At 69.1% G+C, this 55,370-nt stretch carries 56 protein-coding genes and 5 pseudogenes (2 of these 61 cut by a window edge); 29 read left to right on the top strand and 32 right to left on the bottom strand.

Features of this window, described 5'->3' with window-relative positions:
- Both SSP24_RS02140 and SSP24_RS02135 read right to left on the bottom strand, forming a co-directional pair.
- On the bottom strand, positions 1-124 hold the start of the coding sequence (locus SSP24_RS02140; protein WP_174864574.1) for a helix-turn-helix transcriptional regulator. It extends 2,633 nt beyond the left edge of the window; 124 of the gene's 2,757 nt are visible here — the first part of the coding sequence; the start codon lies at positions 122-124; its stop codon lies beyond the left edge, outside the window.
- 324 nt (positions 125-448) lie between these two features.
- A complete protein-coding gene (locus SSP24_RS02135) occupies positions 449-1,030 on the bottom strand; it encodes a TetR/AcrR family transcriptional regulator (protein WP_141306912.1) in 582 nt (193 codons plus the stop codon).
- A gap of 80 nt (positions 1,031-1,110) precedes the next feature.
- On the opposite strand from SSP24_RS02135, the gene SSP24_RS43795 reads away from it, so the two are divergent.
- The 3 genes and pseudogenes from SSP24_RS43795 (at position 1,111) to SSP24_RS02120 (ending at position 3,136) form a co-directional block, all read left to right on the top strand.
- Positions 1,111-2,019: an NAD(P)-dependent oxidoreductase gene (locus SSP24_RS43795; protein ID WP_229864788.1), complete on the top strand. Its 909-nt coding sequence runs from the start codon at positions 1,111-1,113 to the stop codon at positions 2,017-2,019.
- Positions 1,994-2,763: pseudogene (locus SSP24_RS02125) on the top strand (prephenate dehydratase domain-containing protein). The gene SSP24_RS43795 and the pseudogene SSP24_RS02125 overlap by 26 nt, the downstream one beginning before the upstream one ends.
- A 79-nt stretch (positions 2,764-2,842) precedes the next feature.
- Positions 2,843-3,136 (top strand): HAD-IA family hydrolase, encoded by a 294-nt coding sequence (locus SSP24_RS02120; protein WP_373306641.1) that lies wholly within the window; start codon positions 2,843-2,845, stop codon positions 3,134-3,136.
- Between the two features lie 13 nt (positions 3,137-3,149).
- Here SSP24_RS02120 and SSP24_RS02115 read toward each other — a convergent pair whose 3' ends face one another.
- Entirely contained in the window at positions 3,150-3,638 is a 489-nt protein-coding gene (locus tag SSP24_RS02115) for a TetR/AcrR family transcriptional regulator (protein ID WP_141307119.1), read from the bottom strand.
- Between the two features lie 141 nt (positions 3,639-3,779).
- Between SSP24_RS02115 and SSP24_RS44860 the strand changes: the two genes are divergently transcribed.
- Together SSP24_RS44860 and SSP24_RS02105 are read left to right on the top strand one after the other, a co-directional pair.
- A complete protein-coding gene (locus tag SSP24_RS44860) occupies positions 3,780-3,911 on the top strand; it encodes a hypothetical protein (protein WP_268255070.1) in 132 nt (43 codons plus the stop codon).
- A 97-nt stretch (positions 3,912-4,008) separates the two neighbouring features.
- Positions 4,009-4,773 carry a GNAT family N-acetyltransferase gene (locus tag SSP24_RS02105; RefSeq protein WP_229864789.1) on the top strand — a complete coding sequence of 255 codons (765 nt, stop codon included), beginning with the start codon at positions 4,009-4,011 and terminating at the stop codon, positions 4,771-4,773.
- Between the two features lie 516 nt (positions 4,774-5,289).
- Here the strand turns inward: SSP24_RS02105 and SSP24_RS44855 are convergent.
- Both SSP24_RS44855 and SSP24_RS02090 read right to left on the bottom strand, forming a co-directional pair.
- Positions 5,290-6,224: pseudogene (locus tag SSP24_RS44855) on the bottom strand (helix-turn-helix domain-containing protein).
- A 76-nt stretch (positions 6,225-6,300) separates the two neighbouring features.
- Positions 6,301-7,161: an alpha/beta fold hydrolase gene (locus tag SSP24_RS02090; protein WP_141306910.1), complete on the bottom strand. Its 861-nt coding sequence runs from the start codon at positions 7,159-7,161 to the stop codon at positions 6,301-6,303.
- 198 nt (positions 7,162-7,359) lie between these two features.
- Here SSP24_RS02090 and msrA point away from each other — a divergent pair, with 198 nt between their 5' ends.
- Entirely contained in the window at positions 7,360-7,875 is a 516-nt protein-coding gene (msrA, locus tag SSP24_RS02085) for a peptide-methionine (S)-S-oxide reductase MsrA (protein WP_141306908.1), read from the top strand.
- A gap of 51 nt (positions 7,876-7,926) precedes the next feature.
- Here msrA and SSP24_RS02080 read toward each other — a convergent pair whose 3' ends face one another.
- The 3 genes from SSP24_RS02080 to SSP24_RS02070 all read right to left on the bottom strand — a co-directional run bounded on the left by SSP24_RS02080 (position 7,927) and on the right by SSP24_RS02070 (position 10,052).
- Positions 7,927-8,244, bottom strand: coding sequence for a creatininase family protein (locus SSP24_RS02080; RefSeq protein WP_229864790.1), 318 nt, complete (start codon positions 8,242-8,244; stop codon positions 7,927-7,929).
- A 220-nt stretch (positions 8,245-8,464) separates the two neighbouring features.
- Positions 8,465-9,532 carry an alpha/beta fold hydrolase gene (locus SSP24_RS02075; protein WP_141306906.1) on the bottom strand — a complete coding sequence of 356 codons (1,068 nt, stop codon included), beginning with the start codon at positions 9,530-9,532 and terminating at the stop codon, positions 8,465-8,467.
- A gap of 331 nt (positions 9,533-9,863) precedes the next feature.
- Positions 9,864-10,052: a hypothetical protein gene (locus SSP24_RS02070; protein ID WP_141306904.1), complete on the bottom strand. Its 189-nt coding sequence runs from the start codon at positions 10,050-10,052 to the stop codon at positions 9,864-9,866.
- Between the two features lie 226 nt (positions 10,053-10,278).
- Between SSP24_RS02070 and SSP24_RS02065 the strand changes: the two genes are divergently transcribed.
- Entirely contained in the window at positions 10,279-11,721 is a 1,443-nt protein-coding gene (locus tag SSP24_RS02065) for an aldehyde dehydrogenase (protein WP_141306902.1), read from the top strand.
- Positions 11,722-11,893: 172 nt separating this feature from the next.
- Here the strand turns inward: SSP24_RS02065 and SSP24_RS02060 are convergent, their stop codons facing one another.
- Positions 11,894-12,094 (bottom strand): hypothetical protein, encoded by a 201-nt coding sequence (locus SSP24_RS02060; RefSeq protein ID WP_141306901.1) that lies wholly within the window; start codon positions 12,092-12,094, stop codon positions 11,894-11,896.
- Between SSP24_RS02060 and SSP24_RS02055 the strand changes: the two genes are divergently transcribed.
- The 4 genes from SSP24_RS02055 (at position 12,093) to SSP24_RS43775 (ending at position 15,168) form a co-directional block, all read left to right on the top strand.
- Positions 12,093-12,551 carry a nuclear transport factor 2 family protein gene (locus SSP24_RS02055; RefSeq protein ID WP_141306899.1) on the top strand — a complete coding sequence of 153 codons (459 nt, stop codon included), beginning with the start codon at positions 12,093-12,095 and terminating at the stop codon, positions 12,549-12,551. The two genes, SSP24_RS02060 and SSP24_RS02055, sit on opposite strands and share 2 nt — an antisense overlap.
- 122 nt (positions 12,552-12,673) lie before the next feature.
- Complete coding sequence (locus tag SSP24_RS02050) at positions 12,674-13,912, top strand: epoxide hydrolase family protein (protein WP_141306897.1); 1,239 nt, start codon at positions 12,674-12,676, stop codon at positions 13,910-13,912.
- Positions 13,913-14,138: 226 nt separating this feature from the next.
- Positions 14,139-14,744, top strand: coding sequence for an alpha/beta fold hydrolase (locus SSP24_RS43780; protein WP_229864791.1), 606 nt, complete (start codon positions 14,139-14,141; stop codon positions 14,742-14,744).
- 142 nt (positions 14,745-14,886) lie between these two features.
- The gene (locus SSP24_RS43775) at positions 14,887-15,168 is read left to right on the top strand and encodes an alpha/beta fold hydrolase (RefSeq protein ID WP_229864792.1); all 282 of its coding nucleotides are present in this window, start codon (positions 14,887-14,889) and stop codon (positions 15,166-15,168) included.
- 283 nt (positions 15,169-15,451) lie between these two features.
- Here the strand turns inward: SSP24_RS43775 and SSP24_RS02035 are convergent, their stop codons facing one another.
- The 5 genes and pseudogenes from SSP24_RS02035 to SSP24_RS02005 form a co-directional block, all read right to left on the bottom strand.
- The gene (locus SSP24_RS02035; RefSeq protein WP_218037062.1) at positions 15,452-16,132 is read right to left on the bottom strand and encodes a site-specific integrase; all 681 of its coding nucleotides are present in this window, start codon (positions 16,130-16,132) and stop codon (positions 15,452-15,454) included.
- Positions 16,133-16,334: 202 nt separating this feature from the next.
- Positions 16,335-17,560: pseudogene (locus SSP24_RS02025) on the bottom strand (epoxide hydrolase family protein).
- Positions 17,561-17,607: 47 nt separating this feature from the next.
- On the bottom strand, positions 17,608-17,877 hold the full coding sequence (locus SSP24_RS02020; RefSeq protein ID WP_141306895.1) for a nuclear transport factor 2 family protein: 270 nt from the start codon (positions 17,875-17,877) through the stop codon (positions 17,608-17,610).
- 129 nt (positions 17,878-18,006) lie between these two features.
- Positions 18,007-19,352, bottom strand: a pseudogene (locus tag SSP24_RS43770) (MFS transporter).
- Between the two features lie 188 nt (positions 19,353-19,540).
- A complete protein-coding gene (locus SSP24_RS02005) occupies positions 19,541-20,137 on the bottom strand; it encodes a TetR/AcrR family transcriptional regulator (RefSeq protein ID WP_167529481.1) in 597 nt (198 codons plus the stop codon).
- Between the two features lie 452 nt (positions 20,138-20,589).
- Here SSP24_RS02005 and SSP24_RS45070 point away from each other — a divergent pair, with 452 nt between their 5' ends.
- Complete coding sequence (locus tag SSP24_RS45070; RefSeq protein WP_308793811.1) at positions 20,590-21,291, top strand: thiamine pyrophosphate-dependent enzyme; 702 nt, start codon at positions 20,590-20,592, stop codon at positions 21,289-21,291.
- Positions 21,292-21,470: 179 nt separating this feature from the next.
- Here SSP24_RS45070 and SSP24_RS43470 read toward each other — a convergent pair whose 3' ends face one another.
- Together SSP24_RS43470 and SSP24_RS01990 are read right to left on the bottom strand one after the other, a co-directional pair.
- Entirely contained in the window at positions 21,471-22,409 is a 939-nt protein-coding gene (locus SSP24_RS43470) for a 2-dehydropantoate 2-reductase (RefSeq protein ID WP_218037060.1), read from the bottom strand.
- A gap of 262 nt (positions 22,410-22,671) precedes the next feature.
- Positions 22,672-22,926 (bottom strand): hypothetical protein, encoded by a 255-nt coding sequence (locus tag SSP24_RS01990; protein ID WP_229864793.1) that lies wholly within the window; start codon positions 22,924-22,926, stop codon positions 22,672-22,674.
- A gap of 175 nt (positions 22,927-23,101) precedes the next feature.
- On the opposite strand from SSP24_RS01990, the gene SSP24_RS01985 reads away from it, so the two are divergent.
- A complete protein-coding gene (locus SSP24_RS01985; protein ID WP_141306887.1) occupies positions 23,102-23,482 on the top strand; it encodes a nuclear transport factor 2 family protein in 381 nt (126 codons plus the stop codon).
- A 69-nt stretch (positions 23,483-23,551) separates the two neighbouring features.
- Positions 23,552-24,523: a quinone oxidoreductase family protein gene (locus SSP24_RS01980; RefSeq protein ID WP_141306885.1), complete on the top strand. Its 972-nt coding sequence runs from the start codon at positions 23,552-23,554 to the stop codon at positions 24,521-24,523.
- A gap of 161 nt (positions 24,524-24,684) precedes the next feature.
- On the opposite strand, the gene SSP24_RS45065 is transcribed toward SSP24_RS01980, so the two are convergent.
- The 3 genes from SSP24_RS45065 to SSP24_RS01965 form a co-directional block, all read right to left on the bottom strand.
- Entirely contained in the window at positions 24,685-24,831 is a 147-nt protein-coding gene (locus SSP24_RS45065) for a hypothetical protein (RefSeq protein ID WP_174864568.1), read from the bottom strand.
- Positions 24,832-25,124: 293 nt separating this feature from the next.
- Positions 25,125-26,849 carry a dolichyl-phosphate-mannose--protein mannosyltransferase gene (locus SSP24_RS01970; protein WP_174864567.1) on the bottom strand — a complete coding sequence of 575 codons (1,725 nt, stop codon included), beginning with the start codon at positions 26,847-26,849 and terminating at the stop codon, positions 25,125-25,127.
- A gap of 469 nt (positions 26,850-27,318) precedes the next feature.
- Positions 27,319-27,825: a SigE family RNA polymerase sigma factor gene (locus SSP24_RS01965; protein ID WP_141306883.1), complete on the bottom strand. Its 507-nt coding sequence runs from the start codon at positions 27,823-27,825 to the stop codon at positions 27,319-27,321.
- 482 nt (positions 27,826-28,307) lie between these two features.
- Between SSP24_RS01965 and SSP24_RS01960 the strand changes: the two genes are divergently transcribed.
- The 3 genes and pseudogenes from SSP24_RS01960 to SSP24_RS43760 form a co-directional block, all read left to right on the top strand.
- Complete coding sequence (locus tag SSP24_RS01960; protein WP_174864566.1) at positions 28,308-29,672, top strand: epoxide hydrolase family protein; 1,365 nt, start codon at positions 28,308-28,310, stop codon at positions 29,670-29,672.
- A gap of 676 nt (positions 29,673-30,348) precedes the next feature.
- Entirely contained in the window at positions 30,349-30,777 is a 429-nt protein-coding gene (locus tag SSP24_RS01955; protein ID WP_141306882.1) for an organic hydroperoxide resistance protein, read from the top strand.
- A 434-nt stretch (positions 30,778-31,211) separates the two neighbouring features.
- A pseudogene (locus SSP24_RS43760) lies at positions 31,212-31,319 on the top strand (GPP34 family phosphoprotein); the annotation flags it as partial.
- Between the two features lie 222 nt (positions 31,320-31,541).
- On the opposite strand, the gene SSP24_RS01940 reads toward SSP24_RS43760, so the two are convergent.
- The 4 genes from SSP24_RS01940 to SSP24_RS01925 form a co-directional block, all read right to left on the bottom strand.
- Positions 31,542-32,081 (bottom strand): hypothetical protein, encoded by a 540-nt coding sequence (locus SSP24_RS01940; RefSeq protein ID WP_174864573.1) that lies wholly within the window; start codon positions 32,079-32,081, stop codon positions 31,542-31,544.
- 132 nt (positions 32,082-32,213) lie between these two features.
- Positions 32,214-32,696: an MBL fold metallo-hydrolase gene (locus tag SSP24_RS01935; RefSeq protein WP_167529480.1), complete on the bottom strand. Its 483-nt coding sequence runs from the start codon at positions 32,694-32,696 to the stop codon at positions 32,214-32,216.
- A gap of 89 nt (positions 32,697-32,785) precedes the next feature.
- A complete protein-coding gene (locus tag SSP24_RS01930) occupies positions 32,786-33,286 on the bottom strand; it encodes a cupin domain-containing protein (protein ID WP_141306878.1) in 501 nt (166 codons plus the stop codon).
- Between the two features lie 694 nt (positions 33,287-33,980).
- Entirely contained in the window at positions 33,981-38,075 is a 4,095-nt protein-coding gene (locus SSP24_RS01925) for a discoidin domain-containing protein (protein WP_141306876.1), read from the bottom strand.
- Positions 38,076-38,250: 175 nt separating this feature from the next.
- On the opposite strand from SSP24_RS01925, the gene SSP24_RS01920 reads away from it, so the two are divergent.
- On the top strand, positions 38,251-38,754 hold the full coding sequence (locus SSP24_RS01920; RefSeq protein WP_229864841.1) for an MEKHLA domain-containing protein: 504 nt from the start codon (positions 38,251-38,253) through the stop codon (positions 38,752-38,754).
- 87 nt (positions 38,755-38,841) lie between these two features.
- On the opposite strand, the gene SSP24_RS01915 is transcribed toward SSP24_RS01920, so the two are convergent.
- Positions 38,842-39,279 carry a cupin domain-containing protein gene (locus tag SSP24_RS01915; RefSeq protein ID WP_141306874.1) on the bottom strand — a complete coding sequence of 146 codons (438 nt, stop codon included), beginning with the start codon at positions 39,277-39,279 and terminating at the stop codon, positions 38,842-38,844.
- A 223-nt stretch (positions 39,280-39,502) separates the two neighbouring features.
- Here SSP24_RS01915 and SSP24_RS01910 point away from each other — a divergent pair, with 223 nt between their 5' ends.
- A complete protein-coding gene (locus SSP24_RS01910) occupies positions 39,503-40,015 on the top strand; it encodes a sigma-70 family RNA polymerase sigma factor (RefSeq protein ID WP_141306872.1) in 513 nt (170 codons plus the stop codon).
- Between the two features lie 356 nt (positions 40,016-40,371).
- Here the strand turns inward: SSP24_RS01910 and SSP24_RS42635 are convergent, their stop codons facing one another.
- The 4 genes from SSP24_RS42635 to abc-f all read right to left on the bottom strand — a co-directional run bounded on the left by SSP24_RS42635 (position 40,372) and on the right by abc-f (position 45,041).
- On the bottom strand, positions 40,372-40,548 hold the full coding sequence (locus SSP24_RS42635; protein ID WP_167529475.1) for a hypothetical protein: 177 nt from the start codon (positions 40,546-40,548) through the stop codon (positions 40,372-40,374).
- Between the two features lie 409 nt (positions 40,549-40,957).
- Positions 40,958-41,521, bottom strand: a complete 564-nt coding sequence (locus tag SSP24_RS01905) for a CGNR zinc finger domain-containing protein (protein ID WP_141306870.1) — start codon at positions 41,519-41,521, stop codon at positions 40,958-40,960.
- Between the two features lie 105 nt (positions 41,522-41,626).
- A complete protein-coding gene (locus tag SSP24_RS01900) occupies positions 41,627-43,327 on the bottom strand; it encodes an ABC-F family ATP-binding cassette domain-containing protein (RefSeq protein WP_141306868.1) in 1,701 nt (566 codons plus the stop codon).
- Positions 43,328-43,406: 79 nt separating this feature from the next.
- Positions 43,407-45,041, bottom strand: a complete 1,635-nt coding sequence (abc-f, locus tag SSP24_RS01895) for a ribosomal protection-like ABC-F family protein (RefSeq protein ID WP_141306866.1) — start codon at positions 45,039-45,041, stop codon at positions 43,407-43,409.
- A 385-nt stretch (positions 45,042-45,426) separates the two neighbouring features.
- On the opposite strand from abc-f, the gene SSP24_RS01890 reads away from it, so the two are divergent.
- From SSP24_RS01890 to SSP24_RS01880, 3 genes are all read left to right on the top strand, one after another.
- A complete protein-coding gene (locus SSP24_RS01890; RefSeq protein ID WP_229864794.1) occupies positions 45,427-46,149 on the top strand; it encodes a molybdopterin-dependent oxidoreductase in 723 nt (240 codons plus the stop codon).
- Positions 46,097-46,789: a cytochrome b/b6 domain-containing protein gene (locus SSP24_RS01885; RefSeq protein ID WP_141306864.1), complete on the top strand. Its 693-nt coding sequence runs from the start codon at positions 46,097-46,099 to the stop codon at positions 46,787-46,789. The genes SSP24_RS01890 and SSP24_RS01885 overlap by 53 nt, the downstream gene beginning before the upstream one ends.
- Before the next feature lie 155 nt (positions 46,790-46,944).
- Positions 46,945-48,531 (top strand): tannase/feruloyl esterase family alpha/beta hydrolase, encoded by a 1,587-nt coding sequence (locus SSP24_RS01880; RefSeq protein WP_141306862.1) that lies wholly within the window; start codon positions 46,945-46,947, stop codon positions 48,529-48,531.
- Positions 48,532-48,937: 406 nt separating this feature from the next.
- Here the strand turns inward: SSP24_RS01880 and SSP24_RS01870 are convergent, their stop codons facing one another.
- The 4 genes from SSP24_RS01870 to SSP24_RS43750 all read right to left on the bottom strand — a co-directional run bounded on the left by SSP24_RS01870 (position 48,938) and on the right by SSP24_RS43750 (position 50,828).
- A complete protein-coding gene (locus SSP24_RS01870) occupies positions 48,938-49,150 on the bottom strand; it encodes a cytochrome P450 (protein ID WP_229864795.1) in 213 nt (70 codons plus the stop codon).
- A gap of 193 nt (positions 49,151-49,343) precedes the next feature.
- Entirely contained in the window at positions 49,344-50,177 is an 834-nt protein-coding gene (locus SSP24_RS01865; RefSeq protein ID WP_229864796.1) for a Bax inhibitor-1/YccA family protein, read from the bottom strand.
- Between the two features lie 183 nt (positions 50,178-50,360).
- The gene (locus SSP24_RS43755; protein ID WP_229864797.1) at positions 50,361-50,513 is read right to left on the bottom strand and encodes a hypothetical protein; all 153 of its coding nucleotides are present in this window, start codon (positions 50,511-50,513) and stop codon (positions 50,361-50,363) included.
- A 36-nt stretch (positions 50,514-50,549) separates the two neighbouring features.
- Positions 50,550-50,828 carry an SsgA family sporulation/cell division regulator gene (locus SSP24_RS43750; RefSeq protein WP_229864798.1) on the bottom strand — a complete coding sequence of 93 codons (279 nt, stop codon included), beginning with the start codon at positions 50,826-50,828 and terminating at the stop codon, positions 50,550-50,552.
- A 345-nt stretch (positions 50,829-51,173) separates the two neighbouring features.
- Between SSP24_RS43750 and SSP24_RS01855 the strand changes: the two genes are divergently transcribed.
- The 7 genes from SSP24_RS01855 to SSP24_RS01830 form a co-directional block, all read left to right on the top strand.
- Positions 51,174-51,551, top strand: coding sequence for a nuclear transport factor 2 family protein (locus SSP24_RS01855; protein WP_141306860.1), 378 nt, complete (start codon positions 51,174-51,176; stop codon positions 51,549-51,551).
- A gap of 24 nt (positions 51,552-51,575) precedes the next feature.
- A complete protein-coding gene (locus SSP24_RS42630; protein ID WP_167529479.1) occupies positions 51,576-52,139 on the top strand; it encodes a carboxymuconolactone decarboxylase family protein in 564 nt (187 codons plus the stop codon).
- A gap of 232 nt (positions 52,140-52,371) precedes the next feature.
- Positions 52,372-52,815, top strand: a complete 444-nt coding sequence (locus SSP24_RS01845) for a tyrosine-type recombinase/integrase (protein WP_167529478.1) — start codon at positions 52,372-52,374, stop codon at positions 52,813-52,815.
- A gap of 1,062 nt (positions 52,816-53,877) precedes the next feature.
- Positions 53,878-54,174, top strand: a complete 297-nt coding sequence (locus SSP24_RS42625) for a hypothetical protein (protein WP_167529477.1) — start codon at positions 53,878-53,880, stop codon at positions 54,172-54,174.
- The gene (locus SSP24_RS01840) at positions 54,098-54,796 is read left to right on the top strand and encodes a site-specific integrase (protein ID WP_141306856.1); all 699 of its coding nucleotides are present in this window, start codon (positions 54,098-54,100) and stop codon (positions 54,794-54,796) included. The genes SSP24_RS42625 and SSP24_RS01840 overlap by 77 nt, the downstream gene beginning before the upstream one ends.
- A gap of 146 nt (positions 54,797-54,942) precedes the next feature.
- Entirely contained in the window at positions 54,943-55,317 is a 375-nt protein-coding gene (locus SSP24_RS01835; protein ID WP_141306854.1) for a transposase, read from the top strand.
- Positions 55,314-55,370 carry the start of a DUF6262 family protein gene (locus SSP24_RS01830; protein ID WP_229864799.1) on the top strand. The gene runs 480 nt beyond the window's last position, so the window shows 57 of its 537 coding nt (coding positions 1-57); it begins with the start codon at positions 55,314-55,316; the stop codon falls past the right edge of the window. The genes SSP24_RS01835 and SSP24_RS01830 overlap by 4 nt, the downstream gene beginning before the upstream one ends.

The raw sequence follows: 55,370 nt of genomic DNA, 5'->3' as shown, positions 1-55,370 counted from the left end.
CGACGAGGTGGTCCAGCAGGGCACTCTTGCCCACGCCCGCGTCGCCACGCAGGACGAGAGCCGCGCCCCCGGGTGCCGCCACGAACGCCGACAGCACCTCCAGTTCGCTTTCGCGACCGACCATGGTGCCGACGATCGACTCCACCGCCCCACTCCCTTCACCGCTGGACCGGCTCGGCCCGAACGCTCTCTGGCGAGGGTACGTCGTCCCGGCGGCCACATGTCGGGCGGCTGCGCGAGTGACAGCACGGCCGGTGGCGGCTCATACGTATCTACCACTGGGCCGATCGAGGGCTGTGCCGGACGCAGCCGGACCGGATGTTCGTCGAGGGCACCGCCCAGAACGAGGCCAGGTCGGGAGGTCTTCCGTGCGGCCCGGCTCGGACGTGCGAGGACGCCGCACAGCGGTTCTCGGCCGTGTGGCTCGACCGCTGAGGCCGTGGTCGGTTCAGGGCCGCAGCGCCTGGAGGGTCAGTTCGCCGTACCGGCGCCACCGTGCCGGGTCCCGCTCCGCGAGGTAGATCAGTTGCAGACACATGCCGCACAGCACCACGCGCAGATCGAGCGGGTTCGCGTCCGAGCGGATACGGCCGGCGGTCCTGGCCGCGTCCATCAGAGCGGCCAGGCGGTCCAGCAGCGGACCGGTGTACGTCGTCGACCTCCCCTCCGCGAGCGCCTCCGACAGCAGACGGTCCCGGGCGAGGTTCTCGAAGAGCAGGATCACGTACGTGTCGAAGGCTCGCGCGGGCTCGGCCTCCGCCAGGGCGGGCGCGGTGACGCGGTCCAACTCCGCCAGCCGGTGCCGCACCACCGCCGCCACCAGGTCATCCTTGGTCGGGTAGCTGCGGTACACCGTGGCCTTTCCGACAGCGGCCCGCTCGGCGACCTGAGGGACGGTGCCCTGGAGCCCGAACTCCTCGAAGACCTCCAGCGCCGCCGCGAAGACCCGCTCATGGTTACGCCGGGCGTCGGCCCGCTTGTGAGGGGATGCCTGTCGGGTCTGCTGCGGAGTCGTCTGTGCCGGATTCACCCGCCCATTCTGCCTGCCGCCGAAACGGCGGGCGGACCGTGTGACGAAAGCCGGAGACGCATGCTTGAAAGTTCGATTACATGTCGGACGCGAAATCGCGTGACGCGGCGGTGCTGTGCGCGCCGCTGACTGACCGGACACGTGGCATGTTCGACGTGGACGCGCCGGCGCTGCTGAGGGACGGGGCCCTGTTGGTGAACGTCGCCCGCGGCGAGCTCGTGGACACCCGCGCGGTGGTCCGCGAGGTGCGGGCGGGACGGCTCCGGGTCGCGCTCGACGTCAGCGATCCGGAACCGCTGCCGCCAGGGCACCCCCTATGGAACCTGCGCGGCGCTCTGATCGCCCCTCACGTGGCGGCGCTCACCGACGCGTTCGCCCCGATGACTGCGGACTTCCTGCGGCGGCAGCTGTACCGCCAACCCAGCCGGGGCCTGGCAGGCCCTGACCGGCACCTGGAACTGGGCCGCGCCGCTCACGACCGCCGTTCCCCACACGGACGTTCCGGGGCCGGTGGCACGGTCGGTCCCCGGCGGCTGCGCGCTGTCCGGACAGTGGCGCCTTCCGTCGTACGACTCGTACGACTCGTACGACGGAACCGGACCGTGGCTGGCCCTGCCGCTCGCCCCCGTGAGGGACGGCGGTCCCGACCTCTTCGTGGTGGCCTCCAAGGTGCTCCCGGGCGATGTCGCCTGGCCGCCACCGTGCACGCCGCCCTCTCCGCCCGGCAGGGCCTGCCCCCGTCCGTCGAGGAGCGGCTCGCCGCGCACGTCGGACAGGCCAGGAGCGCTGTCCACCACGTGGTCGCCGCGGTGTACGAACACGCGCTCGCGCCGGGCGGGAGCGCCGACCTGCACGCCCTGGTGAACCTGATCAAGGCCTGTTCACCGATACTTCAGCAGGTGCGGTACGCGACGGAGCTTCTGCTGCCCCACGACAAGACCTCCCCCAGGAAGGCTGAACACGGTGACAACGGCCGCATATCAGGGTGAACCCGGATCCAACTCGGCGACCGCCGCGCGTGCCCTCTATCCCGAGGGCGGCGAGCTGGCCTGCACGAGCTTCGAGCAGGCCCTGGACGCCGTGACGCTCGGCGCCGCCGACGTCGCCGTCATCCCGGTCGACAACTCCGCGGCCGGACGCGTCGCCGACGTGCACCACCTGCTGCCGGAGTCGGGGCTGTTCATCGTCGCCGAGTACTTCCTCGCCATCCGCTTCGACCTGATGGGGGTGCCCGGCGCGACGCTGGACCAGGTGGAGTGCGTACGCAGTCACGTGCACGCACTGGGACAGTGCCGCAAGGTGCTGCGGGAGGGCGGCTGGCGCACCCTCGTCAGCGATGACACGGCCGGAGCGGCGCGGGAGGTGGCCGAACTGGGCGACCCGCGGCACGCGGCGCTCGCCCCGCCCGCCGCGGCCGAGCTGTACGGCCTCGAGGTGCTGCGTGCCGAGGTCGAGGACGACCCGGAATGACGAGCCTGTTCTTCAGCGTCCGCAACATCCCCAGCGCGCTGTACAAGGCGCTCGGCGGGTTCGCCGGCAGCGGCGTGAACCTCACCAAGATCGAGAGCTACCAGATCGGCGCCGGGCTCAACGCCAGCCGCTTCTACGTGGAGATCGAGGGCCACCCCGACGACGAGCGCGTCGCCCTCGCCCTGCACGAGCTGCGCTTCTTCTCCACCGAGGTGCGCATCCTCGGGGTGTACCCCGCGCATCCGCACCGGCTGAAGAACTGAGCGCACCGTAGGCACCCGCCCCGGGGGGCACACGCGAGAGCCGTCCGCATCGACCACCGCCGTGGTGGACCATCGGCACATGTGCCTGGCCAGCGAGGAACATGTCTCAAGTGGCTACGACGCCGTGGTCCTGTCGGAGGACCACCGGACACGCAAGCCCGAACCGGAGATCTTCCGGTTGGTGCTGACCCAACTCGGCCTGACGGCCGACGAGTGCGTGTTCGTGGACGACACCGAGCAGTACCTGCCCCCCGCGGCGGACCTGGGATTCGCCACCGTCCACGCCGTGGAGCGCCCGCCGCCCAGCCGGAAGGCATCCTGCGCGTCTGGTGTGCCGACGCCGCCGTCGGTTTCTCGGAGCAGTCACCGATGAATGAATTGGCGTGTCAGGACGTTCCGAGGCCGTTCAGCAGGGTGTCGACGACGACGTCCGCCGCCTGTCCGGGGCTCAGTTCGGGCAGCTGCCGGGAGACCAGGTGCATGAGCTGGGGCAGCAGCGCGCTCACCCATCCCTCCGGGAGGTCGGGGCGCAGGAGGCCTTCGTCGGTGGCGCGCCGGAGGAAGGCGTCGACCTCGCGGACGGACGCGTCGCGGCGTGCGTGAATGTTGTCGTCGGCGAGCATGCGGGCGAGGTCGACGGGCCAGGTGCGGTTGACGGCGATGATGTTCTCGACGTAGCGGTGCAGGGCGACTGCGACGGGTGCCTCCCGGAGCCGCGCGTCCTCGATGGCGTGCTCGATGGCCGTAAGGCGAGATTCGTAAATGGCCGCCAGAAGGTCCTCGCGCGAGGCGAAGCGTCGGTAGACCGTGCGCCGGTCCACACCCGCCTCGGTGGCGATGCTCGCGATGCTCGCGGCGGGGTCGGCGGCGAGCATACGTGCTCCGGTGGTCAGGACGGCTTCCAGGTTGCGCGCTGCGTCGGCTCTCACGGCCCCGAGTCTAGTGGCGAGATGTGAAGCCTGAGACATCTAACGCCTCTCGGGAGTAGAACCTTGCCTTCTAAGTGTTACAGTAATGTGACAGGACGACTGTCACGCCGCGTATCTGCTCGCGTCGACGGCGGTGACCCCCTGTGGGGCAAGCTCGGCGGCAGGTTCGGCCGCAAGCGGCTGTACCTCGCCTCTACCTCGATCTTCCTGATCGCCTAGGTGGCCTGCGGCCTGGCGCAGAACCTGCCTGAGCTGCGTGCTGCAGGGCGTGGGCGGCGGCGGCATGATCGTGCTGACCTTCGCCCTCATCGGCGACATGGCGTCGCCAGTATCGTCGGCCCCCTGCTGGGCGGCGTCTTCACCGACCAACTGTGGCGATCTGCCGGGTGTGGCCGTCCGTTGGGCCGACTGCCGCTTCGCCTTCTGGAACGCGATCACCCTGACCGAGGTCGGGGCCGACGCCGTGCTCCTGGAGAAGCGTTTGGAGCAGGCGGCGGACATCATGCGGTCCAAGAGGCAGCCGGGCTTCCTGTGGCTGTTCGAGGACCTGCTCGCGGACGACGCGCGTGCGGCACTGGAGGAGGCGGCGGGGCGCGCGGGCCTGGCGTACGCCTTCCCGGGCACCGGCATGGCCGGCGACCTGCTGCCCATCCCCGAGCCCCGCCATCCTGACCTGACGTTCGAACCAGTCACCACAGACGAACACCTGCGGGCCTACGCGGACATCAACTCGCGCGCCTACGGCCTTCCCCTCGAGGACGGCCGCGACGGCCTGGTCGGCTCCACGCTGTGGAAGCGGGAGGTGTACGCCTACCTGGCGCTGCGGGACGGCGCCCCGGTCGCCTGCGCCGCCACGGTCGAGGCCGAGGGCCGGCTCTTCGTCGTGCTCGTCGCCACCGACCCCGAACAGCAGCGCCGAGGCTACGGTGAGGCGGTGACGCGCAAGGCGCTGTACGAGGGCGCCCGCGCCACCGGACTGACCCGGGCCACCCTGCACGCAACCGTCGCCGGGGCACCCGTGTACCCGCGCATCGGCTTCGAGCCGAACTCCCCGATGCACTTCTACGGACTGAAGAGCTGAGGATGTGAGGTCACCCGTGGCTGTACCGCCCTCGACATATGTGTGTCACCCTCGCTGAGCAGAAGGCCATCGATTCCCATGCCCCATGAGCACCTCACTCACTGACCGCCGCCCTGGTCGAGGACCTCGACCAGGGCGTCTGGGCCCCGGGGCCGCTGGGCACGGGTGCCCCGGCATCGACGGGGCACCCGTCGAGCTGCCCACGCTGACGCGGACGCCCATGCCGACGGACGTCCGGGGCGCGCGGTGCGCGGCACGCTCATGACCACCTGGATGCCCCTGAGCAGGCCGTCCCGCATCCCGCAGGGCCGAGTCCTGCTGATCCGGACGCCCGCGGAGGAGGCCTGGCCGGACCTGCGCGGCGACTGGTCCGGCGTCGTCCACGCCACCGTCGCCGAGATGACGGAACTGCACGGCGGCCGACGGTGTGCTCGGCCGCGAGGTCGGCGAGCAGCGTCTCCCAGGTGCCAGTCGCGGTGCCCCCGACACCGGGCCGGAGGGCGAGGGCATGCGGGTTCACCTGCGGGCGTGCGGTTTCACCTGCCCGGGCCGCTCTCGAGTCGTGTCCCTCGCCGGGTTCGGTTCCGGCCGCTCCGCGGTCCAGAAGGTGAGTATGCGCAGGGCGTCGTGGGAGGGGCTGCCGGGTTCGGCGGTCAGGACCATCAGGCGTTGTCCGGAGTCGTCGGGGCTAGCCCAGGTGTCGCAGTCGAGGGTGAGGTCGCCGACCAGGGGGTGGCGGTAGTGCTTGGTGCCGTATCCGGCGCTGTTGACGCGGTGTTCGGCCCACCAGGTGCGGAAGTCGGCGCCCTGGACGGTCAGTTCGCCGACGAGGCGGGCGAGGTCCGGGTCGTCGGGGTGGCCGCGGCTTCCATGCGCAGTGCGGCCACCGCGTCCCGGGCGTCGTGCGCCCACTCGCGGTGCATGCCGCGGACGGCGGGGTCGCCAACATCAGGCGCAGATAGTTGCGCCGGGCTGCCGGGACGGCGAAGTCGGTGTAGAGGACGGTGGCGGCGGCGTTCCAGGCGAGGATGTCCAGGCGCTTGCCGAGCACCAGGGCGGGGGCGTGGGGGAGTTGGTCGAGAGGCGGCGCATGGCGGGACGTACCCGCTGGGCGGGGCGGCGACGGCGCGGCCGGTCGTCGGAGCGGCCGGCGAGTTCGTACAGGTAGCGCTGCTGGTCCTCGTTCAGGTGCAGGGCGCGGGCCAGGGTGGTGAGCACCGGGGTGGAGGCGCGGACGCGGCCCTGTTCGAGGCGGGTGTAGTAGTCCACGCCGATCGCGGCGAGCTGGCGACCTCCTCGCGGCGCAGTCCCGCGACCCGGCGTGTGGATTCCGTCTCCGGCAAGCCGCACTCGCGCGCATCCAGCTGCGCCCGACGGGCCCTGAGAAACCCACCGAGGCACGGGGGTCGGAGTGTGCGGCGGTGGCGTCCATTCTCCTGCGAACCGCACACGTGTGAGGTGTGCAGGTGATGTCCGGTGTCGGCCGAGGGCGGCGGGACCTGGAGTCCCGCCGCCCTTCGAGGGGTGTCAGCGGACGGTCGCGCGGGCGGCCCGCTCGATCACGTCGGCCACCAGGTGCGGGTGGGAGGCGGCGACCGAGTGAGAGGCGGCGACCTCGGTGGTGTGCGCATGGGCGCGCTTGGCCATGAAGCGCTGCACGGCGGCGGGGATGTTGAGGTCTTCGGTGGTGATGATGTCCCAGCTGGGGATGGTCTTCCAGGCGGCGCTGGTGGCCTTCTCCTCCAGCGCGGACTGGGCGATGGGACGCTGCGCGGCGGCCATCAGGGCGGCCTGCTTTGGGGGCACGTCGGCGGCGAACTGGTGATGGAACTTGTCCTGCTGGATGTACAGGTCGGTGGCGGTGGAGCCGTCGGCCTGCTGGTAGGTGACCGGGTCCAGGGCGCCGGGGAGGGTGGAGCCCGGGTACTTGTTGGTGAGCTCCAGGGCGCTCTCGCCGGGGGCGGGCAGGAAGGCGGCGACGTAGACCAGGGCCTTGACGTCGGGGTCGTTGGTGGCGGCCTGGCTGATGACGTTGCCGCCGTAGGAGTGGCCGACGAGGATCTTCGGACCCTTGACGTGGTCCAGGACCGTGCGCAGGGCGGCGGCGTCGGAGGCCGGGCCGCGTAGCGGGTTGGCGGCGGCGATGACCGGGTAACCGTCGGCGCGCAGGCGCGAGATGACGCCGTTCCAGCTGGAGCCGTCGGCGAAGGCGCCGTGTTCCAGGATGACGGTGGGCTTGGCGTGCTTGCCGGTGCCGGCGGCTGCGGCGGTCTCGGCCGCTCCGTTGGCGGTGCCGCTGAGGGCGAACGCGCCGAGCGCGAGCCCCGCCGTGGTCGCCGCGACGGCTCCCGTCACCAGCCGCTTGCGTCCACCCTTGATGCTCACCACGACAAACCCCTCTCAGGAATTTTTCCCGGTATCTACGGTGTTCCGACCTTGCCGGATTCGTCACCTCTTTGATTGGTGACGAATCTGTCATGCGGTGCGTCACCTGTCAAGATGGTGACGCCACGTGGAGGCTTCCGGTTCGCCGACGTGCGAGCCTGGAGCCTGCGCGAAAAGACGCGAACGGAAAGGTGAGGTGCCATGAGCGACGCCGAGGAGAGGGCGCTGCTGGCGGGCGGCTGCTTCTGGGGCATGCAGGAGCTGATCCGGGCCCTGCCCGGAGTGACCCACACCCGGGTCGGCTACAGCGGCGACAACGACAAGCCCAACGCCACCTACCGCGACCACGGAAAGCACGCGGAGTCGATCGAGATCACCTTCGATCCCACGGTCACCGACTACCGCGCGATCCTGGAGTACTTCTTCCAGATCCACGACCCGAGCACGAGGAACCGCCAGGGCAACGACATCGGCCTCAGCTACCGCTCCGCCATCTTCTACTTCGACGATGAGCAGCGCCGTATCGCCGAGGACACCATCGCCGACGTCGACGCCTCCGGGCTGTGGCCGGGGCCGGTGGTGACCGAGGTGGTGCCGGCCGGGCCGTTCTGGGAGGCCGAACCGGAGCACCAGGACTACCTCCAGCGCTACCCGGACGGCTACACCTGCCACTTCCCGCGCCCGAACTGGCGCCTGCCCAAGCGCGCCGAGGCCTGACACCGGATGCGGCGGGGACGGCGTCGCCCTTCCCTGCCGCACATCCGCGTGCTACTTCGCCCAGGGGTCCCGGACGATGATGCCCGCCAGCGCCGCGGCGCAGCCGGCCAGCATCCGCTCGCCCTTCTCCGGGCTCGCAACCCGGGCGCCGCCCTCCCGCCCGGAGCCGAAGTAGCTGGCGAACGCGATCGGTGTCGACAGTTCCGCTGCCAGCTCGGTCGTGAGGGCATTGACGGCGGTCATGTTCCCGCCGTGCCCGTTGACGATCAGGATGCGTGAGAAACTCGCCCGGATCACGGAGCGGCAGATGTCACGCAGCAGTGCGTGCAACGTGGGCAGGCTGAGTGTGAGGGTGCCGCCGAAGGCCATGTGATGCTCCGCGCGGCACACCTCCGCGGCCAGGAAGCAGCACCAACGCGTCCCGCGCCGCGAGGGCACGCAGCTCGGCGGCGGCCAGCGGGTTCCACTGGACTTCGCTCATCAGGTACTCCTCCTGGACGCGACCGGCGTGACCGGCGCGGTCCGTGGGGCGCCAGGTCGGTGGGGGAGCGGATCTTGGAGGCGGTCGGCGCTTGGATGTGGCCGGTGCTCAGAGGTGGTCGGCGTCGACCACGGCCTGGGCGAAAGTGGTGGGCGCTTCCTGCGGCAGGTTGTGACCGATGTTCGCGATCGTGCGGTGCAGGTAGGGGCCGGTGAAGTGGCTGCGGTACGTGGAGCCGTCGCCCGGTGCGGTGAAGGGGTCGAGGGCGGCGTCGAGAGTGACGGTGGGGACGCCGATGGGGGGCTGGGCGGCCAGCTTCTTCTCGCAGCGGTCGTAGCGTCGGTCGCCGTCGATCAGTCCGATGCGCCAGCGGTAGTTGTAGAGGACGATGGCGGCGTAGTCGGGGTTCTTGAAGGCCTCGGCGGTACGCGCGAATGTGGCGTCGTCGAACTTCCAGTTGGGGGAGACGAGGGTCCACACGTAGCGGCACAGCGCGATGCGCTTGTCCTCGTCCTCCATGGTCTTCTTGCCACGGTCGGTGGCGAAGTACCACTGGTACCACCAGTTGTGTTCGACGGCCGGCAGAGCGGGGTCCAGCTGCGCCTTGCGGTTCGTGATGAGGTAGCCGCTGGTGGAGAGCAGGGCCTTGACGCGCTCGGGCCACAGGGCGGCGATGATGTCGGCGGTCCGCGAGCCCCAGTCGAAGCCGGCGAGGACAGCCTTCTCGATCTTCAGCGCGTCCATGAACGCGATGATGTCCAGGGCGATGGCGGACTGTTCGGCGTTGCGCGGGGTGTGGCGGGACAGGAAGCGGGTGCTGCCGTGGCCGCGCAGGTAGGGGACGAGGACGCGGTAGCCGAGGTCGGCGAGGAGCGGGGCGACGTCGACGAAGCTGTGGATGTCGTAGGGCCAGCCGTGCAGGCAGATGACGACCGGGCCGTGAGCCGGGCCGGCCTCGGCGTAACCGATGTCCAGGACACCGGCCTTGACATGCTTGAGCGTGCGGAACTCGGTGTGGGTGCCGGTGGCGATGGTGGGCACCGTGGGAGCGGAAGTGCCGCTCGGCTGGTCCGAGGTGGTCGCGGCGGATGCGTTGGTCTGCAGGCCGGACAGTGAGACCGCGGCCGCGCCGGTGCCCAGGCCGACGGCCTTGCTGAAGGTACGCCTGTTGATCATGTGAAGCCCTCCGTCGTGCGCTTTCGGTGACCGGCCGGCCCCTGAAACCCTGGCATGCCATTCGTCACCTGTCAAACAGGTGACGAATGGCAGTTTCGGTGATGGGCGGGACCGGCGGCACATACTCTCGTCCGCAACGAAACCGGACACATCAGTCATGTGACGGTCAGGTACGGAGGACGACACCAGGCGTGCGGCACACCCCCTGTGTCAGTCATTCGACTGAGAAAACGCTTCTCGACCTTGCGCACTCACATCCCCTGTTCCCCCTCCAGCTTGCCGAGTGCCTCGCGGAGGGCAGGGCGCGTGCGTTCGTCGATCTCCTTGTTGGTCAGGCTGCTGGCGGCGAGGTCGGCGATTCGGGGTTCTTGCAGTGAGTGTCGTGCTGTTTTGCGTCCTTGGGTGTGGCCTTGGTGGATGCCGTGGGCGAGAGCGCCATGTATGCCGAGGTGACCGCAGCGCGGGTCAGCCAGGCGACGGCGGCCACCGGGCCGCCGTGCCGCTCGTTGGGCGTGGCCATCTGGACGACCGTCGAGCGCACCAGGGGGTGCCGGAGGACGAAGTCGCCGCTGAGCGGGTCGATGTCAAGCAGACCGCAGGCCGATGCCTCGTTGGCGTCGCGCGGTAGCGCCTGGCTTAGTTCCTCTTATGTAGAGGATCACATCCTTGCAACCACGTTAATGCGCAACTACTGCACAAAAGTGCTACATTCAAGTGGCAGTTAGCGCCTGGAAGAGAGAAAGCACATGATCACCTACGACCGGCTCTTCATCGGAGGCTCCTGGGTCGAGCCGAGCAACCCGGAGCTGCTCGACATCGCCTCCCCGCACGACCAGTCGGTGGTCGGCCGCGCCGCGCAGGCCCAGCCGGCGGACATCGACCGCGCGGTCGCCGCGGCACGCGCCTCCTTCGAGGCGGGCGAGTGGCGCCTGACCACGCCCGCGGAGCGCATCGCGGTCCTGCGTCGCTTCAACGCACTGCGCGAGGAGAACGCGGAGAAGATCGCGCACCTGATCTCGCTGGAGAACGGCTCGGCAGGCTGGTTCACCCGTGCCGGACAGCCCGGCCTGACCCGGCAGGCGAACGCCTACCTGAAGGCGGCGGAGGAGTTCGCCTGGGAGGAGACCCTCACCCCCTCCGACCCCACCTCCCCGGTGCGCAGCGTGGTGCGCCGCGAGGCGGTCGGCGTTGTCGCCGCCGTGATCCCGTGGAACTCGCCCTTCTCCTCGGCCACTTCGAAGATCATTCCGGCCCTGGTCGCCGGCAACTCCGTGGTCCTGAAGGTCTCCCCGGAGAACTCGCTGAGCATGGGCTTCCTGGCCGAACTCCTCGAACAGGTGGGCCTGCCCGAGGGCGTGATCAGCGTCCTGCCCGCGGACCGCGAGACCAGCGAGTACCTGGTGAAGCACAAGGAGATCGACAAGATTGCCTTCACCGGCTCGACCCGGGCCGGCCGCCGCATCGCCGCGATCGCGGGCGAGCAGCTCAAGCGGGTCAGCCTGGAGCTGGGCGGCAAGTCCGCCGCGATCATTCTTCCCGACGCCGACATCAAGAAGGCCGTCGCGGGCGTGAAGTTCGCCTCCCTGCTCAACAACGGCGAGTCCTGCATCGCCCAGACCCGGATCCTGGCCCCGCGCAGCCGGTACGAGGAGGTCGTGGCCGCGCTGAAGGACCTGGTGGAGTCGCTCAAGGTCGGCGACCCGAACGACCCCGACACCTTCATCGGCCCGATGATCCGCCCCGACCAGCAGGAGCGGGTGCGCAACTACATCCAGCTCGGCATCGACGAGGGCGCCCGCCTGGTCACCGGCGGCCCGCAGATCCCCGAAGGCCTGGAGAGGGGCAACTACGTCACGCCCACCGTCTTCGCCGACGTCGACAACTCCATGCGGATCGCCCAGGAGGAGATCTTCGGCCCGGTCCTGGTGGTCATCCCCTACGACGACGAGGACGACGCCGTCCGCATCGCCAACGACTCCGAGTACGGCCTCTCCGGCGGCGTCTGGTCCTCCGACGAGGAACACGCCCTGGCCGTCGCCCGCCGTGTCCGCACCGGCACCATCACCGTCAACGGCGCCTCCGTCGCCTTCGACGGCCCTTTCGGCGGCTTCAAGGCCAGCGGCATCGGCCGCGAGTACGGGGCGGTCGGCCTCGGCACCTACACCGAGTACAAGACCATCACCGTCTGACCCCAGACCGTGCGAGCGCTCCAACCCCTCGCACGACACAGAACGACCGCCGACGGCGGCAGGTGGCCCAACCACCTGCCGCCGTCGCGTCGTTCCCGCTCAAAGTGCTGTGTTGTCGACGGCCCCGGAGAAGTCCGTGCTGCGCAACCGGTCCACACTGTGACCGGCGTCACTACTTTTTGGACTTGCCGGTCCAGTCTGGCTGGCGCATGATGACTGGACCGAACAGTCCATAGTGGTCGGGGCACCTCGGCGATGCTCGCATCACCGGCAGGCTGATCGCCAGCCCTCGGCGGATGCGCATGACGTCGATGACGGACGGGCCGGGCGCTGCGGAGATCCGCACATCATTGGAAGAAGGAAGATCGATCATGGAAACTATCGAGCGCCTCAGCATCACTGAGGAACTCCGCCGCCTGATGGCCCGCTACGTCCGCTACGCGGATCACCAGCGCTGGGACGACCTGGCGAACCTGTTCACACCTGACGGCACGTTCACCCCACACAAGCCGGACGGAACGGTGTGGCTGCGTATGAACGGCCGGGACGAGATCGCCGCGACGGTCGGCTCCAGCGGCGGCCCCGGTGTCACCCTGATCCACCACCTGTTCTCTGACGAGATCGACGTCACCTCGGTGAGCACCGCCCGGGGCGTATTCGCGATGGAGGACATCGTCACCCGGCCCGAGGGTGCCGAGGTGTCCGAAACCATTCCCTTCCGGGGTATGCACGGCTTCGGCCACTACCACGCACGTTTCGTCAAGGTCGATGGTTCCTGGCGGATCGCCGAGCTCAAGCAGACCCGAGTCCGTCTGGACTTCACCGCCTGACCGCACCCCTTCGCTTCGCCCGGAGGCGGGCAACCCAACCGGCCACGGCGCGACTTCGGCCCCCGACACCTGCCTACCGAGTAACAACCTCTCTTTCATTCCCACACGAAAGCAGCATTGACATGAGCAACAGCAACAAGCCCGCCGCGCTGGAGCCGTACAACATCGACGTCCCCCAGGACGTCCTCGATGACCTCAAGGACCGCCTGAAGAAGACCCGTTTCTTCGACGACCTGGACAACGAGGAGGAGTACTACGGCATCAGCACCGCATACCTGAAGCCGCTCGTGGAGTACTGGGCGGACGGCTTCGACTGGCGTGCGCAGGAGAAGCGGCTGAACTCCTACAACCAGCACAAGGTCGAAATCGACGACACACCCGTGCACTTCGTCTACGAGCGCGGCAAGGGTCCGAACCCGATCCCGCTCATCATCAGCCCCGGATGGCCGTGGCCCGGCGAGTTCAGCTATGCGCTCATCGGCCCGCTGACGGACCCCGCCGCCCATGGTGGTGACCCGTCCATCTCGTTCGACGTCATCATCCCGGACCTGCCCGGCTTCGCCTGGTCCACCCCTGTCAGCAGGGGCGATCTGAACTACTGGAAGATCGCCGACATCCTGCACAAGCTCATGACCGAGGTGCTGGGCTACGAGAAGTACGGGGCGGCGGGTTCCGACTACGGTGCTCTGGTGACGAGTGCGCTCGGGCACAAGTACGCCGACAGCATCGTCGGCCTGCACTACGGCCACGACATGCATCCGGGGCAGTTCGCCAATGAGCGGTTCTGGGACCTGACCGACGGCAACAAGATCCCCGAGGACGCCTCGCCGGAGCTGCGGGAGGGCTTGGAGAACTTCGTCAACACGTATGCCTCGCACGTCGCTGTCCACATGCTGGACGGCTCGACCCTCACCCACGGACTGAACGACTCTCCCATCGGGATGCTCGCCTGGCTGCTGCGGCGGTGGAAGAAGTGGAGCGACAAGCGGGGCAACTTCGAGAAGGCTTTCCCCCGCGACTTCATCCTCACCCAGGCCACCATCTTCTGGGTGACGCAGTCCATCGGCACCTCGATCCGGATGTACCGCAACGCGGTGCGCCACCCCTGGGTGCCCTCCCACGACCGACAGCCCGTCGTCGAGCCGCCGGCCGGCTTCACCTTCCTGCTCGGCGACGCCTACCCGCCCGCCATCAACACCGTCGAAGAGCGCATCGCCCTCTTCGAGAACGGGCCGACGCGCAGTTCCTTCAACGTGGTCAACGCCAACGCCCACATGAAGGGCGGCCACTTCGTCCACTACGAGAACCCCGAGGCGTTCGCCTCGGACCTCGTCGAGACCTTCCGCAGGATCGGTGGCTGACCCTGCAGACGACGGGCCTCCTGTCATCGTCTTATGGCTGGCCACCGCACTGGAAGCTGGAAGTGCCGATAGCGGAGTTGGCCGACACATGTGCAGCGCCGCCACGTCGTCGGCCGCTTGACAGAGAACCTGACACGAGGATCCTCGTAACCTGTTAGAGCGGTGATGCGTGGTGAATTGTGTGCACACGTATCTCACGAGCTCCGGATCGAATGCGAGGAAACACATGATCGGCAGACGGAGACTGCCCCAGGCCATGACGGCGGCAGCGGCGACCGGAGCCGCCGGTCTCACCGGGTCGGGTCAGGCGTCGGCACACACGGACACGGCGCCGACCGGGCGGATCGCACCCGACCTGGGGCCGGTGCGTCATACCCGTACCGATGTCCTCGACATCGCGTATCACGACGTGGGACCGGCCCACGGCAAGCCCGTGATCCTCCTGCATGGCTGGCCCTTCAGCCCCGTCGGCTCCTACGCCGAGGTGGCGCCCGCGCTCGCTCGGCGCGGCTACCGCTGCTACATCCCCTACCTGCGCGGCCACGGAGAGACCCGGCTCCTCCGTGACGACACCCTTCGCTCCGGCGAGCAGGCGGCGCTCGGCGCGGACCTGATCGCCTTCATGGACGCCCTGCGTCTTCCCCGGGCCCTGTTCGCCGGATACGACTGGGGCGGGCGGGCCGGTGACGTCGCCGCGGCTCAGTGGCCGGAGCGCTGCACCGGCGTGGTCTCCGTGAACGGCTACCTCATCCAGAACCTCGCCGTCGCCCAGGAGCCGCTGGCGCCCGCGCTCGAGGAGGGGGTACTGGTACTTCTTCTACTTCCTCACTGAGCGCGGGCGGAAGGGGCTCCAACGCAACCGGGAGGACCTGGCGCGGGTCGTCTGGCACCGCAACTCGCCCCAATGGCAGTTCACCGAGGCCGAGTTCGCGCAGGCGGCGGAGCTGTGGACCAATCCGGACTACGTCGACGTCGTGATCCACAGCTACCGGCACCGCCTGTCCGCGGCCCCCGGCGATCCCCGTTACGCGGAACTGGAGAAGCGGTTGCTGGAGCAGCCGAAGATCACCGTTCCTGCCGTCACCCTGGACGGACAGGCCGACGGCGTCATCCCGCCGACCGACGGAACCGGCTACGCCGCCCACTTCTCGGGCCCTTGGAAGCACCATGTCGTCCCGGGGGCCGGACACAACCTCCCTCAGGAGCGACCCGAAGCCTTCACCGCAGCGATCCTCGAAGTCGACGCCATGCGGTGACTGATCCGCACCCCGACGTTCGTCACCGCCTTGCCGGGTGACGAATGGGAGGGCGTGCTGATAGCAGTCAAGGGCAACAACCAGGACGCCATCCACCCGCCTATTCCGTGACTACCTGCGCGCCGATGAAGCGGCCGGCCGAGCGTGGGGTGCGTTCAAGAAGCGCCTGACCCTCAGCGTGCCGGGCGGCCTGTTGGACTATGAGCAGATCAAGGCCCCAGCCACGGAAGTTCTGATGAGTGCAACCGAACGCCGGCTGGCGGGGCGGTCGGTCGGCGGCGTCTCACTCGTCCAGGCGACGGAAGAAGCCGCGGAGTTTGCTCAGCCGGTCGCGGATAGTGTGCCGGTGCAGCGGTCCGCTGCGGGCGGCCGGCCGCTCCAGCAGGCACTGCCGGTAGCGTTCGGCGTGCCGCCGCTTGAGCTCGGCGACGCAGGTCACAGCCGTGTCCTCAGCGGCCACCAGCAAAGCGAACTCGCTCAGCGTCAGCTCGGCGTTCTTTACCGTGCCGGGCCGCAGCGTCCCGGCGATCTGCTGCAGATAGTGCGGCATGGTGTCCGCCATCCTGACCGGGACGCGGGCCCACTCCTGGGCTCGCATGTCGGCGCGGTCCGGGGTGCGCCGGCACGGCAACTGGTCGGTCAACTCGCCGTGGGATAACGTCGCTTCGAGGTTGAACAGGGCAGTCGACAGGGCCATGACTCCGCGGTTGGGGATGCGGCGGGCAGCCCCCAGCAGGAGGTGGCGCCCTTCGTCCCAATCACTCTGTTGCAGTTCGTGGGCCTGCTTGCCGAACAGCGCCACGAAGTGGCCCAGCGAGTTGAACTGGGTCATGGCCACCGTGTCGGGAAAGCCGTGCGTGCGGGCCGTTTCCATGAACCGCAGGTGCAGTTCCGGCTCCGTGCGGGCAAGCACGATGCCCAGTCGCGGGCGCCGCGCGACCAGGTACCCCGCGCCCGGCCGCATCCGTCCCGTCACCGATAGCGCGGGCGCCCCAGACGAGCCAGGTGTTGGCCAGGTGGATGTAGATCCGGGTCGACTCGATGGAGCGGTGTCCTGCCTGAGCCTGTACAGCTTCCAGGGCCGTGCCTGCCTCCCGCAGGGCCCGGGACGGACCGGTTCTGGAGATGGCCGACCCGCCCTCGGATGCTTTCGGTCCGTCCGACCGTCAGTCGGTGCGTCCGCGGAAGGTACGGCGCACGTCGTCGACCCAGGCGTCGGGTACTTCCCAGAACACGAAGTGGCCTCCGCCCGGGTGTGCGGTGACGTTGACGTGGTTGAACCAGGGTGCCCGGGGGCTGCCCAGGAAGTCCTGGACCCGGTTCTCGGTGGTCACGCCAGGCGGGTTCTCGTACCCGACCAGGGTGATGCCGGTGGGTGCCTGAACGGGCGGGGTGAGGTCGTGGGACGGGGTCCACGGGTAGCGGTTGGCGTTGGCGTACATCCGCATCGATGTGCTGATCGAGTTGGTGGCCCAGTAGATCGTCGCGTTGGTGAGAATGTCGTCCTTGCTGAAGACGTTCTCGACGTTGCCGTCGTTGTCGCTCCAGTTCGTCCTTCGAGGATCCAGGCCAGCAGGCCGGCCGGGGAGTCGCTCAGCGCGTGGCCGAGGGTGCTGGAGTCGAGCATGTGCACGGCGACGTGGGCGACGAAGCGTTTCTGGAAGGAGAGGATCCCGGCGCGGATGTCCTCGGGCGTGCCCTCGGGGATCGTCTTGCCGCCGGTGAGGTCCCAGGCCCGGTCGCCGTTGAACATGTTCAGCGGGATCGGTGAGCCGACGTGGATGGCGTACAGCGATTCGTAGTACTTGTGGCCGAGCTGAGCAGTGATCATGGAACCCAGGTCGGAGCCGGTGGCTGCGTACTTCTCAGAGCCGAGGACTTCCGTCATCAGCTTGTGGAACAGGTCGGCGGCCTTCCAGAAGTTCATGTCCGGGTTGTCGGGCAGGGGCGTGGACCAGCCGAAGCCGGGCGTTGAGGGGACGATGACGTCGAACGCCTCGGCCGGGTCTCCGCCGTGGGCACCGGGATCGGCGAGCTTGTCGATGACCTTGGTGGCCATCGCGACGGTCCAGGGCCAGCCCTGGAAGAGCAGCATCGGCTTCGGATCGGGGCCGACACCGGCCCTGCGCATGAAGTGGATGGGGACGCCGTCGACTTCGACCTGGTATTGCTCGTACTGGTTGAGCTCGGCTTCTGCCTCGCGCCAGTCGTATCCGTCGATCCAGTAGTCGATCAATTCTTTCAGGTACTGACCGTCCACGCCCTAATACCAGTCGCGATTGCCGGCGTCCACGGCGTAACGGGTGCGCTGCAGACGCTCCTTGAGATCGACGAGTACCTCGTCGGGGACATGGATGGTGGTGGCGGTCAAGGGGAAGGGCTTGCTGGACATGCGGGAGTCTCTCTCGGGTGACGAGGCGTGGCCGGGGTGGCTCCGGGTCAGGGAACGATCTTGAGCCGCAGCCGGGTGAGCTCGCAGTCGGAGGCCTCGCGGTCGTGGTAGATCCGGTCCTCCATGGCCCACACACCTTGAGCAGTTGTGTCCGAGGTGAATGTGACCTCGTGCGTGAACAGGTGGTGGATGGGCTGGCCTGCCCCGACACGGCCGCCGATGGTCTTCGCGAATTCGGCGGCGGTGACTTCGTTGGCGAGTGTGCCGTCGACGTTGCGGAATCGCATGACGGCGTCGTCAGTGAAGACTCCTGCCATCTTCTGTCATGTATCCGCCCTCCATCGCCGAAATGTATCTATTGTCTAACAGATGTGTCTTGCCCGTGTACTCAGTCATACGACTGTCGGTGACACATGTGAGGGGTGGGTTGAGCCTCGGCCGCTTCCTCAGGAACTGGGTACCGGAGCGGCGCTCACCGCGGTCTGGTCCGCGCCGATGTGCATGTCCTGCGACTCGTTCTCCTGGTGGCCGGTGGGTATCAGCAGGCACGAGGTGAGTCCGACGACCGCGGCAGCGGCCAGTACCAGGAACACCGCGACCCAGCCGCCTTCGCTCGGGTATCCGTCCGCCCGCGCGGTGGAGGCGAGAATCGTCGTGACGACGGCTGCACCGACTGCACCGCCGATGGTGCGGATGTTGGCGTTCATTCCGCTCACAGCACCTGTGTGTTCGGCGGGCACGGCGTGCACGACGAGCGCCGACAGTGCGGAAAGGCCGACGCCGAATCCAATGCCGCCTATCGCCATGGCGAGAGCGATTTGCCATGGTTCGCCGTGGAAAGCCGCCAGCAACAGGAGGCCGACCACGACGGGTACGGATCCAAGGATGCGGGTGGCGAGCGGACCGGTCACGACCCCACTCGCGAACTGAGTGAGCGTCACCGGCAGGAACAGCAGGCCGGACACGGTGATCGACTCGCCGAGCCCGTACCCGGTGGCCGTGGGCACCTGGAGGAAGGACGGGACGAAGCCGAAGACCGAGTAGAGCGTGAAACCGAAGAGGAACGAAGCCAGGTTCGCCGTCCACACAGGACGCATCCGGAAGACACACATGTCGATCAAGGGGTGGCGGGACCGGTTCTCCCACCAGACCCACAGCGTCCCGACCGCGAGTGCCCCGGCGAGCAGGCCGAGCGTCCGCCCGGACAGCCATCCCCAGTCCTGGCCGAGGCTGAGCGGCAGCAGCAGGAGGACCAGAGTGCCGGCCAGGGTCACGGTGGCACCCACGTTCAGTCGTCCAGCGGCTGTGGCGCCGTTGGACCGCGGTAGGAAGAAGAACACTCCGATTACGACGAGCCCATTGGCGATGGCGGGAAGCCAGAACAGCCAGGCGACACCCAGAGAGGAGACGATGGGGCCGGCCACCAGTACCCCGAGTGCCCCGCCGACGGAGCTGACGGCGGCGATCGTGCCAACCGCGGTGCCGACCTGGCGTCGGGGCACCAGGTCGCGTACCAGGCCGAAGGCCAGAGGCAGTGTGGCACCGCCGGCGCCCCGGAGGACATGGGCGAGGACGAGCACGGGAGGCTGGTGGCGAGGGCGCCGATCACGCTGCCGAGAGCGAGCAGGGCGAGGACCGCGACGAGTACGCGGCGCTGGCCGACCTGGTCACCGACTCGTCCCAGCACGGGTGTCAGGACGGCGCTCGAGAGCAGGAAGCCGGTGAGCACCCACCTCACTCCGAGCTGGCTCGTGTGGACGTGATCGCGCAGCGCCTCCAGACCGGGGTTCACCACGGACTGGACCAGGGCGTACGAGGCCGTGGCGACCGATAGAAGCGTCAGCGAGGCCTGCGCCCCCTTCCGCGCGGAAGGGGGCGCGTCCGGGGTGCGGGGTCGGGGGAGCACTCCAAAGCAGGATTGGAGGGCATGGTCCAATGGCTCGCCAAAATCGGACCGTTAAGTCCAATCTTGCGGCCGGCCTACGCGGTCCCCGCGGTCACAGGCTGCAACGGGCTGATCGCCGCGGTCAGGGCCGCGTCGAGATAGTCCGTGCGCCCCGTCCCCTGGAGCATTACGACACCCCCCTGTACGGCCGCCAGGATGCTCCGCGCCCGTCGCCGTACGGCTTCCTCTTCGTCGGATGTAACCGCCTTCACGCCGCGTACGAGAGCTGCCTCCCATTCGTCGTAGAGAGAGGTGACGATCGAGCGGGCCTGGGGCGAGGACTTGCCCAGTTCGGCAGTCAGGCTGCCGAGGGGGCACTTCTGTCCCAGTTCCGTGTAGTGGTCGAGTACTGCCTGCCGCCATCCCTGCCAGGACTCCCACGTGGAGAGATCGCCGAGATACGGCTGCTGCGCCTCGAGGACCTGCCCTGCCTCGTACTCGGCCACGGCGGCAAGGATGTCGGCCCTGCCCTCGGGAAAGTAGTGGAACAGCTGGCTCTTGCTGGTGGCCGTGGCTGCCCGCACGTCGTCGAGCGTCGTCTCGGCGGCCCCCTTTTCCCTGGTCAGCATCGCCGCAGCGACGATGATGCGGTGTCGGGTAGCTCTGCCCTTGGCGGTCATTCCCTTGTTCATCTCACCATCATCCCACCTTTTTGGACCCTTCGGTCCACCTCTGGGATGCGCGACTGGGTTCGCCCGCCCTCACCCGGCGATCCGTCTGGCCTCACGCTCTCGGACCGCCTCCCGCAGGAGGCAGATGCCGCACACGTTGCCGTCGGCGTGACGTCCGGCCATGCCTCCGCCGAAGACACACCCCGGCTGGCAGCCCGCGTCGTCGCATGAGCAGGTAGCGCCGCCCGGATCACCCGCCACGATCACGCCCGGCCGCAGCCCGCTGGGCGCCCAGCACATTCAGCGGCGCATCGGTGGTGCTCTGTTCACCGCAGAGGAAGGCGTGCACGGCCCGTTGTTCCAGGTTCCGCGCGCAGCAACGCGGTCCGGTTCTTCAGCACCGGCCGTGTCAGCACTGGTACTCGTCCTCGACGCCAGGGACAGCGGCACCCACATCCTGCGCGGAACAGTCCATGCCCGCCGCGCAAGGCGTGCTTCCCGCTGGGAGGTCCACTGCGCACACCTCGACCTCGCCTTCCCGTAGCAAACGTGAACTGGCAGGTTGCTCGCCCCCGAGGCGGTCCTCGTGCACGCGGACACCGCACCCGCCCCGACGACCGACCGCGTCGACCTCCTCGTCACCGGCGACGCCACAGAGGTGGCTGCGGCCTGCTCGACGGCGTCCGGGCGCGCGGCATTTCCCGGTCAACCTGGCGCGACGACGTTGCCGACCGGATCACGAACCTGGGCTGGGACCAGGAGCGCTTCGAGGAGGCGCGCACGGACGGCCGGATCGATCCGCGCACGCTGACCCTCGGTCTGGCCGGGCTGCTGCCCGAGACACGCACACTCGTCACCGAGGCGGCCACTTCGTGGGCTGGCCCGCCATGTACTGGTCGGTTCCCGACCCGGCCGGCTACGTCTTCACCGGGGCCGCCTTCCAGAGCATCGGCCTCGGCTTCGCGGGCGCGCTCGGCGCGGCCGTGGTCCGACCGGACCGGACGATCGTGGTCGCACTGGGCGACGGCGGAGCGCTCATGGGCCTGCCCGGACTGGACCCTGGCCCGCACCGGACGCTCGGTGCTTGTGGTGATCTACGACGACGGCGGCTACGGCATGGAGGTCGTTCTGTTCGGCGACCGCGGTGCCGACCCCGGGTCCATGCTCTTCGGTGACACCGACTTCGCCGGGACGGCCCGTACGCTCGGCGCACGGAGCGCCACGGTGCGCTCGGCGGATGACCTCGCCTTGGTCCGCGACTGGCAGGCCCAGGGAGCCGAATGCGTCCTGCTCCTCGACTGCAAGGTGGTGCCCGGGGTCGCCCAGCAGGGTTCGTACGGATCGGGCGAAGGGTTCACACGAGCCCGCTCGACAAACCACCGTCGGCCGTCGTCTTCTGGGGGCTCAGGGCGTGGAGCAAGGCCGCCATGGCACGGTTCAGGGGGACGTCGATCCCGTGGGTCTCGGCGTGCCTGACCACGGCCCCGTTGAGCGCTTCCCATTCCAGCGCGTTGCCCGCGAGCCGGTCGTACAGCATCGACGTGCCGTTTCCCTCGCTGAACTCGCCCATGAACGCCAGCGTCTGCTCCACGTCGGCCTCGGTGAGTTCGGCCCCGACCGCGACGGCCACCGCGAGCGTCTCGCGCATGAGGCCCGCGGCCAGCTCGAGAATCATGGAGTCCTGCATCGCTTCCATACGGCGCAGGGTGAGAGCCGTCAGAGGGTTCACGGCGGCGTTGAGCATGAGTTTGCGCCAGGCGGCCGTGGTCAGATCCTTCTGCGGACGTACCTCCATCCCGCTGCCGCGGAACAGCCGCACCAGTCGTTCGGCCTCGGGCCCGGCCGGGACGTCGATGCTGTTGCCGTAGCCGAGACGGACCCGTCCCGGTGCCTGACGCTCGGCCTGGATGTACACCAGTGACGGCAGGACGGTCGTTCCGGGGGCCAGGCCGTGTACGCCGTCGGCCTGGTCGACGCCGTTCTGCAGCACGACGACGGTGGTGTCCTGGTCGCACAGCGCGGCAAGCCAGCGCGCGATGCCGACGGTGTCGAAGGACTTCACCGCCAGCAGAACCCAGTTCACCGGCTTCACATCGTGGAGATCGGTGACCACGCGTACGGGCACGCGCTCCTCGCCGTCGGAGGTCTGTATCACCAGCTCGTCGAACGGGGTCCTCGCACATAGCGAGACGTCATGTCCAGCCTTGTGCATGGCCCACGCGAACACACCTCCTACCGCTCCCGCGCCGATCACGGCCACTGATTGGCGGGCACGGCTCTCCGCAGACGTCATGAGTATCTCCATGCCTCACATACGTGTCGAGGTGCAACAGAACCTGTCGACTGTCGGCTGTGGTCGATGGCAGGTGTTTGATTCAGGCTACATGTATATGCGTTGTGGGCGGCACGGCATCGTCGGCTTCCGGGCCGGCTGGGGCGTGGGAATCGCCGTCGGCCCCGATGTTGGCGAGCCCGACATGCTGTCCGGTGAGGATGGCCAGCCCCGCCGCCGTGGGTACGCCGTCCACTTCGGCGATATACGCGCGGACGAAGGACTACCCGAGGACGACAGGCGTGTAGAGGCTGGTGATGACCGCGGGCGGGGCGCCGAACGCGGCGCCGAGGACCGCGGCAAAGGTCTCGTACTCGTCGTCCAACTGCAGCAGCATGAAGGGCTGCGCGGTGAGCGTGGCCAGCCCGTGGGCGGCGGCGAGATCGGTGATCTCCGCTCCCGGCCCGACCCCGGCAAGTGCCTCCACCGCCGTCTGGAAGGCCCCGGCGGCCTGGGAAACCACATCGTTGCCGCTCATACGTGTGAGCGTAGCGCGCGAGAAACGTGTGAGGTGTGTACGGTTTTCGACGTCGGACGCGCCCCCGTTTGAATGCGCCCGAGAAACAGAACTCTGGACTTGCTAGTCCAAGAAACTTTCCCTACGCTCGAAGACACCCGAACACACACAGACAACGATCCTGGAGGCCCTTGACATGGCTGCCACCGACAACGACACACTCGTGCGCGACTTCGTGAACACCTTCAACACACAGGATGCCGACGCCCTCGCCCCGTTCCTCGCCGACGACGTCGTCTTCACCGCCTACGGCGACTCACCGGTCAAGAGCCGCGACGCGCTCATCGCCCTGTGGAAGGGCGTCTTCGCGAACTTCGCACAGATCAAGTTCGAGACCGTGCACCAAGCGGTGAACGGTGACGTCGTCATCGCCGAACAGATCCACGGACTCGCCCTGCCCGGCGGGAAGCTCGCCCCGGTGATGAACATGGCGATCTACGAGCTCAGCGACGGCAGGATCGCGGCCTGGCGCGACTACACCAACCCCGCCTACGCATCCACCCTGCTGCAGGCCTGAGCGGACCAGTCTCTCCAATTGCACCCGCCGGTCATCCGGCGCTCGTACCGATAGAAAGAGGTGTGCGCCATGCGCGCTGTAGTAGTGGAAGAGCTGGGCGGACCGGAAGTACTCCAGCTGAAGGAATGGCCCGACCCCGAGCCAGGGCCGGGCGAACTGGTGGTGGACGTCGACTTCTCCGGTGTCAACTTCATGGACACCGGCACCCGTGCCGGATTCTCGGTGCCCGGCAACCCGCCCTTCGTCCCCGGCGTCGAGGGCGCGGGCCGGGTCACCGCCATCGGCGAGGGTGTCAGCGGCTTCGCGATCGGCGACCGGGTGGCCTGGGTCTTCGTCTACGGCAGCTACGCCGAGAGGATCGTGGTCCCCGCCGCCCAGGCCGTCCCGGTCCCGGACGACATCCCCAGCGACGTCGCCGCCGCAACGATGATGCAGGGCCTCACCGCGCACCACTTCGTCACCGAGTCCGCACCCCTGGCCGAGGGCGAGACCGCGCTCGTGCACTCCGCCGCCGGCGGTGTGGGGCGCATCGTCACCCAACTGCTCAAGCTGCGCGGGGCGTACGTGATCGGCCTGGTCTCCCGCGAGGAGAAGGTCCAGGCCGCGAAGGCGGCGGGTGCGGACGAGGTCCTCGTCTCCTCGGGTGGCGACTTCGTGGACCGGGTCAAGGACCTGACCGACGGCGAGGGCGTACACGCGGTCTTCGACGGCGGCGGTGCCACCACGTTCTGGCCCTCGATCGAGGCCCTGCGACGGGTCGGGACGCTGGTCTACTACGGCCCGCTGATCGGCGACGTCCCGACGGTGCGGCTGCTCGACCTGCCCAAGAGCATCAGGGTCACCTACGCAGTGTTCGCGGACCACATCCACAACCGGGAGCTGCTGCTCAAGCACACCGGAGACCTGTTCGACAAGATCCGCGAGGGGAAACTAAGGATCGACATCACCGAACGCTACCCGCTGGGCGCCGCCAAGCAGGCACACGCGGACATCGAATCGCGGCGTACCTCCGGCAAGCTCCTGCTCGATCCGAGCGTTTGAGCCGGCCACGGACACACCGGACAACGTCGCACGACGGCACGACGATCCCCCTGGAGAGCCCCCGGGGGAAGAACTACAGCAGGTGACATCCCGCCGGCCGGGACGAATCGATTGCGCGGAGGCCCGGCTCCCTCCGGTCGATGCCGACGCTCCGGGCCGCCTCAGACTGCGGCCAGTGCCTCGGTCGGAGGCAGCCCGGAGGCGCGTACGGCGGGGTACAGGCCCGCGGCCATGCCGACGGTGACCGCGCCCAGGAGGCCGGCGACGAGTGCGAGGGGCGGGAACACCACGGGCCAGAACTGGGACATGGAGTACCCCGCCGCGGCCACTGCTCCTAGAACGGTTCTCGCTGCGCCGCTCTAGGGCCGAGACGACCACGCTGTTGGCCACGCCCACGCCGCCCACGAGGAGGCGAGGTACGGCGTGCACCGCCTCGATTTGCGGCTCGCGGGCGGGAAGCGGCGTGGAAGCCCAGGACCACAGTCGGAAAGCGTGCCGTGGTCGGGGAGGGGAACGATCCCGAGCGGACGGTCCCAGGACCGCCCCGAGCAGGGTGGTGCGAGCGGCCAGGCAGCCCGCCCGCACGTACCTGCGGCCGGGCTCAGATCCAGGTGTCGAGCCACATCCTGGCGCGCCAGTCGGCATACGGGATCGTCTGCCCGGTGTAGATCGGGAAGAGATAGATGAAGTTCCAGGCGATGAGCAGGACCAGCACGCCTGCGGTCACCGCACCTCGTGTGCGGCGCTTGTCAGTTGCTCCCGGCGGACCCAGCAGTGCTCCCAGCATCATCGTCACGGCCAGGCACAGGTACGGCACGAAGACGACCGCGTAGAAGGAGAAGATCGTGCGGTCCTGGTACAGGAACCAGGGCAGATAGCCGGCACCCACCGCACACAGGACGGCGCCGGAGCGCCAGTCGCGGCGCAGCGCCCACCGGTAGAGCAGGTACACGAGGGCGCAGCATGCCGACCACCACAGGAGTGGTGTGCCCAGGGCGAGGATCGTCTGTGAGCAGTCGGTCGTCGTGTGGCAGCCGTCCTGCCCGGGTTTCGGTGACTCGTAGTGGAACAGCACCGGGCGGCCCAGGACCGGCCAACTCCAGGGGTTCGACTCGTACTTGTGGGGGGTGTGCAGTCCCACGTTGAACTGGTAGACGCCGTACTCGTAGTGCCACAGGCTGCGCAGCGGGGCCGGAATCCACGACCAGGTGCCGCCGCGGCCGTCCGCCCAGTGGCGTCCGTAGCCGTTGTCGGACAGGAACCAGCCGGTCCATGTCGCCAGATACGTCACGACGGCGACCGGAACCAGGGACAGCACCGACCAACCTAGGTCCTTTCGCAGCACCGCCCGGTAAGGGCGGCATGCCCCGGCGACGCGGCGGGAGCCGACGTCCCACAGCAGGGTGAGGGTCACGAAGAAGGCGAGGAAGTACAGGCCATTCCATTTGGTCGAGGCCGCCAGTCCCAGGAAGAGACCGGCTGCGAGCCGCCAGGGACGCACTCCCGTCCCGGCATGGTCGCCGGTGTGTGCGTCCGGGCGTATGTGGCCGTCCTTGTCGACCGGCAGGGCTGCCGCGAGCCGGGCTCGTGCGTGGTCCCGGTCGATGAGCAGACATCCGAACGCCGCCAGCACGAAGAACATGACGACGAGGTCGAGCAGAGCGGTGCGGCTCATCACGTAGTGCAAGCCGTCCACCGCCATCAACGCGCCGGCCAGGCAGCCCAGCACTGTCGAACGGAACAGGCGGCGGCCTATGCGGCACAGCATCAGCACCGACAACGTGCCGAGGACCGCGGTCATGAAGCGCCAGCCGAACGGGTTGAGGCCGAACATCCACTCGCCGAGGGCGATCACCCACTTGCCCGTCGGCGGATGTGCGACGAAGGCGCCGCTGTCGGAGAGCGGGATCACCTGGGGATCGGCGAGGATCTGCGGGTCGGCGATCTTGCGGTCCGGCCAGGTGCCCTCGTAACCGAGCTGCAGCAGGGACCAGGCGTCCTTGGCGTAGTACGTCTCGTCGAACACAACCGCCCGCGGGCTGCCCAGACGCCAAAACCGCAACAGCCCGGCCAGCAGCGCCACCAGCAGCGGCCCGCCCCATCCCGACCAGCGCGCCAGCCGGCCCGCCGCTACGGGGGACAGCCCCAGCGTGCGCCACAGCCGTGACCCGGGCTCGGGAAACGGCACGACCAGGCGGTCGCGCACGGACGTACGCGGCCGTGCCACGTACCCGAACCCGCGCAGCCGCCGCTCCCAGGAGACCGCCTGGGGCTTCGCCGCCTGCTGAGGCTCGTCGGCCAGCGCTGGTGCGTTCTCATGAATCACGTCGTGAGCTTTCAATTCGTGGAGAGCAGGACAAGCGGGTATCAGCTGACCGGCGGGCGGTCGTGGTCACGCCGGCTCAGCCAGGCCTCACTGATCGGGACCCCTGGAACCCGGCCAAGTGGCTACCTGGGTGGAGGTTGAGGTCCGTGTCGGCATTGGCACCCCCTTGGCAGTGGAGGCGGGGCGGGCCGTCGACGGCATCGGGACCGACTCGGCGGAGGTGATGGGGCGTGGCTGAGGAACGTTGGACCCGCCCTGAGCGAAAAGGCTCGTCAGGAGCAGCAGTCCGACGCCAAGTCCGGCAATGGTCAGCACGGATCCGGTGGCCATCCAGGCCGTCCGGGCCCGCCGTCGGGCGCGAACGCCGGCTCGCAATCGAGATCGATGCCGCTCCTCGTACGGCACGTCCTCCTGGCTGTCGCGCATCATGCGTGCCAGTTCCTGCTCGAAGTGATCCATGGCTCCCTCTTCACTCCACCGGCTCGACTGCCTCAGCCATGAGCCGCCGCAACCGTGCAACGCCGCGTGCCGTGAGCGAACGGGCGGTACCCACCGGACACCCCAGCACCTCCGCGACATGCCGCTCGGGCAGGTCCTGGTAGTAACGCAGCACCACCGCAGCCCGCTGCCGCGCCGGCAACAACGCCAACATGGCCTCCAGCCGGGTCCGTTCATCCACGGCGGCGGTCTCGTCCCCCACCCCGGGCGGGTCGGGCAGCTGGTCGACAGGGTGCTCGCCCCACCAGCGACGCCGCGCCGAGCGCGCCGCGGCACGGACCAGGACCCTGCGCACATAGGCCTCGGGCGCCTGCTCGGCCACCTTCGGCCACGCAAACCACAGCTTGACCAGCGCCTCCTGCAGCAGATCCTCCGCCCGGTGCCCGTCTCCACCGGTGAGCAGCCGCGCCAGATGAAGCAACGCCGACCACCGAGCCGCCAGGAACCGGTCGAACTCATCGGCCCGCAACTGCCCCATCAGCGTTGCCCCCTTACCTCCCTGCCGAGCACGCCGCCCTCTACCGCACGACCGCGGACACGCCCCTGTCACCTACTACAAAGACACTGGCCCCTACCCTGCTATGCACCCCCACCATGTGGCGTGGATCACACACACGCTGGCTACCGCATGGCGGATCCCACCGGCGATGAGGGCCTCGTCCCGGGCGCTGTGCCCGCTACGAACGTGTCCCGTAGAAGCAGCCGCAGCAGGTCAGACTGACGAGGTCATCGCGTCGCCCTCCGGTTGAATTGGCCCAGCTCACTTCGTCTCCTCACACGTATGACGCGTCACCTGCTTGACGGGTAACTGAAGGTGCGTAATGCTCGCCATGTGTGAAGGAATCACTGGCTCAACAGGTGTCGGTGCACCAGATGTTTGAGTCAAGGTGTCTCTATTGCCCCGTCCTCACTCGGCCCTCAGTTGCCAACGCTTCACCATCGAGACAAGGAGTTCCACACATGAATCCGACCGGAGATACCAACCCCGCCACCGCAGGCCGTCGCCGGTTCCTGGGTCTCGCCGCGGGTGCCGCCGCCGCCACTCAACTCGGCATGCCCGGCCAGGCGCAGGCGGCGGCAGGCGGGTCGGCATCGGCGGTTCCCACATCGGTGACAGGCGCTACCCTCCGCTCCGCCCAGCCGATCCCCGGAGTCCGTCCCTTCCGCATCAGGGTTCCGCAGCGGAAGATCAGTGACCTTCGGCGGCGGTTGCGGGCGACTCGCTGGCCGGAGCGCGAGACCGTCGGTGACCGATCCCAGGGCGCCCAGCTGGCGAAGGTCCGCCCCCTGGTCGAGTACTGGGGGACCGGGTACGACTGGCGCAAGGTCGAGGCGAGGCTCAACGCGCTGCCGCAGTTCATCACCGAGATCGACGGGGTGGACATCCAGTTCGCCCACATCCGCTCGCCGCACCCCGGCGCTCTGCCGATGCTCATGACGCACGGCTGGCCGGGCTCGATCATCGAGCTCCTGAAGGTCATCGACCCGCTCACGAACCCGACGGCCCACGGCGGGCGCGCCGAGGACGCCTTCCACCTCGTCCTGCCGACGCTGCCCGGCCACGGTTTCTCCGGCAAGCCGACGTCGACCGGGTGGAACCCGGCCCGCATGGCGACCGCGCTCCACCAGCTCATGCTCCGGCTCGGGTATCAGCAGTACGTCTCCCAGGGCGGCGACCATGGCTCGATCATCGCTCAGATCCAGGCAACGCAGCGGCTGAAGGGTCTGCTCGGCATCCACATCAACATGCCGGGCACCGTGCCGCCAGACGTCCGGCGCCACCTGCGCAACTTCGATGCCGCACCCTCGAGTCTGTCCGCTCGCGAGAAGGTCGCCTATGACCGGCTGCTGCACTTCTACCGCGACGGTTTCGGCTATGCGGCGATGATGAACGAGAGCCCGCAGACCATCGGTTACGCCCTCGCCGACTCGCCTCTCGCGATGGCGGCGTACTACTACGACAAGATCGCGGAGTGGACCGACTCCGGCGGCGAGCCCGAGAAGGTCCTCACCTACGACGAGATGCTCGACGCCATCTCGCTGTACTGGCTGACCAACACCGGGGCGTCGTCCTCCCGGCTGTACTGGGAAGGCACCCAGGCCGGCGGCGGCCCGTTCAACGCGTTCGACATCCCCGATGTCCCGGTGGCGGTCACGGTGTTCCCGGCCGAGATCTACCCCGCGCCGCGGAGTTGGGGCGAGCGGGCCTACGGCAACCTCATCCACTGGAACGAGGTCGACAGGGGAGGCCACTTCGCCGCCTGGGAACAGCCGCAACTGCTGTCCCGGGAGCTGCGCACGGCCTTCAGGTCACTGCGGGGCTGAGACCGTTCCCATTCAAGAGCAAGACCATCTATGTGCGGGCGCGGCTGCAGAGCACGACCCTGCCCGAGCTTGTGGACATCGCGCGGCGCGTGATCAGCGAGTACCGGTGGGCCGTGATGGTCAGCGGCGCTCCGCCCAGGCACGGAGACCGTCTGCTGGACGCTGTTGCGCGCGGAGTCCCGGGCCGTGACGCGCAGGGCCACATACGAGGCGCCGAGATCAAGCACTGTCAGGTGCCCGTCCTGTTCAAAGGTGTGGAGGACGATGCCGTCGCGTCCGGGGCCCGGCCTTACCGAGGCCCGTCTGCCGTCCGGGCCCTGGCACACAGTCACGCTGTCGCCGGTGATCAGGCGGACGGTCGTCTCGCCGAACGCGGCCCCCTCGCCACCTTGGTGTGCGGCAGCCCCGGCGGGTCGGCGAACGAGGGGGTGACCGCCGCTGCGGCCAGTGCGACGCCCGCTGTGAACGTCGCCGACAAGCGAATGTGTCTCATCGGTTCGGCGCCTCTCCCGGCGCGCCGCGTGCCGTTCATCTGATTCACGAAGTCGCCAATCACCGGCTTGACGAGTGACGGAACGGCTGCCATGATTGCGTCACCGCCTCAACCGGTGACGCGAAAAGTGTCCTGGTCGGCGGGCGTCCGAAGACCTTTCGACCCAGATGGGGAGCACCAGTCATGGCAGTCAGCTACACCGCCGTTGTCGACGTCGACGGAGAGGGCCGGAACGGCGGTCACGTCCGCTCCTCCGACGGTCTGCTGGAGACCGGCCTCGCACTCCCGAAGGAGCTCGGCGGCGCCGGCACCGCAACCAACCCCGAGCAGTTGCTGGCCGCAGGCTGGGCCGCCTGTTTCCTCGGCGCTTTGCGCCGCGCCGCCACCATTCGCAAGATACGGCTCACCAGCACCACCATCACCGCCGAGATCACCCTCACGCACGGCGACGACGGCGAGTTCTCCCTCTCTGCGGTCCTCAACCCGGTGCTCGGCGGTGTCGACCAGGCCACCGCCGAGGAGCTCGCGCAGGTCGCCCACCAGATCTGCCCGTACTCCAAGGCCACGCGCGACAACATCCCGGTCACCATCAACGCCGTCGCCGCCGCCTGACCCATCCCCCTGAACCGCGGGTCCCGTGTTTCCCCCTGCACGGGACCCGCCACCCCCTCAGCAGTACCCACACCGCCGACCGAAGAGTGAGGGCAGGACATGGCCTCCATGACGCATACATGCGTGACGCACACATACGTACGGATCGGCCCGCAGCCTCGTTCGGATCGCGACTGCCTCCCCGGCGAGCGGCCGTCCCGAGGTGCGGCAAGCTCCGAGGACCGTGATTGGCCGACGGACACGCAGATGTGGAACTGGACGGAGAGTGCCGCGCTGTCTGGGTACGGCCCGTCGGTCCGGAGCTTTCTCTGACCGAGGAAGGACCGGACCGGCACCGGACTATTGCCGACGGCAATGAGTGGTTCCTCCGGGAGGTCACCGAGCGCGCCCCGGGCCGCTGAGACCGCCATCCCGCCACGACCACGACAGGACGGGTCACGACGGTGGTGGCCGCCGTCGGCGACGCGGTGACGCAGCTGGAGGCCCTACGACTGCGGCGGGACGTCGAGAATGCTGCGTTCGAGAACGTGTGGCGAGGATAGGGCCGCTGAGCGGGCACGTCGACGGTGTGGTCACACCCGTGAGCGGGGCTTCCACCTGCCACATGGGAGGCTTCTTGAGACTCCGCTGCATGGACGAGGCCCCTGACGGCAACAGTCGGCTGACCGACCGTCGGCTCCTGCAGAAGGCTGCAGGGCGCGAGGGCACGCGGGACCTCGTCGCACTTGCGTGCTTCGCTCTGGGCGACGAGGGCCTCTCGCCCGCTACGCCAGGGTGTACATGACGGAACGCTGCTGCTTGTGACGCCTGATACGTCCCTTGGCGACCAGGGATTCGAGGGTGTTCCGTACCACCTGCGGTGTGGGGTTGCGGTCCGGGTGCTTCTCGAGGAGTTCGTCCCGCAGCTCCTTCGCCAGACGCGGCTGGTCGTACTGGCCCAGCAGGTCCGTAAGCAGGTCACCGAGCAGAGGCTGCTGCGACTTCCCCTTCGCGCCGGCCTGCGCAGTCTTGGCGGCCGGCGTGGTCCTGGCCGCCGTGGAGCGCCGTGAAGCGGTTTCGGCAGGGGCCCGCTTCGCCTTTTCGACGACGGGCTCTTCCTGCAACTGCTCGGGCAGACGGGACACGTCCGAGAAACCCTCGTACCGCTCGGCGAGGTTGATGATGTCCGCCAGGAGGGCCTCCTCCTGCTTCAGCATCCTGATCTTCTCCATCAGTTCCTGCTGTCGCCGACGGTTCTCCTCCAGGTCCGCCGCGGCTTGTGCTACGTACCGCGATCGGAGCGTGGCGGCTGATTGGCTGGTCACACCGTTCACTCCCTCGATATGGATGACGTTGCGCATGGTACCCACGCCGAGGGTCCCGTGCAGATAAGTGTCGACGCCAGATGGTTCGTCCAGCATGTCCACTCCTCACGATAGGCGCTGATGTGCCTGCGCCTAGGGGAAGTGTGGACCTTCTTCGACCTCCCGAGGGTTCGACGACATCACTTCACCTGGCCGCGTGCCCGCAGGATGAGACCCGCGTCCAGGCCCTCGATCACGGCCAGGGAATCGAGAGCCCGGGCACGGTCGGTGTGGAACATGTCGGGCAGCAGCTGCGGTCCCTTGATCTGCGATGTGTGCACGGGCACCGGCGCACCGGGCAGGTCCAGTGCTCCCGGCGCGGGGAACGCCTGCGGCTCGCAGACCGGGACATGCGTGGTCCCACCGGCTCGGAGGGCGTGGACGGCCCACGGGAGCACACCGGGCCGCCATGCCTGCGCGAGCACCTGGCCGACGGACACCTGGTCGAGGAAATCGCGGCGGGCATGCGGTACCTCCTCCTGGTGCATGAGGAACCGGCACGTCGTATGTGGCGCGCAGGTGCTCGGCCGCGCCGATGTGGTCGTTGTGCGCGTGTGTGACCAGGACGGCGGCCACGGAGCGGGGGTTCAGCCCGACCCCCGGTGACGGGCCCTTCCCTCGCGCCGCGCGCCGTCGTCACACCCCGCAGTGCAGGTCCCGTCGTGTCACTCGGTGTCGCGCTGGAGATCGGCCGGAATGGCTCCGGGCGGGCCGAGGATGATGTCCCCGAACTCCTCGGTGACGGCCTGGAACAGCCCCATGTCCCACTCGGTCTCGGTGGTGGCCAGGTGCGCGGGGGTACCGGTGCGGCTGATGAGCTCCGCGAACCTGGCGGGAGAGGTGATGGCGAGGGTGCGCGCACCGTCGTCCCCCGCCTTGATGGTGTGGGGCGTGTTCATCTTGATGGCGTAGAAGTCCCCGGACCGCAGGGTGAAGGCGTCCGAGCCCGCCCAGACCGTCAGCGAGCCGGAGACGACCCAGATGCGCTCCTCGTAGCCGGTGTGCAGATGCAGCGGCGTCCCGGCGCCCGGGGGCAGGATGACATCGGACACGTCGTGCCGGCCCTCGGTCTCCTCCCCGGAGGCGAGGACCGACAGGCGCAGATGTTGGCCGAGAACGAACTGACGGTCCTGGGGGACCGGCGGCGGAGAGGGGAAGTTGGACATATGTGTGACTCCTGCTCGGAGAGTGACAAGGATCGAGGAACACGAAAGTGGGACGCACGCCTGGGACACCCGGCGGAGACCGGCACATTTCGCTGTGGGATTTCTCCAGCCACAGAGTAACGTGTGAGTGGTCAAACCTGTGTGTCTGCCAGGCCCGCACCTCTCCCGGCTGTTCCGGCACCCCCGCACACCCGCACATCGAGGGGGCGGCAGGGGAGTGGGCAGCGAGGGCCTACGGCCCCACAGCGGCCCCTGCGGCCGTGACCTCGTCGGCTCGCCTCCGGGCCCGGGTTGCGCGGGCAACGCCGGCAGGAGGTTCGCGGCCGTCATCACGGCGGCCGCCCTGGCCGCGACCTCGGCCCGGGCCGTCGTCAGAGCCTCCAGGACACTGTCGCCCAGCTGTGGGGCGGCCATCCCGCGGAACCGATGTCGACGAAGCGGATCCACGCCGCTGGCCGTTGGCACCCACGGTGACCTCCACGACGCCGTCCCTGGAACGCGCCGTCACCGACAGCGCCCTCCTCTGTTCCTGGGCCCGGGACAGAGTTCCGTACCGCTCGGCGAAGTCGGCAAGGACCTGCTCCAGACGGCTTCCCGGTGACGTCTCCATCGTCCTCGCACATTTGGTTCACATGTGCGCCGGTTATGCGTCAACTGAGCGCACACCCCGGGGCGACGTTCGAACACCTCGACGTCAGCCGCGCACCGTGACCGGAGGAGTGTTGTACCCCTCGACCCGCAGCTTGGGCCGGCCCGAGGGCAGGGCGGACGCGGGCCACGCCAGCGTCACCGTGCGGGTCTCACCAGGCAGCAGCCACAGGTAGTTGTCGTCGTAGAGGGTCGGCAGGACGCGGGCGCCGTCCTCGTCCAGCAGGGAGAGCCGGACCATCGCGGCGACCATGGACCCCCGGTTGCGGACCGTGGCGGTGGCCGTGCGCCGGTCCCCGTCGCGCGACACCCGGGTGAGGGAGGCCGACAGCCTGGCCTGCTGGACCTGGTTGAGAGCGCGCAGCGACTCGGGGGTGCGGCAGCGCCAGTAGGTGTTGCGGGACAGCAGCCGCCCGTCGGAGTCCTCAAGGGTCAGCCGCAGCAGGTGCAGGTCCGGCAGGTCGTCTGTGGGGGCAGTGGTGAACGCCGTCGCCGAGGTCGCGGGGTCCACGTCCACGCGTGCGTGCCGGGTGCTCGCGATCCGGCGGCCGGACAGGTCGTACGTCTCCGCCGTGACCGTCGCGCGCTTGAGCGCCTTGCGGGTGTGGTTGACGGCGATGACCTGCCACTTCACCGGGTCGGCCTGGACGTGCAGGGGTTCGCAGGCGCTGCGGCAGCCGAAGTAGGCGCCGTTGACGTCGAAGTCGTAGTCGTAGGTCTGCCAGACCGTGCTGTGCCAGGCCGGGTGGGACATCCACAGCATCAACCCGCTGGCGTTGTCCCACAGGTTGGCGTTCCAGGCCTCGAACATGGCGCGGAAGTTCTCGTAGTTGACGAACTGCGCCTTGCGCGTGAAGTCGTCCAGGTCGCGGGCGGTGCCGAGGCGGGTCTCGATGGCGGTTTTGTAGTTCTGCGGTGCCTGGTTGCCGTGCTCGCTCCAGTCGTGGTGGTACCAGGCGCCGCCGATCGGCCATTCCGGTCCGTCGTCGCCGACCATGGCGCGGGTGCTGGCGGTGATGGAGACGACGGGCATGCCGATCTCGGTGTGGAAGCCGAAGTCCTTGCTGCCGTACGTCGACGGATCGAAGTAGCGCTCCGGCTCGACCCAGCCGTAGGGGCCGCCGCCGGTGACGATGCCACCGGCCGAGTTGTTCTGGTAGAGGATGCCCGGCGCCTGGTTCTCGACCGCCTTGCGCATGCCCTCGTCGACCGCGGCCGGCGGGTTGCCCTCATTGGCGCCGCACCACACCGCCACGCACGGGTGGATGCGGTAGCGCAGCACGGTGTCGCGGGCCACGGACAGGAATGCCTCGTGGTCCGGCGGGTCCATGGCCCAGGCGTTGGGGAAGTCGTTCCACACCAGGATGCCGTGCGCGTCGCAGGCGGCGTAGAACTCCTCGCGGTTGCTGCTGCCGAGCCAGTTGCGGATCATCGTGAAGTTCATGGCCCGGTGCATCCGCACCGCCGCGTCCATCCGCTCGGCGGGCATCCGGCGCAGCAGTTCGTCCCAGCCCCAGTTGCCGCCGCGCACCAGCACGCGTACGCCGTTGACACTGATCTTCAGCGGGTCGGGGGTGTTGGAGACGGTGGTGACGTCGGTCCAGGTGTCGCCGTCGTCGGAGACCTGGAGGGTGTACGTCTTGGGGTACGCCTGCTCCCAGACGACCGCGATCCGGTCGAAGCGCCGGGCGGTGCCCAGGTCGACCTGGAGCCACTGGTGGTCCTGGTAGGCGGAGGACCAGCGGGTGCCGGGGTCGCCGTCGGTGGCGTGGGCGGCCGGGTGGCCGTCCTCCTCGCTGGAGGCGGTCGCCTGCCGGTGCAGTGCGAGGTCGGTGCCCGGCTCGGCGCTGTCGATGACGGCGAGGGACCACAGGGAGTTGCCCCAGCTGGTGTTGCGCAGGCCGCAGGACAGACGGACGTAACGAGCCGTACGGGCCTCGAAGTCGGTCACCCGCAGGCTGGCGTCGCCGCTGTTGAAGGGCAGCGGGACGGCCGTGTTGTCCACCGACGCGGCGTCCGTCCACTGCTCGCCGTCCGCGGAGACCTGCACGACGAAGGTGCGCGCGTAGGCCTGCTCCCAGACCAGGTCGACCCGGTCGAAGGACTGCACCGAACCGAGGTCGACACGGATCCACTGGTCGTCGGCGAAGGCCGAGGACCAGCGGGTGCCCGGGTCGCCGTCGGTGACGTTGGCCGCCGCGTGACCGTCCTCATCGGTGGTGGAGGCCTCGGCGGGAGCGTGCAGAGCGAGGTCGGTGCCGGGACGGACGCTGTCGAACACCGACAGTGCCCATAGTGAACTGCCCCAGCTGGTGGCCCGGGTGAGGCAGCGGACGCGGACGTGGCGGGCGCGCTGCTCACCGACCTGGACGGTCTGGGTGTAGGCGTCGGAGGAGGGGGTGAACTTCAGCGGGGTGTCGTACTCGTAGCCGAACTGCCGTATGCCGAAACGGGTGGTGCGCCGGTCGCTCTCGGCGCCGCCGGTCCGGGTGACCAGGGTCAGGTCGTGCAGGGTGGGCTCGCCCAGGCCGTTGGGCCACCACAGCTCGGGGTTCTTCACGCGCAGGGCCGCGAATGCGTCGGGGGTGAAGATGACATCGATGTCATCGCCTGCCGGGACGGTGACCGTGCGCGAGACGCGGATGTCGCCGAACTCGGCGGTGACGGTGGCTTCGTGGTCGGCGGAGTCGGCGTTGCGTACCGGGACGGTCAGGGTGAGCTCGGCGACCGACAGGTCCGGCAGCGCGGGCAGCACGGTGTCCACGCGCGGGTCGCCGATGACGATGTGCCCGGTCGATCTCAGCCGTACGTGGTTCCAGATACCGGCCGCGCGGTCGCGGACGGCCGGCATCCAGTCCCACCCCGAAGAGGCAAGGTACGTCGGTGAGTTGAGGTTCATCGTGTTGGCTCCGGCGTCCACCCATGCCTCGCCCGCCGGGCCCTTGTCGCCGGGGCTGCCCGGCACCGGCATGGGGGAGATCCTCACGGCGAGCGCGTTGCCACCCTTGGTGGCCAGGAGTTCGGTGATGTCGTGGGCGGAGCGGGCGAAGGGGAACGTCACCTCGCCCACTCCGTGTCCGTTGAGCCAGATCTCGGCCTTGTGGTTGACGCCGTCGAACTCCAGCCAGAGGTGCCGCCCTTGGCCGGTGCGCAGGCCGCGGGGCACGGCGAAGTCCCGCCGGTACCACCAGGAATGGCGGGACAGCGCCTCGGGGATGCGCAGGTTGTTCAGTCCCGCGACCGGGTCGGGCAGCTTGCCCTGGTCGACGAGGGAGCCCAGGACGGTGCCGGGCACGGTCCCGGGCAGCCAGCGGCTGGTGTCCACGCCGGTCTGCGAGAGGGCCGCGCCGTCGCCGTCCGCCCAGTCGTCCAGAGTGAGCGTCCAGCCCGACTCCAGCGGCACCGTGCCGTCGGCGGCGACCGTGAGCCGCGGGGCGTCGCGGTGGTGGGTGCCCCAGTCGGTCCAGCCGGTGGCCTTCGGGCGGTGGCCGGGAGCGGTGCCGTACACCTCGAAGCCGTTGAGGCCGAGGGGGTTGGGGCTGGAGCGCTGGTGGGCCGTCATCCGTACCCAGCGGGCCGTGACGGGCTTCGGCAGCGGGATGTCCACCACGCCGCCGGTGCCGGCTGTGGTGCGGTACACGCTGGTCCAGGAGTCGCGGTCGCGGGACGTCTCCACGACGAACTCGCGGGCGTAGCTGGAGAGAATCTCCTGACCGGTGGTGCCCTGGCGCGGGTTTCCACTGGTCGGCGGGGTGAACACGGGATCGCTCGCGTCGGCCTCGAAGGTCAGCCGGATCCGGTCGACGCGGCAGTCCGCCTGGAGGTCGACCTCGATCCACTGCGGGTCGCCCGCCTCGGCGCGCCAGCCGGTGCCGCGCACACCCTGCGCCGGGATCGCGTCCACCACGAACTCGGCGGGCGCGGGTGCGTAGGCCTGCGAGGAGACCCGGACCGGGCGGTAGGCGGCGATCTCACCCGGTGCGGAGGATGAGCCGGTGCCGGTCGCGCCCGCGGTCCGGGCGGCGGCGTCGGCGGCCGGCACGAAGACCATGCCGAGGCCGAACCCGGCCAGTAGCGTCGAGCCGGTCGCGACGACGGTGCGCCGGGAGGGGTGTCGTGTGGCACGCGACTGATCGGCCATGTGTAGTCATCCAATCACAAGAGGTGAGTGAGAGGCGGCGCACGTTGCAGGTACGGGGCGGCCCCCGCGATCTGACAACGTTGCCATAGGCTGTTGTGGCGGACACCTCCCTGTCAAGGCCCTTGACGATGACGAAACCCTCGGCCCTGCCGGACGAAGAAACATGTGAACGGTGATGACATCCTTTGACGACGGCGCCATGCCGATGACCCTGCCCGTGCGGCCCGCCGATCCCGCCTTCGGCGAGCTGCTGCTCTCCAGCCATCTACGGCTGGTGGGCGAGCCGCTGTGTCCGGCGGTGTGGGAGACCGGGCGGGATGCCGCGCGGTGGCTGTACGAGCAGGCCCCATTCGGGCTGCTGGCGCACGACACGTCCGCCGACCCGCGCTTCGTCTACGCCAACAGCACGGCGCAGAACTGCTTCGGCTACTCCTGGGGCGAGTTCGTCGGCCTGCCGTCCCGGCTGTCGGCGCGCCCGGACGGCCAGGAGGACCGGGAGGCCTTCGTGCGCGCCGTGACGGCCCACCACTACGCCACCGGCTACCGGGGGATACGCGTCGGCAAGAGCGGCCGCGCCTTCTGGATCGAGGACGTGACCATGTGGGACCTGATGGACACCGAGGGGCGGATCCACGGCCAGGCCGCGGTGTTCCGTTCCTGGTCGCCCACCGACATCTGAAGGGGCCTCGGGGCCCCACCGTGCGAGGAGCCCGCCGCGGTGTGTCGCCGTGGCGGGCTCGTCATGTGCTGCGCAGGGGCCGGGGACCTACTGGAAGTCGCAGCCCGGGTTGGGGGCGTCCTCCGACAGCGGGGCGCCGTGCGGCAGCACGTACAGGACGTCGAGGACGACGTCGGTCGTGCCGAGGTTGCCGCCTATGTGCACGTGGTCCGCGCCGGACGGCTCGGTGAGGCCACTGCCCGTCTTGTAGACGCCGTCGGACTCGCAGTCCGAGTCGAAGTGGCTGAGCGTGCCCTGCTGGACGAAGCCGTAGAGGGTTCCGTCGTGGTAGTGCCAGCCTGTGCTCTGGCCCGGGGGAATGGTGACCTGGCGGAGGATGTAGTCCTTCCCGTCGAACGTGGTCTGGGAGATGATCTTGCCCGTCACACCCGGACCGGCCGGGGTGGCGAACGCGGTGCGCGCACCGAGGGACAGACCGGTGGCGGCAGCCATGGTCACTCCCAGTCGCAGCAGGTTCTTACGCATGTGTCATACCTTTCACTGTCGCGCGCTGGAACATGCGACAGTGTCACATACGTATTTTGTTCGCCGGTCGAGGACTCCCGGCACTACGGCGACACACATGCGGCATGTTTCTGGCACTTGCCGCTGCCTAGAGTGCCCACGCGGGGGTCACACCATGCCCCCGATTGCCGCACGACAGAGAACCAGGATGGTTCAGAACACAATGGCTACGCCCCTCACGGCTATGTCCCGGTCCGATCTGCTCGACACCCTCGTGAGGGAACACCGGGACGGTCTTGTCTCGTACGCCGAGAAGATGCTGGGTGATCACGGACTCGCCGAGGACATCGTCCAGGAGACCATCATCCGGGCCTGGCGGAACATCGACAGACTGCTGGGGATGGAGGGGTCGGTCCGCGGCTGGCTGTTCACCGTGACCCGGCACTTGGTCATCGACTGGGTGCGCAAACCCCATGCCCGAAGGGAGGTCGTCGGAGTCACCTACAACGACCCCGTGTCGGGTACCTACGGCACCGACGGCACCGAGGCGGTGCACGACACCCTGGTGGCCAGGCCCTTGCTGCGTCGGCTGTCTCCCGATCACCGTGCCGTGCTGGTCCACATATACCTGTGCGACCGCAGCATTCATGAAACTGCCGGCATCCTCGGCATCCCGGCCGGCACCGGCAAGAGCCGTCACCACAACGCCCTGCGCAAACTTCGGAGCGTCGTAGGGCCGGAGGCAGAGGCCGCTTAGAAACTGGTCGAGTGCAGACACATCTCCAGCGCTGAGGTCAGTTGGCGTCGGAATGTCTCGCTGCGGGGTTCGTGGCCGATGGCGCGGACGAGCTCCGGCAGTAGGTACTGCTCGGCGACGATCCACTCGGCGGCGTCCGTGCTTCCGCTGAACCGCTGGGTCGGACGCCGGGACGCGGGGGCGGCAGGAGCACGGTGCCGCGATGGGGCGCGAGGTGTGTCGTGGCGGCGTTGGCGCTGTACAGATAGTGCTCGAACATCCTGGCCAGCGCCTCGGACCGCACGGTCGGGGAGTCCAGGAGCGAGCTGAGCTCTCTCGCGCAGGCTCGCAGCAGTTCGTGATGTCGACCGCCTCGCTCAGGGTGAGTGGGCCGGGGCACGGAGCAGCAGCAGGGCGAGCAGGGACAGTCGCTTCGGGGGGCCCAGGTCGATCTCGGTGTCCCCGCGCATCGCCCGCACGGTACCGAGGATCGAGTAGCGCACTGTCGCGTCCACCTCGCGGCTGGCCTTGCCATTTCTCAGAGAGGTAACCACCTTGACAGGTGACGATGGGTTCATGTTTCGTGAGGCTTCGTCACCCGTCAAGGTGGTTACTCGCGGGGGCGGCGTGGCAGGGTGCACCCCCTGTGAAGCCCGCGGTGGCCTGTTCCGTTCGCCGGTGCTGCGGGAGCGGTGCCCCGAAGCGGTCCGCAGTCTGGACCCGCTGGACGAGGGGGACGACTCGCTGGCCGAGGGGGGAGGGGACGGTTGCCTCCCGCCGGATCCGGGACCGGATGGCCGAGCACTTCGCCGTCGTGAAACCGCTGCTCACGGGGCTCCGCAAGGCGGCAGCCGACGGTGTCCGGCGGGGTGGGCCGCACCTGGTCGTCGGCCTCCGGACAAGGACCTCGCCGCCGACTGAGCCCCGCGTTCGCCGGGAGCGCCCGCCGCCCAGGTCAGAAGGTCAGCGTGCGGCCACGGCAGGCGCGGACTTCTTGCGTGCGCGGTACGCGGCGGCCTTGATCTTGTTGCCGCAGGACTCCATGCCGCACCACTGGCGCCGCATGCCCCGGGAGCGGTCGATGTAGACCCGGGTGCATTCGGGGTTGCCGCACTCCTTCATCAGGGGGACGTCCGGGCCGCTGAGCAGTTCCACCGCCTGCCGGGCGACGGTCGCCAGCGCCTGCTCGGGCGTCGCCTCGGTGAGCCGCCCGGTCGGGGTGAGCTGGGGCGTCACCGGGGTCTTGCGCGCGGCGGCGTTGACCGCGTCGAGTGCCTCCGGGTCGAACTCCTCGCCGAGGCGGCGGTCGGTGACGAGCCGGTAGATGGCCTCGCGTACGGTCGTGGCCTCCCGGACGTCGTCCTCCCCGCCGGGAGTGATCGTGTCCACCAGCCCGGACTCCAGGTACCAGGCATTCAGCCGCTCCGGCGTCACGAACATCTCGAACCGGATCGAGCGCCGGGCCCGGAGGGTGGCCGCGAAGTCGAGAGCCGGGTGCCCGCATACGAATACATGGTCAAGATTCACATCACCATCTTGACAGGTGACTTACACCGGACGCAAGAAGCGTCACCGTTCCAGACGGTTCTCCCTGGTGCCAGGGTGCTGGAGATCGTACGGCACCAGGCTCGGTCAGCGATGGTCAGGGCCGTGGGCGGGGGTGGGCCGCGAGTGTGGGCCCGCCTCCTCCCGTCGCCAGCGTCCCGGTTCCAGGCGGAGTTCGCGGCCCTGCCAGCGTCGGCGTAGCCAGCGGTCGTGGCTGGCGACGACGATCGCGCCGGGCCCCGGCCCCAGGGCGGCCTCCAGCTCGTCGCACAGTCGCGGGGAGAGGTGGTTGGTGGGCTCGTCGAGCAGTAGCAGCTGGGGCGGGCGGGCCACCAGGAGGGCCAGTGCGAGCCGTCGGCGTTGCCCCACGGACAGCTGCCCGACCGGTTTGTCCAGGTCCGCCTCGTGCAGCAGGCCGAGCGAGCCCAGTGGCACGTTCTCGGCCCGCTGAGCGCCCAGCGACAGCTCGTAGGTGTCGCGGACGGTGCGGTCGGGCCGTTCGAACGCGGTGTCCTGGGTCAGCAGCCCCACCGTCAGCCTGTGCCGCCGGTGCACCTCGCCCTCGGCGGGCAGATGTCCGGCGAGTACTGCGAGCAGCGTCGACTTGCCTGCCCCGTTGCCGCCCGTGATCAGCAGCCGGTCGGTCGGCGACACCTCCAGGCCGTCCAGTGCGAGCCGGCCGGGCATCCGGACCTCGCTCAGCGACACCAGGGGGCGCGGGCCCTCCTCACTGTGCGCGGCCAGTTCCCCGGCCGCGAACCGCAGCGGGCGGGGCGGCTCGGCGACCCGAGTGCGCTCCAGCTCTTCCAGGCGCCGGGTGGCGTTGCGGACCCGGCGGGAGATCTGGTTCTGCACCCGGCCGGCCCGGTGGCCGTAGCCCATTTTCTCGTTGTCGGTGCGGCCCCGGTCCGGCGCGACCCGGTGCGCGGTCACCCCCGCAGCGTGCCTGAGCTCCGTCAGTTCCTCCTGTTCCTCGGCGTACCGTCGCTCCCAGCGCTCCCGTTCGGCGTGCTTCTCCGACAGGTAGGCGCTGTAGTTGCCGCCGTAGCGGACAGGGCCGTCCACCGCGGGATCGAGGTCGATCAGGTCGGTGCAGACGGCGTCGAGGAACGCCCGGTCGTGGCTGGCGACCACCACGGTTCCGGGCAGGCCGCGGACCTGCTCCTCCAGGAAGGCGGCGGCACCGTCGTCGAGGTGGTTGGTCGGCTCGTCCAGCAGCAGCGCCGACGGACGGCGTACGAGCAGGGCGGCCAGGGCCAGCCGACCGCGCTGCCCGCCGGAGAGCGAGCCGAGGATGCGGTCATGGCCGAACGCGCCGAGGCCCAGGCCGTCCAGCACGAGGGCCGCGCGGCGGTCGGCGTCCCAGGACTCCCGGTGCTGGGCCTGCTCCAGGCGCCTGCCGTAGGCGTCGAGGAGTTCCTGGTGGCCGGGATGGTCCTCGGGGACGCGGGCGAGTTCCGCGCCGAGCCGGTCCAGTTCGGCGAGGTCCTCGCGGGCCTCGCGCAGCGCCTCGTCCAGGACCGCGGCGATGGTGGAGTCGGCGTCGTACGGCATCTCCTGGTGCAGGAAGCCCAGGTCGGCGGGGCGGGTGACGCTTCCCGCGTCGGGTTCGTCGACGCCCGCGAGCACGCGCAGCAGGGTGGACTTGCCGACGCCGTTCTCCCCGATCAGGCCGATGCGGTGGCCGGGGGAGGCGGTCAGGGAGATGCCGTCGAGGACACGTCGGCCGCCCAGGGTGCGGACGAGGTCGTGGGCGAGCAGGGCGGGCTGCGGATGGGGCTGGGGCATGGGGAACCGTCCAACGTGATCGGCGTTCGGCCCGCGGGGCGTGCCGCCTCGGACGCGGGCCACTTCACACGTCGGCGGCTCACACCTCGGGCGCTCCCGTCTCCTTGAGGGTTCCGTCGGCCAGCCGCAGCCAGCGGTTCACGCCGATCTCGGCGAGGAACCGTTCGTCGTGGCTGACCACCATGAAGGCGCCCTGGTAGGAGTTGAGCGCGCTCTCCAGCTGGCCCGCGCTGACCAGGTCGAGGTTGTTGGTCGGCTCGTCGAGCAGCAGCAGGTGGGGGGCCGGTTCGGCGCACAGCACGCAGGCCAGGGTGGCGCGCAGACGTTCGCCGCCGGAGAGCGCTTTGACGGACAGGTGTGCCCGCGCGCCCCGGAAGAGGAAGCGGGCGAGCAGGTTCATCCGCTCCGCTTCGGGCCGCTCGGGGGCGAACGCGGCGAAGTTCTCCGCCACGGTGCGGTCCGGGTCCAGCAGGTCCAGGCGCTGCGAGAGGTAGGCGATCCGCCCGTCGTTGCGCTTGATCTCCCCGCCGTCCGGGGCGAGTTGGCCGGTGATCAGTCGCATCAGGGTGGTCTTTCCGGCGCCGTTGGGGCCGGTGAGCGCGATGCGCTCGGGGCCCCGGACGGTCAGGTCGATGCCGGCCTCGGCGAACACATCCCGGTCCCCGAGGCGGACCTGCATGCCCTCGCCGAGGAAGAGGTTGCGGCCCGCGGGCACATGGGTGTCGGGCAGTTCCAGGGTGAGGCGCTGCTCGTCGCGCAGGGCGCGTCCGGCCTCGTCCAGGCGGGCCTTGGCCTCGCTGACCCGGGAGGCGTGCATCTGGCCGGACTTGCCCGCGGCCTCCTGGGCGCCACGCTTCATGTTGCCGGCGAAGATCTTGGGCAGACCGGCGTTCTTGAGGTTGCGGGAGGCGTTGCTCATGCGGCGCTCGGCGCGTTCGCGGGCCTGCTGCATCTCCCGCTTCTCGCGCTTGAGTTCCTGTTCGGCGTTGCGGACGTTCTTCTCGGCGACCTCCTGCTCGGCGCGCACGGCCTCCTCGTACTCGGTGAAGTTCCCGCCGTAGAAGCGCAGTTCGTCGCTGCCGAGCTCGGCGATGCGGTCCATGCGGTCGAGCAGCGCGCGGTCGTGGCTGACCAGCAGCAGGCAGCCGGTGAAGTCCGACAGTACGGCGTAGAGCTTGTGGCGGGCCTGAAGGTCGAGGTTGTTGGTGGGCTCGTCGAGCAGCAGTACGTCGGGGCGCCTGAGCAGTTGGGCGGCGAGGCCGAGGGAGACGACCTGGCCGCCGCTGAGCGTGCTCAGGCTGCGGTCCAGGGTGAGGTCGGCGAGGCCCAGCCGGTCGAGCTGGGCGCGGGTGCGTTCCTCGATGTCCCAGTCGTCGCCGATGGTGGTGAAGTGCTCCTCGGCGACATCGCCGGACTCCACGGCGTCCAGGGCCCGGATCACCGCGGCGACACCCAGTACCTCGGCGACCGTGAGGTTGCCGGTCAGGGGGAGGCTCTGCGGGAGGTATCCGAGTGTGCCGCCGACGGACACCGAGCCGGTGGCGGACTTGAGTTCACCGGCGATCAGCTTGAGCAGGGTGGACTTGCCGGAGCCGTTGGGGGCGACCAGGCCGGTGCGGCCGCTGTTCACGGTGAAGGACAGGTCTTGGAAGACCGGGGTGTCGTCGGGCCAGGCGAAGGAGAGGTTCGAGCAGACGACGGAAGCGTCGGACATGGAGGTGACCTCGAGCGGCTTGAGGGCGGAGAACAGAGCTCTGCCCTGGTCAGACGTGGGAAAGGGGTACGACGAGACGGACCACGTCGGCAGCGCTCCTGAGCTCGGCCGGTGGCCGTCAGATCCGGATCTCACCCGGAGATGTCGTCTTCACCCACCACGTCTGTGACTCCTCGATACACGGTCGATGTCACTGAGAGCCTAACAGTCCCCGTCCTCCTCGGTCGATGGTGTGGCCGGACGCCGAGCTCATACGTGTGCATCAACGGGCCACTGTGTTGACAGCTCTGAGACCTTCATGACAGCCTCGTCACCGATTAAACGGGTGATGAGGCTGCGCATGATGGCTCGGCAGAGTTCACATGTGCCGGAAGGAGCGCACACCATGGCCGAGAAACCGAAGCCGAGGGCCGGGGGCGCACCGGTGGGGCGGCGGGCGATGCTGGGCATGCTCGGCGCGGGCGCGGCGGGGCTCGCCGCCGCGCCCTACCTCCAGCGCGGTTGGGAGGGTTTCGTCGGCGCCGCCTCGCAGATCGACCCCTCGGGGTTGACCGGTCTGCTGCCCGACCCGGGCGGCTTCCGGTACTACAGCGTCGTCGGCTCGGTGCCGCACAAGGACGCGACGAACTACGAACTCCGGGTCGACGGACTGGTGGAGCGGCCGAAGACGTACACGCTCGACGCGTTGCGGGCGATGCCACAGACCCGGGTCGTCCACGACGTCGTGTGCACCGACGGATGGCGGGTGGAGAACACGCCCTTCGAAGGTGTGAAGCTGGCGGACATCCTCGACGACGCCGGGGTGCGTTCCCCGGGTGCGGCGATCCGGTTCACCTGCTTCGACGGCGCCTACAGCGAGAGCCTCACGCTGGAACAGGCCCGCCGCTCGGACGTCCTGGTGGCGCTGAACATGCAGGACAAACCCATCACCCACGCGCACGGCGGACCCGTCCGCCTCTACGTCGCCCCCATGTACTTCTACAAGTCGGCCAAGTGGCTGTCCGGCATCTCGGTCACCGACAAGGTCGTCCCCGGCTACTGGGAGGAGCGCGGATATGCGGTCGACGGCTGGCTCGACGGAGCCGACCGTCACAGTGGCGCGGCCTGAACCCGAAGGCCGGGTCCGCCGCTTCAGCACCGCCGAGCGCATGGTCCACCGGGCCACGGGCTACCTGATGCTGCTGTGCCTGGCCTCCGCCGCCTGTCTCTACTTCGGACCGCTGGCCCAACTCGTCGGACGGCGCCACCTGATGGTCACGGTCCACGAATGGTCCGGCATCTCGCTGCCCCTGCCCTCCCTGCTGGGGCTCTTCTCGCCCGCCTTCCGCGCCGACCTGCGCCGCCTGAACCGCTTCGCGGTGTACGACCGCCAGTGGCTGCGCGCCGTCCGCAGGCGCCGGAAGTCCCCCGAGGCCCGCCCGGCAGGCAAGTTCAACGCGGGCCAGAAGCTCTACGCGGGCTGGATCGCCGGTGCCGTACTGGTGATGATGTTCACCGGCCTGCTGATGTGGTTCATGGGGCTGCTGCCCTTCATCTCCCGCACCAGCGCGATCTTCGTCCACGACGTCCTGGCCTGGGCCACCACGTTTGTCGTGCTCGGACACATGCGCAAGGCGTTGGAGGACCCCGAGGCGAGGCTTGGTATGCGCACGGGATACGTCAACCGGTCGTGGGCGCAGAGGTATCACTCGCGGTGGCTGCGGGAGGAGCACGTGGGTGACCTGTCTGAGCGGCGGACCGTCGAATGACCTAACGCGGCCTTCATCCGGCCCGGCCGATGCCCCTGGACGGGGACAGTCAACTGACTGTCGCCTAGGTGTGCGGCGCACGGCCAGAGTGGCTCGTGTACATGTGTCGCCGAGTTCTGTGCGGACACACCTCTCCTTCCTTGGATGGGAAAGCAATGAGACGACTTCTGACTGTCCTCGCGGCCGGTGTGCCGCTGGCCGCGGCGGTGTGTCTGCCGACCGCTTCGGCGGAGACCCGGGACGGCTCCGCCGCCGCGCCGTTCGCCTGCTCGGCGCCCTCCGTGAAGGCGCCGGCCGGGACCGAGGTGGAGTCCGTGACCGCGGTCCGCCAGGAGGGCGGAACCATCATCGGTACCGGGGCCCTGGGGGGTTCGGTCTCCGGTGTCCCGGCCTACTGCGAGGTCACGGTCACCCTCACCCACCCGGGCGACAACGACCACGCCAGGGTGCGGACCTGGCTGCCCGTGAGCGGCTGGAACGGCCGTTTCCAGGGGCTCGGCGGCGCCGCCTACCTGGCCGGTGACAACGGCGTGGGCCTGGGCACCGCGGTCAAGAACGGCTACGCCGCCGTCTCCACCGACGCGGGTGTCGGCGACGCCCTCGACACGAGCTGGGCGCTGGACAGCGAGGGCCAGGTCAACACCGCGCTGCTGGAGAACTTCGCCTCCCGCTCCCAGCACGAGGCGGCGGTCGTCGGCAAGGAGGTCGTCGACGCGATCTACGGCAAGCGTCCCGCGTACTCGTACTTCACCGGCTGCTCCACCGGCGGACGCCAGGGCTATATGGAGGCCCAGCGCTACCCCGACGACTACGACGGCATCCTCGCCGACGCTCCGGCCGTCAACTGGGACGAGTTCGAGGTCGCCACCCTGTGGCCGCAGGTGGTCATGAACAACGAGAAGACCTACCCGTCCAAGTGTGAGTTCGACGCCTTCACCAACGCCGCCGTCAAGGCCTGCGACTCCCTCGACGGCGTCAAGGACGGCCTGGTCAACGACCCGTCCCGGTGCGACTTCGACCCGCGCAGGCTGATCGGCACCAAGGTCGTGTGCGAGGGCAGGGAGCTGACCATCACGGCGGCCGACGCGGCCGTCGTACGCAAGATCTGGGACGGCCCGCGCACCCCCTCTGGCAAGAAGCTCTGGTACGGCGTCCCGGTCGGGGCCGACATCAGCGCGCTGGCCGGCGCCGACCCGTTCCAGGTGCCCGCAGCCTGGGTCAAGCTCTGGGTCGCCAAGAACCCCTCGCTCGACCTCTCGACGATCACCTACAGCCAGTTCACCCAGCTGTTCAAGCAGTCGCAGGCCGAGTACGACAAGGTCATCGGCACCGACGACCCGGACCTGTCGGCCTTCCGCAAGTCCGGCGGCAAGCTGCTGACCTGGCACGGCCTGGCCGACCAGTACATCCCCACCCAGGGCACGGTGCACTACCGCGAGAAGGTCGAGCGTGAACTGGGCGGCACCAAGCGGGTGGACGACTTCTACCGTCTCTTCCTCGCCCCGGGCACCAACCACTGCGGCCTCAACGGCGCTGACGGCTCCACCGACGGCCTCGCCGCACTGACCGCCTGGGTCGAGCACGGCAAGGCGCCCAAGACTCTGCCCGCCACCCTGATCAACGCCGACGGCCAGAGCGTCACCCGGGACCTGTGCACCTACCCGCAGGTGTCCCGCTACAAGCGCTACGGCGACCCGGCCGTCGCTTCCAGCTTCAAGTGCGTCTCCCCGTCCCGGCACTGACCGGCCGGCGGCCACTGCATCCGCGGGTACTGCTGTGGCCGTGGCATGCGCGCTGGGGTTCGCCGGAGCCCACGAGGACGTCGACGCCGTGGCGATCAGGCTGACGGATCGGAGCGCCGGGGCACGGCGTTCAACGGGGTGCTGAGCACGCTCGCCGCCATCGCGGTCGGCATCGCCGGGGCAAGCAGTGGCCGATGTTGATCGCGGGCGGACTGTCCTTCGTCGTCGGCATCTTCTACAACATCCAGGCCGCGGCGACGATCCCTCGCTCGACTTCATCGTCCAGGCGGGCCTGCTTGGCTGGAAGACCCGTCAGCTGCGCACCCGGACCGTCTGACTGCCGTACCCCTTCTGTTCCGTCCCGGCCCGCGTCTCCACCACGCGGGCCGGGACGTTTCTCATGTCGTCAGCCGACGCGGTAGCGCACCGGGAGGGAGAGCACGCCGCGGATGATGCCGGAGCCGATCCACTGCAAGGAGCCTGCCGGGCCGGCGAGTTCGAGTTCGGGGACGCGGGCGAGCAGGGTGCGCAGGGCGATGGTCGTCTCCAGGTGCGCGAGCGGGGCGCCCAGGCAGTAGTGGATGCCGCACACCGCCGCACCGAGAGCGACGACGACCATACTGCCGCCGGGGATCGGCACCCCCGCCCAGTTCGATGTCTTCCGCCGCGTAACGGCTGGTGGAGCGCTCGACGGAGGTGTCGTAGTGCCGGAACTCCTCAGGTCGTGGGCGAGCCGGGCGTACCGCACGGGGCATGTACGGACACGCCGGAGGGGCATGCGCGGTGCGCATGCCCCTCCGGCGGCGGAGAACTCAGTTGTCGCTGTTGAAGATGGTCAGCACGCGCAGCACCTCCAGGTAGATCCACACCAGCGTCGTGGTGAGACCGAAGGCGGCCAGCCACGCCTCCTCGCGCGGGGCACCGTAGGCGACTGCGTCCTCGACCTGCTTGAAGTCCAGGGCGAGGAACGCCGCGCCGAGCAGGATGCCAGCGAGGCCGAAGAGGATGCCGAGGCCGCCGCTGTGGAACCCGAGGCCGTCGTCCGCGCCGAAGGCGGAGAAGAGGAGGTCTGCGACGAGCAGCAGGAGGAAGCCGGTAGCGGCCGCGGCGACGAACCCGGTGAACCTCTGGGTAACCCGTATCCAGCGCATGCGGTACGCGACGAGCACACCCGCGGACACTGCGAAGGTGCCGAGCACCGCCTGCACGACCACACCCGGCGCGATATAGGTCGAGATCGTGCCGGAGAGGACGCCGAGGAAGACACCCTCGAACGCCGCGTACCCGAGGATCAGCACCGGGGACGGCGTCCGCTTGAAGGATTGGACCAGCGACAGGACGAAGGCGACGAGAGCCGCGCCCACACGATGCCGTACGAGCGGCCGATGTTCGCCTCGTCGACGGGCAGCAGGAGCCAAGACGGTGCCGAGCGTCGTCCCGGTGCGGACGATGACGTCGTCCATGGTCACCGCGATCCCGGCGGTCTGCGGTGACGTGTCCGCACCGGGGGCGTAGGGGTTGGTCGCGTAGTCGTCCGCCGGCCGGCCGCCGACAGCGGCACCCACCGGCCGCTGCGCGTAGGCGTCGGCCGGGCCGGCGTCACGGGCGGCACCCCAGCGGGAGAAGATCGGGTTGCTGGACCTCACGTCATTCCTCCTCGTCTGCCGCACACTCGCGGCCTGTGGCAAAGCGTTGTCATCAGGTGTCCGGGACGGCACACGTGTGGCACTGGTCCTGTACCGGGCCGACGACGGCAACCCCGCGCGTCACCACTCTGGCGGGTGACGCAATCGGAAGCAAGTCATCCGAGTGCGCACACCCGGCGGCGGTCATTCGGACGGTGTCGCCGGGCCGTCGAGCAGCCCCATGAGGAAGTTGTCCCAGTTCAGGCCGTCCATCTCCGCCTCGGCCGAGGTGATCCGGTAGGTCGCGTCGAGCCATTCCGTCAGCGGTGCCGCGGGCACCTCGAACAGGGCCTCCACCTCCTCCGATTCGAGAAGGAGCCAGGACGAGGGCCGTTACCTGGGCAGTGCCGGCCACATCCGTACGTCGCCACAGCCGCTCATCGATGTCAGGCCGTGGTGGAGGAGCTCGCGGCCGATGCGCCAGATGGGACTCGGTCCTCGTTCCGCCTGGAACTCGACCGTGATCACCGCGGGCATGTTCGGGTCGAAGCGGAACTCCGCCCGTATCGGCAGCGGGGTGAACTCATCGAGCATCTGGTCGAGGTCCAGGAACAGCGGAGGCACCGGCTCGGACGCCGGACGCGCCTTCAGGGGTGACTGATCACGGTGCATGACAGGAGTTCCCTCCGTGGGGCGAAGTCTGCGCCTACCACTCTTCGCCGGGAACAGAACCCACACATCGGTCACTTGACGGTCAAACGACGTCGTCTGGAGGGGCGTAACAGAACCCCGGCGGCCGAAGAGCGGCTCCGGGAAGCGTCGAACGGGCTGCGCGGGACGTGACGTAAGTCAATTGGCTGCGGAGAGGCCGAAGGCCGACAAGCTCTCGTCGACGTCCACGCGATGCCCTCGGTCCGGTCCTTGAACTCCTGCCCGGACCCGCGGGTCCGGTACGATGTGTACCGGACTCAAGGGTCCACTTATGGCGTCCCTCCGCAACCGAAGGACACACCCACGATGAGCCACGTCCGTATCTCCGACGCCCTCCGCGCCCTGGTCTTCGAGCCCGACCCCGCGGTGGAACTGCACGAGGTCCTCGACCGCTACTACGCCCCGGACTACACACACCGCAGCGACGGAAAGACGCTGAACCGCGACGAGTTCACGCAGATGGTCGCGGGCATCCGCGGCCAGGTCACGGAAGGCACGGTCACCGTGCTCGACGAGCTGACCGACGGTGACACCTACGCCGAACGGCACGCCTTCCGCATCACTTTGAAGAACGGCACCACCCAGACCCGGGAGATCGCGATCTTCGGCACCTTCGCCGAGGACGGCCGCTTCCGGCACCTGAGCGAGACGGGTTTCGACGTCGAGCCCGCCCGGACCGTCTGAGCCACCCACGATCGGAGAACCACCATGCCCCGTCTCACCGACCCGGATCCCGCCTCGTTCCCGGACGAGGTCGCCACGTTCCTCGGCAAGCTGCCGCCCGACCCGATGGTCAAGATGATGTCCCACTCGACGGGCACCGTGAAGCCGTTCGTCGAGTTCGCCAGGACGCTGTTCACCTCACTCGAACTGCCGGACCGCGCACGCGAACTGGTGGTCCTCACCGTCGCCGCCCACACCGACGGTACGTTCGTCGCGGCCCAGCACGACCCCATGGCCCGCTCGGCCGGCGTCGACGAGCGAACCCGGCAGCTCGTCCGCGACCGGCAGATCGACAGCCCCGAACTGTCCGAGGCCGACCGCGCGCTCGTCCGGTTCACCGCCGAGGTGGTGCGGCACCCACGCGTCTCCGACGAGGTCTTCGACGAGGCCCGCCGGTTCCTCAGCGACCGCGAACTGGTGGAGGTGCTGCAAGCGGCCGGCTACTACTGGTCGTTCGGACGGATCGCCACAGTGCTGAACGTGGAGGTGACCAAGGTGTACGACGACGAACCGGTGCTCGGCACCTCCAGGGACACCACCGGCGTCTGAGGCGCGGCGGACCGCGATCCGGCGTGTGGATTCCGCCTCCGGCAGGCCGCACTCGCGCGGATCCAGCTGCGCCCGACGGGCCCTGAGAAAGGCGCCGAGGGCACGGGGGTCGGGTGTCGGTTTCATGTCCTCCAGTTTCATGCGGCCGCGACACAGGTGTGAGTGGGCAGGTTCTTTCCCAGGCAGAAACCTGCCTCTCCCGCGGGAGAGGCAGGTGGCGGATGGTGGATGTGTGCCCGGTACGGACCGTGTGCTCCACGACATCGTCGTCACCGTCCTTCAGTCGAAGCGGGCGTGGGTGCAGCCGCTGGACTTCCTCGTGGTGCAGGGCTTTGACCAGTACTTCGACGAGCGCCTGGAGAAACTGGGGGCGGGCGGGAGTGACTTCCTGCTCGTGAATCTGTTCGGTGAGCCGCTCGGGGCGCCGATGCCCCCGTCGGCGATGGGAGAGCTGTTCGCCCGCCTGTCGGAGCGTGCGGGACTGGGGCGGAAGATCGGACCACACATGGCCCGGCGGGCGTTCGGCAGCAACGTCGTGGACGCTGGCGGCAGCTGGGACGAAGTACAGATGCTGCTGGGACAGGAGCACCCCGGGTCGGTCGCGCCGTATGATCCCGGACCGCAGCCGGGTGCGAGAGGCCGTCGAGCGGGTCCCCTCGCCGTGCGAGCTGGCTGAGCGAGGTGAGCGATGACCGCGCCGGTGCGGCACGCCATGGCGTCGGGCGCCGTGGCGGATCCGCGGACGCGGCAGACCGTGGACGCCCTGGATCCTGAGTTCCTGCGGATCGTGCGGTGGGACTGGGACCCGCGAGTGATCTTCTTTCCCAAGGACCACCCCGTGCTGGGCATGCCGGACTGCTGCGTGAAGGGCTGCACCAGGGGCGTCAGGTTCGGCCGGCCCATGTGCATGGGCTGCGAGCGGACCTGGAAGGCGTCGGGGTGTGTCCCTGGAGGACTTCGCCCAGATCGTCAAGCCCCGGATGCTGGGTATGCGGCAGGAGATGTGCCGTGTGCCGCGCTGCGGACGGCCGGCGAAGTCTGCTCAGGTGGCGCTGTGCGATCCGCACCACCGTCAGCGGGTCGACACCCTGAAACTGAGCATGGCGGACTTCATCGGCCACCCCGCGGTCATCCTGCGCGCGAGTACTGGGCAGTGCGAGGTGGCGGTCTGCTACCGGCTGCGCGATTACGACACCTCTCCCTATTGCCAGGCGCACTCGCTGCGGCTGAAGTACGCCCGCAGGCGTGGTCAGGTGAGCGACGAGGAAGGGTGGCGGCGTAGGACCTCGGCCATCAACGCCGACCGGGAGCTGTGTCTGCGGGGGTCTGCCGGACCGGGTTGTCGCGGAGGTCCTCTACGGGCTTCAGGCCCGCACCGAGGCGGGCGCCAGGACGTGGGACCACTTCCTTCGGCCGCTGTGCGACCGGCTGCGGCAGATGCAGACGCCGACCCTGGAGGCGCTGGCCGACCCGGAGGTGTTCGCCAGGTCTCGCACGTGAAGTCCACGCACGGTGTGGTCCGCGATGCTGATGTGGCTGGACAGGCTCGGGGCGACGCCGGAGACAGAGCGCCGCAAGGACGTGTGGGATCTGAGGATCTTCACGGGGCAAACCGGCACCCTGGACTTCACCCGGATCTCGCAGCCGGCGCGAGGCGGTGACGCACTGGGCGTACGACGACCTGCCGCGCCGGCGGGGCAAGCGGCCGGGCGGTGCGGTCCAGCCGTACGTGACGGCCATGAACCTGCTGTCGGAGAGCCTGCGCCTGCAACGCGAGGACGGCGGCATCCATCCGCCCGATCTGCACCGCCGGGACATCGTCGCCTTCTGCAACCGGCTGGCGTTCCTGACCGGAACCGGCAAGATCACCGCGCACACGCGCAGCAAGGCCGTACGCAACGTCGCGCTCGTGCTGACCCGAATCCGCACTCTGGGACTGACCCACCCCGGGCCAGCCGATGGCGGGCCTGCCGACCGACTTCCGCCTGCAGCGGGAAGACGCTCCCGCCGAGCCGGAGGACACCGAGGCCGGTAAGGACCTGCCCGACGCGGTCAGGCGCCAGCTGTGCGACCACCTCGACGACCTGGAGGAGCTCATCAGCCGCGAGGTCCGCGTGAGCACCGAACTGCTGATGGACACCGGCCGGCGTCCCCAGGAGATTCGCGACCTGCCCTTTGACTGCCTGGAACAGGACCCCGACGGCTCCCTCGTCCTGGTCTACGACAACCACAAGTCCTACCGGATGGGCCGGAGGCTTCCGATCGGCAAGGCCACCGCGGCCGTCATTACCACCCAGCAGCAGCGGGTGCGCGAGATGTTCCCCGACACCCCTGTCAGCGAGCTGAAGTTGCTGCCCAGCATGCGCGCCAACCCGCACGGCACCAAGGCGATCCACTCCATCGGCGAAGGCCACCGCACCTGGGTCGACGCGCTGCCCGACTTCCTCGTCCCCACCACCGTGGAAGAGGACGGGCAGACGGTCACCCTCCTGCCCTTCGACAAGGGCAGGATCTTCCCCTACGCCTACCGGCACAGCTACGCCCAGCGGCACGCCGATGCCGGCGTCGCCCCGGACGTCCTCAAGGAGCTGATGGACCATTCCGATCTCAAGACCACCCCAGAACTACTACCGGGTCAGCCAGGACCGGCGTCGTGACGCCGTGGACCGGGTGGTCGCCCTGCAGTTCGACCGCAACGGCACTCGCGTCTGGCGCAAGGCCCAGTCACTGCTGGACTCCGAACACGTACGGCGGGCGATCGGGGAGGTCAGCGTCCCCTACGGCGTCTGCCAGGAGCCCTCGAATGTCGCGGCTGGCGGGCAGAGCTGCCCCATCCGGTTCCGCTGCGTGGGCTGCGGACCATTTCCGCACCGACGTCTCCTACCTGCCTGATCTACAGGCGTACCTGGCCGACCTGCTGCGCAGCCGGGAGCGGCTGATCTCGGCGTTCGCCGCCGACGACTGGGCGCGCAGCGAGGCCATGCCCTCCCAGGAGGAGATCCGTCGGTTGCGTCGCCTGATCGACCGGGTCAAGGCCGATCTCGGTGACCTCACGGCCGAGGAACAGGCCCAGATCGGCGAGGCCGTCGCCGTCGTACGCCGCAGCCGGAGCGTCATGCTGGGCATGCCCCGCATCGGCCGGCCCCTGCCCGACGTGCACGCCACGAGGTCCGCATGAGCAGGGCCATGGCCGACGGCCGCCGCGCCGACGGTGAACGCCGCCGCCAGCGC

Origin of the sequence: Streptomyces spinoverrucosus, from assembly GCF_006539505.1 — a bacterium.
Classification (GTDB): domain Bacteria; phylum Actinomycetota; class Actinomycetes; order Streptomycetales; family Streptomycetaceae; genus Streptomyces; species Streptomyces spinoverrucosus.
This window is presented reverse-complemented; position numbering and strand designations above follow the sequence as displayed.

Coding starts and splice junctions, on each gene's coding strand:
- SSP24_RS43795 (WP_229864788.1), top strand. CDS start 1,111: ATGTCGGACGCGAAATCGCGTGACGCGGCGGTGCTGTGCGCGCCGCTG.
- SSP24_RS02120 (WP_373306641.1), top strand. CDS start 2,843: ATGTGCCTGGCCAGCGAGGAACATGTCTCAAGTGGCTACGACGCCGTG.
- SSP24_RS02115 (WP_141307119.1), bottom strand. CDS start 3,638: ATGCTCGCCGCCGACCCCGCCGCGAGCATCGCGAGCATCGCCACCGAG.
- SSP24_RS02105 (WP_229864789.1), top strand. CDS start 4,009: ATGGCGTCGCCAGTATCGTCGGCCCCCTGCTGGGCGGCGTCTTCACCG.
- msrA (WP_141306908.1), top strand. CDS start 7,360: ATGAGCGACGCCGAGGAGAGGGCGCTGCTGGCGGGCGGCTGCTTCTGG.
- SSP24_RS02080 (WP_229864790.1), bottom strand. CDS start 8,244: ATGGCCTTCGGCGGCACCCTCACACTCAGCCTGCCCACGTTGCACGCA.
- SSP24_RS02075 (WP_141306906.1), bottom strand. CDS start 9,532: ATGATCAACAGGCGTACCTTCAGCAAGGCCGTCGGCCTGGGCACCGGC.
- SSP24_RS02070 (WP_141306904.1), bottom strand. CDS start 10,052: ATGGCCACGCCCAACGAGCGGCACGGCGGCCCGGTGGCCGCCGTCGCC.
- SSP24_RS02065 (WP_141306902.1), top strand. CDS start 10,279: ATGATCACCTACGACCGGCTCTTCATCGGAGGCTCCTGGGTCGAGCCG.
- SSP24_RS02055 (WP_141306899.1), top strand. CDS start 12,093: ATGGAAACTATCGAGCGCCTCAGCATCACTGAGGAACTCCGCCGCCTG.
- SSP24_RS02060 (WP_141306901.1), bottom strand. CDS start 12,094: ATGATCGATCTTCCTTCTTCCAATGATGTGCGGATCTCCGCAGCGCCC.
- SSP24_RS02050 (WP_141306897.1), top strand. CDS start 12,674: ATGAGCAACAGCAACAAGCCCGCCGCGCTGGAGCCGTACAACATCGAC.
- SSP24_RS43780 (WP_229864791.1), top strand. CDS start 14,139: ATGATCGGCAGACGGAGACTGCCCCAGGCCATGACGGCGGCAGCGGCG.
- SSP24_RS02035 (WP_218037062.1), bottom strand. CDS start 16,132: ATGCGGCCGGGCGCGGGGTACCTGGTCGCGCGGCGCCCGCGACTGGGC.
- SSP24_RS02020 (WP_141306895.1), bottom strand. CDS start 17,877: ATGGCAGGAGTCTTCACTGACGACGCCGTCATGCGATTCCGCAACGTC.
- SSP24_RS02005 (WP_167529481.1), bottom strand. CDS start 20,137: ATGAACAAGGGAATGACCGCCAAGGGCAGAGCTACCCGACACCGCATC.
- SSP24_RS45070 (WP_308793811.1), top strand. CDS start 20,590: ATGCCCGCCGCGCAAGGCGTGCTTCCCGCTGGGAGGTCCACTGCGCAC.
- SSP24_RS43470 (WP_218037060.1), bottom strand. CDS start 22,409: ATGACGTCTGCGGAGAGCCGTGCCCGCCAATCAGTGGCCGTGATCGGC.
- SSP24_RS01990 (WP_229864793.1), bottom strand. CDS start 22,926: ATGAGCGGCAACGATGTGGTTTCCCAGGCCGCCGGGGCCTTCCAGACG.
- SSP24_RS01985 (WP_141306887.1), top strand. CDS start 23,102: ATGGCTGCCACCGACAACGACACACTCGTGCGCGACTTCGTGAACACC.
- SSP24_RS01980 (WP_141306885.1), top strand. CDS start 23,552: ATGCGCGCTGTAGTAGTGGAAGAGCTGGGCGGACCGGAAGTACTCCAG.
- SSP24_RS45065 (WP_174864568.1), bottom strand. CDS start 24,831: ATGTCCCAGTTCTGGCCCGTGGTGTTCCCGCCCCTCGCACTCGTCGCC.
- SSP24_RS01965 (WP_141306883.1), bottom strand. CDS start 27,825: ATGGGGCAGTTGCGGGCCGATGAGTTCGACCGGTTCCTGGCGGCTCGG.
- SSP24_RS01960 (WP_174864566.1), top strand. CDS start 28,308: ATGAATCCGACCGGAGATACCAACCCCGCCACCGCAGGCCGTCGCCGG.
- SSP24_RS01955 (WP_141306882.1), top strand. CDS start 30,349: ATGGCAGTCAGCTACACCGCCGTTGTCGACGTCGACGGAGAGGGCCGG.
- SSP24_RS01930 (WP_141306878.1), bottom strand. CDS start 33,286: ATGTCCAACTTCCCCTCTCCGCCGCCGGTCCCCCAGGACCGTCAGTTC.
- SSP24_RS01925 (WP_141306876.1), bottom strand. CDS start 38,075: ATGGCCGATCAGTCGCGTGCCACACGACACCCCTCCCGGCGCACCGTC.
- SSP24_RS01920 (WP_229864841.1), top strand. CDS start 38,251: ATGACATCCTTTGACGACGGCGCCATGCCGATGACCCTGCCCGTGCGG.
- SSP24_RS01915 (WP_141306874.1), bottom strand. CDS start 39,279: ATGCGTAAGAACCTGCTGCGACTGGGAGTGACCATGGCTGCCGCCACC.
- SSP24_RS01910 (WP_141306872.1), top strand. CDS start 39,503: ATGTCCCGGTCCGATCTGCTCGACACCCTCGTGAGGGAACACCGGGAC.
- SSP24_RS01900 (WP_141306868.1), bottom strand. CDS start 43,327: ATGCCCCAGCCCCATCCGCAGCCCGCCCTGCTCGCCCACGACCTCGTC.
- abc-f (WP_141306866.1), bottom strand. CDS start 45,041: ATGTCCGACGCTTCCGTCGTCTGCTCGAACCTCTCCTTCGCCTGGCCC.
- SSP24_RS01890 (WP_229864794.1), top strand. CDS start 45,427: ATGGCCGAGAAACCGAAGCCGAGGGCCGGGGGCGCACCGGTGGGGCGG.
- SSP24_RS01885 (WP_141306864.1), top strand. CDS start 46,097: ATGCGGTCGACGGCTGGCTCGACGGAGCCGACCGTCACAGTGGCGCGG.
- SSP24_RS01880 (WP_141306862.1), top strand. CDS start 46,945: ATGAGACGACTTCTGACTGTCCTCGCGGCCGGTGTGCCGCTGGCCGCG.
- SSP24_RS01870 (WP_229864795.1), bottom strand. CDS start 49,150: ATGGTCGTCGTCGCTCTCGGTGCGGCGGTGTGCGGCATCCACTACTGC.
- SSP24_RS43750 (WP_229864798.1), bottom strand. CDS start 50,828: ATGCACCGTGATCAGTCACCCCTGAAGGCGCGTCCGGCGTCCGAGCCG.
- SSP24_RS01855 (WP_141306860.1), top strand. CDS start 51,174: ATGAGCCACGTCCGTATCTCCGACGCCCTCCGCGCCCTGGTCTTCGAG.
- SSP24_RS42630 (WP_167529479.1), top strand. CDS start 51,576: ATGCCCCGTCTCACCGACCCGGATCCCGCCTCGTTCCCGGACGAGGTC.
- SSP24_RS42625 (WP_167529477.1), top strand. CDS start 53,878: ATGAACCTGCTGTCGGAGAGCCTGCGCCTGCAACGCGAGGACGGCGGC.
- SSP24_RS01840 (WP_141306856.1), top strand. CDS start 54,098: ATGGCGGGCCTGCCGACCGACTTCCGCCTGCAGCGGGAAGACGCTCCC.
- SSP24_RS01835 (WP_141306854.1), top strand. CDS start 54,943: ATGTCGCGGCTGGCGGGCAGAGCTGCCCCATCCGGTTCCGCTGCGTGG.